The sequence below is a fragment of the Citrobacter sp. RHB25-C09 genome, assembly GCF_013836145.1.
GTDB lineage: Bacteria > Pseudomonadota > Gammaproteobacteria > Enterobacterales > Enterobacteriaceae > Citrobacter_A.
In genome coordinates this window covers 2,704,644-2,762,314 of the sequence record NZ_CP057483.1, presented here as the reverse complement: position 1 = coordinate 2,762,314, position 57,671 = coordinate 2,704,644, and the positions used below count along the sequence as shown (strand labels likewise).

The following is a 57,671-nucleotide window of genomic DNA, read 5'->3' as shown; positions in this document are numbered from 1 at the left end:
GACTGGCGCAACGTGGTCCTGACGCATAATGGCCAGGATATGCCAGTTTCTTTGTATGCCCTTATGCAGCATGGCGATCTGACCCAGAACAGGTTGCTTTACCCAGGCGATATCTTGTTTGTTCCGCGTAATGACGCGCTGAAAGTGTTCGTGATGGGCGAAGTGGTGAAGCAGAGCACCCTCAAGATGGACCGCAGTGGCATGACCCTTGCCGAAGCGTTGGGAAATGCCGGCGGCTTGAATCAGGATATGGCCGATGCAACGGGGGTTTTTGTCATCCGTTCGGCGCTGAAAAACCGGAAAGCGGGGAAAATCGCCAATATTTATCAGCTCAATGCCAAAGATGCCTCGGCGATGGTGCTGGGTACCGAATTTCAACTGGAACCGTATGACATTGTGTATGTCACTACAGCACCTGTGTCGCGCTGGAATCGCGTGATTTCACAACTTATTCCGACGATCAGTGGAGTCCACGATCTGACCGAAACCGTTCGGTTTATCAAATCCTGGCCTGAATAATGTTCAGTTCGATTCTGGTGATTTGCACAGGCAATGTCTGCCGCTCCCCACTGGGGGAGCGGTTGCTACGTCAACGCTTGCCGGGAATGCGGATCGACTCCGCTGGCACACATAGTCTGGCTGGTAAGCCTGCCGACATCCGCGCGCAAAGGGTTGCCGCTGCGAATGGGCTTTCGCTTGACGGCCATGTTGCCCGCACGCTAACCCGACAAATGTTTAACCACTATGACCTGATTCTGGCTATGGCTCCGGAGCATATTCGGCATATCACCCGTATGGCACCGGAGGTCAGAGGAAAAACGTTGTTATTCGGGCGATGGTTGGGAAGCCAGGAAATCCCCGATCCGTTTCAGTTTAGCCATCATGCATTTGAACATGTTTACAACTTGCTTGGCGAAGCCAGCCTCGAGTGGGCTAAGAGACTGAGCAAGTAAAAGGGAACCGATTTGTATGTCTTCAAAATTAACGTCTTCTCAGAATGCGCACGCCGATCACCAGAGCCCAGAGGTGGATCTGGTGCGCCTGTTGGGCGAAATGGTTGACCACTGGAAAATCATCCTCTGCGTTACCCTGGTATTTACGGTGCTTGCCGGGAGTTATGCGCTATTGACGACTCCCATTTACCAGGCCGATGCCATGGTTCAGGTTGAACAAAAACAGGAAAACTATCTATTAAAGAATCTGGCGTCGCTTAACCCGGGGCTTTCGCCGGATACCTTCGCAGAAAAGCAACTGCTTCAATCGCGGTTAGTGCTGGGTAAAACGGTGAGCGATCTTCATTTAGATCACGTCATTCAACCCGTTTATTTCCCGGTTATCGGTAAAGTCTGGGCGCGAGTGACGGGGCAAAAACCGGGAAAACTCGATATCAGTTGGATGAACATTCCGCTGCGAAATGGCAAGTCGGCGCGCCTGATCCTCACGGTCGAAAAGAACAATGGCTTTCTCATTGAAGACGAAGAGGGCAATGTTGCACGCGGGCGCACGGGTGAAAGACTTGAACTCAACGGTATATCGTTGAAGATCAAAGGGATAACAGCTGAACCTGGAGCACGCTTTTCCTTAAGGACGCTTTCCGAACTTGAAGCCATTAACCAACTCAAAAAACGTTTTACCGTCACAGAGTCAGGAAAGGACAGCGGAATGCTAACGCTGATGTTGACCGGCCCGGATGGCGAAATGAACGCACAGACGCTGAACAGTATTGCCAATAATTATCTCCAGCAGAACATTGAGCGGCAGGCCGCCCAGGATTCGAAGAGCCTCGCTTTTTTACAGCGCCAAATGCCTCAGGTGCGTCGTGACCTTGACCAGGCGGAAGAGCGTCTCAACGGCTATCGTAAAAAACGCGATTCCGTGGATTTGAATCTGGAAGCAAAATCGGTGCTTGAGCAGATTGTGAACGCGGATAAACAGCTTAATGAACTGACCTTCCGTGAGGCAGAAATATCACAGCTTTATAAAAAGGATCACCCCATCTATCGGGCGTTAACTGAAAAACGCCAGACGCTGGAGAAAGAAAAAGATCGCCTGACTCTAAGGGTGACTGAAATGCCCTCCACACAGCAGGAGATCATCCGCCTGAGTCGGGAGGTTGACACGGGCCATGCCGTTTACCTTCAGTTATTGACGCGCCAGCAGGAACTGACGATTTCGAAATCCAGTACCGTAGGCAACGTGCGCATTATTGATGGCGCCGTCACGCAACCGGAGATGATCAAACCCCGAAAGGCGATGATTGTCATTCTAGGGACACTGTTTGGTTTTATTCTCTCGGTGGGCGTTGTGCTCCTGCGCGCCGCGTTTCGCAAGGGCATTGAGACGCCAGAGCAACTGGAAGATCAGGGGATCGGCGTATATGCAACGTTGCCACGCTCGGCATGGCTGGCGAATAAAACGCGTTTACGCCGTCGCAAGCTATTTTCCGCGCAGATGAGGCATAAAACTCACGATGTCCCGTTTCTGCCTCTTGAAAGACCGATGGATCTCTTTGTTGAAGCTATTCGCGGGCTGCGGACCAGTTTGCATTTTTCCATGATGGAAGCAGGCAATAACGTCCTGATGGTGACCGGGGCCACACAGGACTGCGGCAAAACGCTGGTCAGTACTTCTCTTGCAGCGGTTATTGCTCAGGCGGGGAAGCGGGTTCTTTTCATTGATGCCGACATGCGCAGAGGGTACTCGCACAGTATTTTCATGCTCAATAATGACGAAGGGTTATCGTCAATACTGGCTGGGGAAATGTGTGTTCAGGAAGCTATTCAACACTTCACGGATGGTGGTTTTGACGTGCTTACCCGTGGTCAAACGCCGACCAACCCCGCGGAACTGCTAATGCATGAGCGTTTTAAGGATCTTATTACGTGGGCGAACGAGCATTATGACGTTGTGCTTGTTGATACCCCACCGGTACTGGCGGTGACCGATGCGCTGCTGGTCGGACGGCAATGTGCTTCTACGCTTCTGGTGGCGCGTTTTGGTGTGACCAGCATTAAAGAAGTGCTGGTTTGTACCCGCCGACTGCAAATGGCGGACATCAGTATGCCCGGCGTTATTCTGAACGATGTGATACGGCGCGCCGCGAATATTTACAGAACCGGCTATAGCGATTATGGCTACAGTTATGGCATGGACAGGACAGTCGGAAAATGATCTATCTGATAGTGTTATTCAGCGCTAAGGCCGGACTGGTTTTCTCACGTTACGTTGCCAATATCATCGGATTACTGGACAAACCCGATCTGCGCAAACAGCATGAAGGCCACGTCCCGCTGGTGGGCGGAATATCGCTGTGGTGTGGCATGAGTATCCTTATGTTGCTGAATGTTCACTGGTTTGCGCATCAAACGGTACTTTGGGCAGCCGCTTCGTTGCTGATGGTGATTGGTATTCTTGACGATCGGTTTAATCTGCCGGTTCTGCCGCGTGTGCTGGGGCAGGGGGTGGCGGCGCTGATGATGATGAATGCGGGCGTGGTGCTGGAAACATTAGGTGAATTACTCCCCGGCATGACCATTGCGCTGGGACCCTTCGGCTTTCTGGTCACGTTGCTGGCCGTCTGGGCATCAATTAACGCTTTCAATATGATTGACGGTATTGACGGCCTGTTGGGGACGATCACATTCATTACCTTTGGCGCACTGGCGGTGTTGTACGAGGGGCAGGGACAACTCAAAATGGGGCAATGGTGCATTGCCCTTGTCCTGGCTTTGATACCTTATATGGCTGCTAACCTGGGCATCTGGCAGGGAAAGGGACGCAAGGTATTTATGGGAGATGCCGGCAGTACGCTGATAGGGTTTACGGTAATCTGGCTGCTGGTATCAGCAAGTCAGGGTGAAGCGCGGGCGATGAGACCGGTCACTGCGCTGTGGCTTATCGCTGTTCCGCTTATTGACATGTGCGCCGTCTCCCTGCGCCGCCTGCGGGAAGGGCATAGCCCTTTCCGTCCGGACCGCGGGCACGTTCATCATATTCTGATGAAGTGTGGTCTGAGCAGTCGTCAGTCGCTGACGATGCTGGCATTTACGGCGTTAGGTTGTGCTGTCATCGGCATTGCTTTTGAGCATTTGGCTGTCCCGGACTCCCTGAGTTTGGTCATTTTTCTGACGTTGTTTATGGCCTGGTTTATATTCAGCCTTCGCGTTTTCCGCCGCTAAAACGACATTTGTTTACCGGGAGCGAGCATAAGCCCCCATGGCGGCGCAGAATACGAACGGCGTACAGTCGGGATAGCAGATTGAACCTGATTTCGCCGCCGCCCACCATTTCCTCGCAGGGTGGTAGCGTATATACTGACAGGAGTCTTGCTGTCAGGAAAACGTACATGGAACAAGCGCATACCCAACTTATTGCGCAGCTCAACGAGCGTATTGCCGCGAAGGATAATACGCCGCTTTATATTAGATTTGCCGAGACGGTGAAGGACGCTGTGCGTAGCGGAAAGCTTGCACATGGTAATATCTTACCCGGTGAGCGTGACCTTAGTCAGTTGACAGGCGTCTCGCGCATTACGGTGCGAAAGGCGATGCAGGCGCTGGAAGAAGAGGGGGTGGTGACCCGCTCGCGTGGCTACGGTACTCAAATCAATAATATCTTTGAGTACTCCCTGAAAGAGGCGCGAGGTTTTTCTCAGCAGGTTGTTCTGCGGGGTAAAAAGCCAGATACCCTTTGGGTTAACAAGCGGGTGGTGAAATGCCCGGATGACGTGGCTCAACAGCTGTCCGTAGAGGCAGGCAGTGAGGTCTTTTTACTCAAACGTATCCGTTATGTGGATGACGATGCGGTGTCGATTGAAGAGTCCTGGGTTCCGGCCCATCTGATCCATGATGCCGATGAGATTGGGATCTCGCTATATGACTATTTTCGCAGTCAGCACATTCATCCGCAGCGAACCCGCTCCCGCGTGAGCGCCAAAATGCCTGATGCAGAATTTCAGTCGCATATCCAGATGGACAGCAAAGTACCGGTGCTGGTGATCAAGCAGGTGGCGCTCGATCAACAGCAGCGGCCAATTGAGTACAGCATCAGCTATTGCCGAAGCGATCTATACGTCTTTGTGTGCGAGGAGTAGTTCCTCACGATACGGCGCGCAGTTGCCGCCACGATGGCTGACGACCCACGAGGCAACCGCGTTACCAAGCAGTACGGAATCAGCGAGCGACCAGCCGGAAGAGAGCCCCGCCAGCATGCCCCCCGCGTGGCTGTCGCCTGCGCCAATGGTATCGACGACGGTTGTCGGGAAGGCTGGTACATAGCCGGTTCCCTGCTCGCTGAAGTACCATGCGCCATCCTTGTCGTGGCGAACCACCACCGGAGCGGCAAATTTTTGCAGCCACTCCGCGCCAAAAATGTTTATCTCCTGACTGAAGTTAAACCGTTCGGCGGCGATCTCAGCCTCCTGGCGATTGAGCGAGACCAGTGGACGACGGGCCATAATACGGGTCATCAACGTCATCGGAATGTCGCCAATACGCGGGCCAAAGTCGATAAACGGCGTGATTTCTTCCAGCCCCTCCAGCCAGTTTACCAGGAGTTCGCCGCACGGCGATGCAAGCTGATAGCCAGAGAAATAAACCAGGCCGCCACGTGGAATGGTTAACCGCGCCAGCCACCCGGCAGTCCACTGATTTTCCACTCCGCTGAACGACATAAACGTTCGTTCGCCGTCCGGCTCTACCAGCGCCAGACACCAGCCGTTATCGCCTTCTGCGTGGTCGATCAGGCTGTGCAGTCCCTCTTTCGCCATCTGATTACGCACGATCTCAGCCCACACGCCTTGCCCAAGCGGCAGGGCATTGCTGGCTTCTATCCCCAGACGCTTAAGCGCCACGGCAATATTAAGGGCACAGCCGCCGACGTTAACACCCTGCTGCTTCAGCTCAATGTCACAGCCGCGCCAGGGCAGGGCGTATGCGTCAGCAATCACGTCAATTACTGCCGCGCCCACCACGGTGAGTGGCTGATGGGTGGCTAACGTGGGAAGCAGTTCGGATAAGCGAGATGCGTTCATGGGGCCTCCCGTCGCTGTCTCAGGCGTGCGAGTTCGCTGGCGTAGTGATTGAAGTCGAGCTGATTAACCGCATCCAGCTCCTGCTTCCACTGCGGGTTGATCGCGCCGACACCTTGCAGTGCGCCACAGATTGCCGTTGCCATCGCCCCGATGGTATCAGTATCGCCCCCGAGATTAGCGCATAAAATCGCGCAGCGGTTGGGGTCCGTTTCTGCCAGTTCCACCATGGCAATGGCGCAGGCCACCGACTCCAGCGTGCTGGTTCCAGCGCCAACAACCTGATAAAGCATTTCGCTGGTGGACTCCGCGCCGTCGGCATCACGCACAATCTTTAGTGCCATCTCCAGACGTGCAGAGAGTGAGGCGCTGAAGGTAGTGATCCGCTTACGTTGGGCATAAAGCGCAATGGCGGGCAGCGATTCAACAATATCTGCCCAGCGGTCACCGTCTATGGCGCGCGAGATCGCCCATGCCACTACCACCGCCCCGGCGATGGCGAGGTCTGATTTATGCGTCGGACTGGAGGCTAACGCAACGTCATCAATGAAGGCGTCGAGATCGTAGGCCGGTAACAGGCAGCCTAATGGCGAAGCACGCATCGCCGCGCCGTTGGTCACGCCGTTATTCTCCAGATCCACAACCGGAACCCCATCGCGAATGGCGTTGAGCGCGATTTTTGAGGTCGGGCCGAGCACATTCTTGTTGAAAGCGTCAAAGCGCAACGCCCAGTCGAGGATATTTCGGCCAATCAGATCCGGGTCAATCTCGCCGTCGCGGGCCAGCAGCGCATCAGCAAGGCACAGCGCCATTGACGTGTCATCGGTAAACTCAGCGCGGTTAAAATAGCACGCCGCGTTATTCTCCTCCGGGCCAGGCAGAAAGCGGTCAATCCAGCCAAAGTGTGCTTTGACGCGGGTCCTGGGCCACAATTCTGACGGCATACCCATCGCATCCCCTAACGCCTGCCCATAAAGGGCACCGAGAATACGTTCTGCTTTCATTTAACTTCCCCTTGTGTCAACGCATTATCGCGATCTTTCACGTTAATCGCAGAGATTTCTTTGTCGGATTCGCGAAAGAAAATCATAAACAGTACGGCAATCACGGCGATCATTACCGCCCCGAATGTCCACATGCCTGCCCAGTTGAAGGTGAGGCCGTTAACCGGCTCTTTATAGGCAAACATTTTTTCCATCATCACTCCACCGAGGCGATAGCCCAGCAAGCTGCCAAATCCCTGACAGCAGAGAGTGATGAGCCCCTGAGCGGCGGTACGCATATGAACGGGTGCTTTTTTATCGACATAGATATAGGCCGTGACGTAATAGAAGTCATAGCTCACGCCGTGCAGCAAAATACCGAGGAACAGCAGGGCGTAAGTGAAGTATTCTTCCGCTCCGCCGTAGATGAAAAACCCGTAGCGAATAGCTGCAGTGATAAGACCAAGTAGCAATACCTTTTTGATACCAAAACGTTTGGTAAAAAACGGCAACGCCAGCATAAAGAAGATTTCTGAGAACTGGCCGAGCGTCATCCAGCCGGTGGCGTTTTTCATTCCGACTTCTGTCAGATATCCGTTAGCGAAGATGTAATAGAACGCCAGCGGCATTGCGAACAGGAACGAACAGACGAAAAAGACGAGGAAATTTTTATCCCGCAGCAGAATCAGCGCATCCAGGCCGAGCATGACTTTGAAGTCCATCTTACCGGTGCTTTTTGGTGGGGTATCCGGCAGGAAAAATGCAAATACGCCCAGCAGTGCGGAGCTGGCGGCGGTTATTAACAGCGGAATATTGGTCGGCGAAATATCGCTATAGCCCAGCCACTGCGGTAAAAATCCGCAGGCAAGACCAGAGGCGATCCAGCCAATTGTGCCCATTACGCGGATTCGCGGGAAGTCGCGCTCCACGTCAGGCACGTTAGCAAACGCGATGCTGTTGGTAAGCGCAATCGTTGGCATATAAGTGAGCGAATAAGCCAGTAGCAGTGGGAAGAATCCGCCAAAGGTAGTCTGCATGGCGGCAAAGTACATGAGCACTGCTCCGGCGAACATCAACACTGCCAGCACTTTTTGCGCCGAAAAGAAGCGGTCGGTGATCGAACCGACCAGGATAGGAGAGAGGATCGCGGCGATGGCGGTACAGGCATAAGACCAGCCGATTTCCCCGGCGGTAAAACCGCTTTTACTCAGCCAGAGCCACAGCGGAACGAACCAGGCTCCCCAGATAAACCACTCAACGAACATCATGAACGACAGCTTCACTGTAGTTTTCATCTTAAAATCCTTCATGACAGGTAAGGTACGTCATGACAATACCATTAAGTAATACCTTTTAAATACCTTTGATGTGAAACTTTGAGTGCCATAACACTTTTTAACCAGTGAATCGTGCCAGCAGAAATCCCTGAAAACGACGCTTTGGTTGGAAAAATTCTCCGGTCACTACCAGACTTATGGCTGCCCGCATTCGGCGGGTCAGGACTATTCATATCCGATATCTACTCGGAACTGACGGGAGCATAGTTATGACTGATATTGCGCAGGTACTCGGCAAAGACGCCGACAGCCTTTTACAGCATCGTTGTATGACCATTCCATCTGACCAGCTTTATCTGCCAGGACACGATTACGTCGATCGGGTAATGGTGGATAACAACCGTCCGCCAGCGGTGCTGCGTAACATGCAGACACTCTATAACACCGGACGCCTGGCGGGGACGGGCTATCTGTCCATTTTACCCGTTGACCAGGGCGTAGAGCACTCGGCTGGCGCCTCGTTTGCCGCTAATCCGCTCTACTTCGACCCAAAAAACATTGTTGAACTTGCTATTGAAGCCGGGTGTAACTGTGTGGCCTCGACCTATGGCGTGCTGGCATCGGTATCCCGCCGCTATGCGCATCGCATTCCGTTTCTGGTGAAGCTCAATCATAACGAAACCCTGAGTTACCCGAATACCTATGACCAGACGCTGTATGCCAGCGTGGAGCAGGCGTTTAATCTTGGCGCGGTTGCGGTGGGGGCAACGATCTACTTTGGCTCAGAAGAGTCACGTCGACAGATTGAGGAGATTTCTGCCGCCTTCGAACGCGCGCACGAGTTAGGGATGGTCACCGTGCTGTGGGCGTATCTGCGCAATTCAGCATTTAAAAAAGAGGGCGTGGACTATCACGTTTCTGCCGATTTAACCGGTCAGGCGAACCATCTGGCAGCAACGATTGGCGCGGATATCGTAAAACAGAAAATGGCGGAAAATAATGGCGGTTATAAGGCCGTTAATTATGGCTACACCGACGATCGCGTCTATAACAAACTGACCAGTGACAACCCGATCGACCTGGTGCGTTATCAACTGGCGAACTGCTATATGGGACGCGCAGGGTTGATAAACTCTGGCGGTGCCGCAGGCGGTGAGACGGACCTTGCTGACGCGGTGCGCACGGCGGTTATCAATAAGCGCGCAGGCGGCATGGGGCTGATCCTCGGTCGAAAAGCATTCAAGAAATCAATGGCTGACGGCGTGAAGCTGATCAACGCCGTGCAGGATGTCTATCTGGACAGCAAAATTACGATTGCCTGATGGATTAACGCAGTAACGGGCAATCGGGCGGGAGACGACAACGCAACGCGGCGGGCAAGATTTCAATATGAAATTCCTGTCCGCTCAGCGGTTCACCGTCCAGATTGAAGGTAATGTCATGCGGTGCCCGAATATCAAACCAGGCGGATGACCCGTCGATGATATTCGGGTTTTCTTCCTGGGGCTTGAGGGTGGAAAAGAGCGCGGGAAGAATCTCATCGCCGGTGAAAATTCGCAGTTGCAGCAGACCATCATTGATTAAGGCCTCTGGGCACAGTTGTTGCCCGCCACCGGCCTGGCGGCCATTACCAATACCAATTATTAGCGCGTCGCCTTGCCAGTGAAAATTCTCCCCCCGAATCTCACAGCGATCAGGCTTGAGCGTATCCATGCGCATCAGGCCGTGAATGATATACGACACGCCGCCCAAAGCGGCTTTGAGTTTTTCCGGCGTCTCAGTGGTAATACGGGTACCAAAACCGCCAGTCGCCATATTGATAAAACAGGTGTTGTCGTTGACCCGGGCGATATCAATCGCTACGGCATTTCCGGCAATCGCCAGCTTCAGCGCTTTGTCCAGTTGCTCAGGGATCCCAATGCTGGTCGCGAAGTCGTTTGCGGTACCCAGTGGCAGAATGCCCATGGCGGGAATGTCGTTACCCTGACACTGAGTTAATGCCGTCGACACTTCGTTGATTGTGCCGTCTCCGCCACCGGCTATCACCGTTTCAACGCCCAGCGCACGCGCTTCTGCGACGTAGCGCTCGGCATCACCTTTTTCCCAGGTGACGCGAACGTGAAGGGTAACGCCTTCGTCGCGAAGCAGCCCAATGGCTTCCCGAAGCAGTGAGTTGTCTGCACTTTTACCGTTTAAAATGAGCAAACTGGCGGGAAACGTCGTCATTCCTTTACTGCCTTATCGTTGTTGAATCGCTGTAGAAAAGTGTATAGCAGAAACGCGGGAGAGGGGTCAGAACAGGCTGAAAATAGTCACGGGGATGAGAGGACGACAAAAAAATAAGCCTGCGTAAGGGAGATTACGCAGGCTAAGGAGGTGGTTCCTGGTACAGCTAGCATTTATGGGTTATGTTTTTCAGCGAAATGGATAATACCCGTAAAGAACGAAGCGGTATGTGATCGATTTCTAAGAATCATCCTGGCGTGAAAAAATAACCGTGATTAACTATTTACCGTGCGGATTCCGCGTCGATTCCCCGGAAAAATTGCGCATGAGCAGCGCATAATCCAGAGCCACATCCTGCGGAACCGGGATCCAGACGGTGTAACCATCGCCCGGCGCAACCGGCATCGCTTCTCCCCTGGCGTTCTCCATGTGCTCAAGCGTGAAATTGATGTTGCCCTGCGGGGTCATCATTTCAAGGCTATCGCCAACGGAGAATTTGTTTTTCACCAGCACCGCTGCCAGATCGCCGTTACGCTCACCGGTAAATTCACCGACAAACTGCTGACGCTCGGAAACCGAGAAACCGTATTCGTAGTTCTGGTAGTCGTCATGGGTATGGCGACGCAGGAAACCCTCGGTGTAGCCACGATGCGCCAGTCCTTCCAGCGTTTCCAGCAGCTCGGGATTAAACGGCTTGCCCGCGGCGGCATCGTCAATGGCTTTGCGGTAAACCCGCGCGGTGCGGGCGCAATAGTAATAAGATTTGGTGCGGCCTTCGATTTTCAGCGAATGGACGCCCATTTGTGTCAGACGTTCAACATGGGCGACAGCGCGCAGATCTTTCGAGTTCATGATGTAGGTGCCGTGCTCGTCTTCGAAGGCGGTCATGTACTCGCCCGGACGTTGCGCCTCTTCAATCATAAACACTTTATCGGTAGGCGCGCCGATACCCAGCGTCGGCTCAACGTTCTGTACCGGAATTGGCTCATATTTGTGAACGATATTGCCGACCACATCCTCTTTGCCTTCCTGTACGTTGTACTCCCAGCGACAGGCGTTGGTGCAGGTGCCCTGGTTCGGATCGCGCTTGTTAATATAGCCAGAAAGCAGGCAGCGGCCAGAGTAGGCCATGCACAGCGCACCGTGAACGAAGATTTCAATCTCCATTTCCGGCACCTGTTGGCGGATCTCTTCGATTTCTTCCAGAGACAGTTCGCGGGAGAGGATCACGCGTGTCAGCCCCATGGATTGCCAGAACTTCACCGTTGCCCAGTTGACGGCGTTAGCCTGTACGGAAAGGTGAATCGCCATCTGTGGGAAGTGTTCACGGACCAGCATAATCAGCCCCGGGTCAGACATGATCAGGGCATCCGGACCCATTTCCACCACCGGTTTGAGGTCGCGGATAAAGGTTTTCAGCTTCGCGTTGTGCGGGGCAATATTAACAACCACATAGAATTTTTTCCCCAGCGCATGAGCTTCATTAATACCGAGCTGGAGATTTTCGTGGTTGAATTCGTTATTTCGCACGCGCAGTGAATAACGCGGTTGGCCCGCATAAACGGCATCTGCGCCATAGGCGAACGCGTAACGCATATTTTTCAGCGTTCCCGCCGGGGAAAGGAGTTCCGGTTTAAACATAATTTTCTCGTTCTGATGACAGGTCAGATCCGCTTCACCTGATGAAGCGGTTAGAGGAGAGTCCTCACTTTAAGGGCGGGCATTGTAGCGCTGCGGGGCGAGGAGGTAAAGAAAATCGCCGAATGGCCTACAGCACAAACCGTAGGCCTGATAAGCGAAGCGCCATCAGGCGATCCGGCATGCGTCGGCTTCCCAGCGATAGCCGACGCCGTATACCGCGCGGATAAACGACTGTTCTTCGTCTAGCGCTTCCAGTTTGCGACGCAGGTTCTTGATATGGCTGTCGATAGTCCGGTCTGTGACCACGCGATAATCATCGTAGAGATGATTCAACAACTGTTCGCGGGAGAACACTTTACCGGGTTCGTGTGACAGGGTTTTGAGCAAACGAAATTCTGCGGGCGTCAGGTCGAGAAGTTTGCCACGCCAGGAGGCTTGAAAGCGACCTTCATCGACAATCAGCGGGCTTTCTGCATCGATCTGCTGGAGTTCACGCTGCGGCTTGCAGCGGCGCAAAATAGTTTTTACGCGGGCGACCACTTCACGCGGGCTGTAGGGTTTGCAGATGTAATCATCTGCACCAATTTCCAGTCCCAGCAGTCTGTCGATCTCTTCAATTTTCGCCGTCACCATCACGACAGGAACGTCAGAGAAACGACGGATTTCGCGACACAGCGTCAGGCCGTCTGTGCCGGGCAGCATTAGATCCAGCAGGATGAGATCCGGCGGGCTCTGTCGCACATACGGCAGAACCTGATCACCATGGCTGATAAGCGAAGGGGCAAAGCTCGCGGCGCGTAGATAGTCGATAAGTAACTGTCCCAGCTTGGGTTCATCTTCCACGATCAAAATACGCGGGGTGTTTTCATCAATGGGTAATTCAGTCATATCTCTCTCTGTAAATCCCGTTCCAGCGGTAAGTCTACTGTAATGCTAACCCCGCCAAAAGGCGAGTGGGCCGCCTGTATATGCCCGTTATGTGCATCGACGATGTTGACACAAATCGCCAGCCCCAACCCGGAACCCCCGCTGGCGCGATTGCGCGAGCCTTCAGCGCGATAAAAGCGCGCAAACAGTTTTTGCAATTGATCGTCGCTGACGCCCGGCGCAGAGTCGGCGAAGGTCACCCATACCCGTTTATCGTGCAGGCCGGCGGATATTTGCAAACCGCCGCCGCTGTCCGTGTAGCGCAGGCTATTTTCCAGCAAATTGTTGAACAACTGCATCAGACGGTCACGGTCGCCAAAGACGGTAATGCTGTCCGGCAGGGAAAGCTGTATCGTCAGGCCACGACTGGCAAAGCGCTCGCGAAATGCCCCCGCCGCGACTTCCAGCAGCGGGATTAAATCCACGGCGGTTTTCTGGTACGCCAGCGCGCCTTCGTCGGACATTGAAAGCTGATGGAGGTCATCCACCAGCTTCGTCAACGTACCCACCTCAGCCTGTAAGGACGCTACCGACTCGGGCGTGAATTGACGCACGCCGTCCTGAATCGCCTCCAGTTCACCGCGCAATACGGCGAGCGGCGTCCGCAGTTCATGAGAAATATCGGCCATAAAGTCGCGGCGCATCTGCTGGTTCTTTTCCAGCGTACTGGCGAGTTGGTTAAAGTCCTGGGCCAGTTTCCCTAACTCATCCTCGCTGGTGGCGGCAACGCGGGTCGAGAAATCGCCCGCCGCCAGCTTATGTGTGCCTTCAACCAGCCGTTTGACGGGGGCCAAAAGCCCACGGGCCAGGGTGAAGGTGGCCAGTGCGGCCAGCAGCGTGGAGAGGGCGACAATCAGCCAGCTGGTTCGCCGCTGCTGTTTATCAAAGTTGATATCAGTGTTGCGTGTGAGACGCTCCACTGGCGAGGCGATAACCGCACCCACCTCTTCACCCTTAACCCGAATCGGACGGCGCGTGCCGGCATGAGGAATCGGACCGCGTGGGCCGACCAGTACCGTGGCATTCTGATCGACCACCCAGAACTGGGTGCGCCAGCCATGGGGTGGCATACCGGGACCGGGTTTGTCATCGTCCTTATCGTGCTCGAACGAACGCAGTATCTGGAACACGAAGCGGTCATTATTGCGTAAGAAATGCCAGTTACCGTGGAGGGCGTACTGCTCGCCCAATGCATCGCCGAGCATGGTTAAGCGCTGCTCGTTGCCATGCTTGATATAATCAATAAATCCGCGTTCGAAACTCACCCGTACCGCCCAATGCATACTGATGAGCAGGACGATGCAGGTCGCGAAAATCGCCAGAAACAGTTTGCCGGTGATACCGGGCCGCCAGAGCTTCATCGGGTTCTCCTTTTGCGCCGCGCAATGACGACATTTTTGTGCGTACCCTCAGGCACGCGGGCAAAGATCGCGGCAGGCAGCGCAATAATCACGGCCATGCAGAGCCAGGTGTACATAAAGACCGAGTGCGTTGCGCCGCTATCGACCGCGATATGCTGCTGGCCAAACATCCCCAACAGCAGTCCGGCGACGGTCACGCCGATACTCATCGAAAGCTGCATAATCATCGACAACAAACTGTTGCCGCTACTGGCTAAATCATCCGGAAGGTCTTTCAGGGTCAGCGTATTCATCGACGAGAAACGGGTTGAGTTGATCATGCCCTGTACCAATAGCACGAGCGGCAGCACGTAATACCATCCCAGCAGGGCAGTCGTCATAAACAGCAGCGTGACGACAGCCAGCCCAAGAGTGGTGGTCACCAGCACCCGGCGATAGCCAAAACGGTTGACTACCTGCACAACAATTCGCTTCATGCCCATGCTGCCGAGCACCATGGGAATCATCATCAGACCGGCGTGAAACGGTGAGAAGCCGAGGCCAATCTGCAAAAAGACGGGAGTCATAAAGGGCAACATGCCACTGCCGACGCGTCCAGCGAAGCTGCCGAACAGGCCCAACGAGAAGGTTCGGGTATTAAACAGATTGAGACTGAACAGGGCGCGGGGATTATTTTTCGCATGCTTTAGATAAAACAAAATCGCCGCGATACCGCAGACCACCAGCGCGCCCAGTGCGAATTGCGAAATGCCCATCCCTTTGCTGCCGTCCAGTGCGATGGTCAACACCGCCATACCCAGCGCTAACAGAAAGAAGCCCGTGAGATCAAAGCGCCGGGTTTGCATGGTGTAATTGGGCATCAGCATTAGCGTGGCGATGGCACCGACAATCCCCACCGGCAGGTTGATCAGGAAAATCCAGTGCCAGGATGCATATTCCACCAGGATCCCGCCGAGTGCCGGACCGAGCAGCGGCCCTACCTGACCGGGCAGGGTCACAAAGGTCATCGCCGCCATATACTGTTCGCGCGGCACAATTTTCATCACCGTCAACCTGCCGACCGGGACCATCATCGCGCCGCCAACGCCCTGCAACACGCGCGCCATGACCAGTTCGTTCAGCGTGCTCGACCACGCGCAAAACAGCGAACCCAGCGTGAACAGCACAATGGCGGTAAAGAAGATATTGCGCACGCCGACTCTGTCTGCCAGCCAGCCACTGGCGGGCAGCATCACCGCCACGGTAAGCACATACGAGACAATCACCATATGCATGTGCAACGGGCTTTCCCCGAGGCTCGTTGCCATCGAGGGAAGCGCGGTATTCACGATAGTGGTATCCAGCGACTGCATAAAGAAGCCGAATGCCACAATCCACAGTTGCCAGCGGGTGCTGTTGGGAAGTTCTGTCATAGCTCTGTTATCGGTTTACTCTTATTACGCGAAAAACGCAGTCGTAGGCGATCGAAAAAGAGATACACCACTGGCGTTGTGTACAGCGTCAAAAGTTGGCTCACGACCAGACCGCCCACAATCGTTATCCCCAGCGGCTGACGCAGTTCAGATCCATCGCCTCCGGAGAGCACTAAAGGCAGTGCGCCAAACAGCGCCGCCAGCGTGGTCATCATGATCGGGCGAAAACGCAGCAGACAGGCCTGGAAAATAGCTTGCTCCGGCGTAAGGTCACCGTTTCTTTGTGCATCAAGGGCGAAATCGACCATCATGATGGCATTTTTCTTCACGATGCCAATTAACAACATAATGCCGATGAGGGCTATCAGGCTGAACGGGGCTGCAAAGAGTTCCAGCGCCAGTAACGCGCCTACCCCCGCCGATGGGAGGGTGGAAAGGATCGTCAGCGGGTGGACATAACTTTCATAGAGCATCCCCAGTACGATATAGACCGTAGCAATGGCGGCGATGATCAGGATCACCTGCGAGTTCATTGTCTCCTGGAAAACCTGCGCGGTTCCGGCAAAGCTGCCGCGTACCGTGGAAGGCACACCAAGCTGGGTCATCGCCCGCGTTATCGCCTCGCTGGCTTGCGAAAGCGATGTCCCGGTTGGCAGGTTGAACGAGACGGTGGAAGCCGCCGAAAGTCCCTGGTGATTCACCGAAAGAGGCGCATTCGCCGGTTGCCATTTGGCAAAGTAAAACAGTGGAATCGACTTACCTTCGCTGTTAATGACAAACATTTTCTCCAGCGCGCTGATGTCCTGGGTGTAGCGCGGGTCGACCTCCATCACCACTTTGTACTGGTTCATGGGCTGATAGATGGTGGAGATTTGCCGCTGCCCAAAGGCGTTGTTCAGCAGGCTGTTGGCGGCCTGGACGTCAATACCCAGTCGCGACATGGTTTCGCGATCGTAGACCAGGTTCATCTCCGCGCCATTATCCTGTTGATCGGAGTTCACATCCGCCAACTGAGGCAGAGATGCCAACGACTTACGAATCTTCGGCTCCCATTCGCGCAGTGCGGCCAGATCATCGGACAGCAGCGTGTACTGGTAGCTGGCGTTGGACTGACGGCCGCCGACACGGATGTCCTGCACTGCCATCAGAAACAGGTTCGCCCCCGGTTCTTTCGACAATTTCACGCGGAGACGATCGATAATTTGCTGTGCGGACTCATGACGTTCACTACGAGGCTTCAGAGTGATAAACATCATCCCGCTGTTCACCCGCGAGCCGCCGGTAAATCCGGTGACGTTGTCGACTGCCGGATCGTCGCGAATGATCTTCATGAAGTCCTGAAGCTTACCGCGCATCGCCTGGAAAGAGATGCTCTGGTCGGCCTGGATCCCGCCCATCAAAACGCCGGTGTCTTGTTCCGGGAAGAAGGTTTTCGGGATCGAGATATAGAGCCAGACGTTGAGGGCTATGGTACCAAGCAGCACCACGCCGACCAGACGGGTATGGTTCAGCACCCATTTCAGCGACGTGCCGTACCCTTGTTGCAGGGCAATCAGCATCCGACCAAACCCGCGGAGCCGTTTTTGCTGATGGGGTTTGCTGGATTTTAGCATCCAGCCGCACATCATCGGCGTGAGGGTGAGGGACACCAGCAGCGAAATGCCAATCGCCACTGACAGCGTGACGGCAAATTCGCGCAGCAGTCGACCCGGCAGGCCTCCCATCAGCAGCAGCGGTAAAAACACGGCCACCAGCGAAAGACTCATTGAGAGCACGGTAAATCCGACCTCGCGCGTACCCTGTAATGCCGCCTGAAGAGGCTTCATTCCTGCTTCGAGGTGGCGTGAGATATTTTCCAGCACCACGATGGCATCATCGACCACGAACCCGGTGGCGATGGTGAGCGCCATCAGCGACAGGTTGTTAAGACTGAAACCGCACAGGTACATCGCCGCAAAGGTGCCGATCAGCGAGACCGGAACGGCCACTGCCGGAATTAACGTCGCCCGCCCGGAGCGCAGGAAGAGAAAAACCACCAGAATCACCAGCGCCACCGAAATGACCAGCGTCTGTTCAACCTCTTCCAGCGAAGCGCGGATGGTGGGGGAACGGTCCTGCGCGATTTGCATATCAATCGATGCCGGAATCGTAGACTGTAGCTCCGGTAACCTGGCGCGAATGCTGTCCACCGTCTGGATGATGTTCGCCTCCGGCAGTTTACGGATCATCAGCAAAATAGCCGGTTTGGCGTTGGTCATCCCTGCATTACGCACGTCCTGTACGGAGTCGGTGACGGTCGCGACATCTCCCAGGCGCACTGCACCACCGTTGTTATAGTGGATCACCAGAGGCTGGTATTCTGCCGCCGTTTTCAACTCATCGTTGGTCTGAATTTGCCAGCGATGGTGGGTATCTTCCAGCGCCCCCTGCGGTTTGCGCACGTTGGCGTTGCTGATGGCGGTGCGCACCGCGTCCAGCGAGACGCCCTGATTAAACAGCGCCTGTGGATTAAGTCCGACGCGCACCGCGGGCAGGGAACTGCCGCCCACGTCCACGTCCCCGACGCCATCGATCTGTGCAATCGTCTGCGCTAACTGAGTAGAAGCAAAATCGTACAACTCGCCCTGCGACCAGGTATCTGAGGTCAGCGTCAAAATCATAATCGGCGCATCGGAGGGGTTGGCTTTGCGATACGTTGGGCGGCTCGGCATTCCGCTCGGGAGCAGGCTTTGCGCGGCGTTAATGGCTGCCTGCACGTCGCGCGCCGCGCCGTTGATATCGCGGTCAAAATTAAACTGCAATATGATTCGCGTGCTGCCAAGCGAACTGCTTGACGTCATCTCGCTGACCCCAGCAATGCGCCCCAGTGAGCGTTCCAGCGGCGTCGCTACAGACGAGGCCATCGTTTCAGGCGAGGCGCCGGGCAGTGAGGCGCTGACCATGATCACCGGGAAATCGACCTGCGGCAACGGCGCGACGGGCAGCAGGCGAAACCCCAGTACGCCGCAGAGCGTAATGGCGAGGGAAATTAAGATTGTCGCCACCGGACGGTAGATGAAAAGGGCGAAAAATTTCATTTACGCCTCCTCTTCCCGATGTGTGAAGCGGTTTTTCATATACAGCGACAGGCGGTCAAACAGCAAATAAATCACTGGCGTGGTGAACAGCGTCAGCACCTGACTGACCAGCAGCCCGCCAACCATACCAATCCCCAGCGGCCGACGCAGTTCCGCACCCACGCCAGTACTGAGCATCAGCGGCAGCGCGCCCAACAGCGCCGCCAGCGTGGTCATCAGGATCGGGCGAAAACGTAGCAGGCAGGCCTGGAAGATGGCGTCGCGCGGTGCCATGCCCTGTTCGCGCTCGGCGGCAAGGGCAAAGTCGATCATCATGATGGCGTTCTTCTTCACGATGCCGATCAGCAAAATAATCCCGATAATGGCAATAACGTCCAGTTCACTGCCGGCTATCATCAGCGCCAGCAGTGCGCCGACACCCGCTGTCGGCAGCGTTGAGAGAATGGTGATCGGGTGAATAAAGCTTTCGTACAGCACCCCCAGCACGATATACATCGCCACTACCGCCGCGACAATCAGCCAGATCGTACTCCCCAATGCCGCCTGGAAGGCGAGGGTACTGCCCTGGAATTGCGTGGTGATATCGACCGGGAGGTTAAGCGTTTTTTCGGTGTCGAGAATCGCCTGTACCGCATCGCCCAGCGAATAGTCGTCCGGCACGTTAAATGAAATCGTCGTCACCGGGAACTGATCCAGGTGGTTAATTGACAGCGGGGCAAAGCGCTGTTCAATTTTGGCGATGGCGCTCAGCGGCACCATTCCGCCGTCTTTGCTGGCGAGGCGGATAGCGTCCAGCGCAGCCAGGCCGGGCGTGTTTTCGGTATTATGTTCCAGTACCACGCGGTACTGATTCGCCTGGGTATAGATCGTTGAAATCAGCCGCTGACCGAAGGCGTTATACAGCGCGTTATCGACATCCGCCATGCTGATCCCGAGTCGACTTGCACTATCACGGTCGACGTTCACATACGCCACCAGCCCCTTGTCCTGCCAGTCGCTGCTGACGTCTGAAAGCTGCGGCAACTGCTGTAATTTTTCTATCAGCGGGGGAACCCAGTTACTGAGCGCATCCAGCGAGGTTGCCTGGAGCGTAAACTGATACTGGGTACGGCTGACCTGAGTATCAATCGTCAGGTCCTGCGTCGGTTGCAGATACAGGTCGACGCCCGGAACCCTCGCGACCGCATCTTGCAGGCGGGCGATCACCTTCTGTACCCGGTCATCACGCTCGTCCAGCGGCTTAAGGTTGATTTGCAAACGCGCGCTGTTCAATGACGGATTGGTACCATCAACGCCGATAAATGAGGTCAGACTTTCGACCACAGGATCTTTGAGGATCACCTCCGACACCTGCTGCTGGCGCTGGGCCATACTGGCAAATGAGCTGGACTGCGGGGCTTGCAGGGTTCCCTGAATGATGCCGTTGTCCTGTATCGGGAAAAAGCCTTTCGGGATAAACACCCACAGCATTACGCTTAATAGCAGTGTGCCAAGCGCGACGCTGAGCGTCAGCCACGGATGGTTAAGCACTTTTGCCAGCCAGCGTCCGTATCCGGCGATGACGCGCTCAAACATTTTTTCTGACGCGCGGGAGAAGCGGTTTTGCTTACGCAGCGACTCCTGGCTGAGCATCCGGGCGCACATCATTGGCGTCAGGGTGAGCGACACGACGGCGGAAATCAGGATCGCCACCGCTAGCGTGACGGCAAACTCGCGGAACAGGCGTCCGACGATATCACCCATAAACAGCAGTGGGATCAGCACCGCAATCAGCGAGAAGGTCAGGGAGATAATGGTAAAACCGATCTCTCCCGCCCCCTTCAGCGCCGCCGCCAGCGGTTTTTCGCCTTTTTCGATGTAACGGGAGATGTTCTCAATGACCACGATCGCGTCGTCTACCACAAAGCCGGTGGCGATGGTCAGCGCCATGAGCGTTAGGTTATTGATAGAGAAATCGAGGAAAACCATCACCGCAAACGTGCCTACCAGCGACAGCGGCACCGCAACGCCGGGGATAATGGTTGCGGGAACGTTGCGCAGGAACAGATAGATGATCATGACGACCAGCGCAATCGCCAGCATTAATTCGAACTGGGTGTCGCTCACCGAAGCACGAATATTGCTGGTGCGGTCGGAAAGCACCGTCACGTTCACTGATTTCGGCAGGCTCTCTTTGAGTTGGGGCAGCATTTGTTGAATGCTGTCGGCAGTGGAAATGATGTTCGCGCCAGGCTGACGCTGCACATTCATCACAATTGCCTGCTCTTTGTTGGCCCATGCGCCAAGCCAGCTGTTTTCAGCTCCCTGTTCGACGGTAGCGACATCGCCCAGGCGTACCGGCGCGCCGTTTTGATAAGCGATGATAAGCTGGCGATATTCATCGGCGGATTGCATCTGATCGTTAGCGGAGAGCGTCACCGCGCGGTTGGGGCCATCGAGACTTCCCTTGGCTGAGTTAACGTTAGCGCTGGTGATGGCCGTGCGCACCGTTTCGCTGGTCAGCCCCAGGGCAGCAATCGCCTGCGCATTGAGTTTCACGCGTACCGCAGGCCGCTGTCCGCCGGAGAGCGTCACCAGACCCACGCCAGAAACCTGCGAAATTTTCTGCGCGACGCGCGTCTCAACCATATCTTCCACCTGCGTCATTGGCATGGCGGTAGAGGTCACGGCGAGCGTCATGATCGGCGGGTCTGCGGGGTTAACTTTGCTGTAGACCGGAGGATTCGGCAGATCGCTCGGCAGCAGATTGGTGGCGGCGTTAATGGCTGCCTGGACCTCCTGCTCGGCCACGTCCAGCGGCAGCGTCAACTGGAACTGGAGCGTCACCACCGAGGCGCCGCCGGAGCTTTGCGACGACATTTGTTTCAGCCCGGACATCTGGCCGAACTGACGTTCCAGCGGCGCAGTCACCGCCGAGGTCATTACATCCGGACTGGCGCCGGGGTAGAGCGTCACGACCTGTATGGTAGGGTAGTCCACTTCAGGTAACGCGGAGACGGGTAGGAAGCGATAACCGATGATCCCGGCGAGAAGTATTGCCACCATCAGCAGCGTGGTGGCGACAGGACGCAGAATAAACAGGCGCGATGGGCCGCCTGTGCTGCCCGGCGGTAAAACCTGCATCAGGAACGGACTCCTTTCTTCGCATAATCCCGGCTTGTCGCCTTCGTCTCGGCCGCGGCAGCATCGTGGGCTTCTACCACTTCCACTTTCGCACCTTCGGTCAGACGGTCTATACCGTCAGTGACCACGCGGTCACCTGCAGAGATACCGGCGTCGATCACTACCTTCTGGTTGTCCTGAATCCCGGCTTTCACCAGATGCTTACTGACTTTATTCTCATCATTCAGTACCCAGACGAAGTGGCCCTCGTTGCCTATTTGCAGAGCCGCGGTAGGGATGACCACCGCGTTTTGTGCCGTGTCCACTAGCATTCGGGCGTTGACAAACTGGTTCGGGAAAAGGGTGTCGTCCTGATTATCAAACCGCGCTTTTACTTTAATCGTGCCCGTCGTGGGGTCAATCTGATTGTCCAGACTGAGTAATTTTCCTTCGCTCAATTTCTGCGAGTTGGTGCGATCCCAGGCTTCGACAATGAGCGGCTGGCCGTTCTTTTGCGCGCGCGTGACGGTGGCGATATCGCTTTCCGGCAGGGTGAAGATCAGGTCGATGGGGTGCGTCTGGGTGATGACCACAATGCCAGTGGTATCGCCACTGGCGATCTGGTTGCCAACATCCACCTGCTTCAGACCTACGCGACCGTCTACCGGCGCGGTGATCCGGCTCCAGTCAAGCTGTAGCTGAGCGCTGGCCACACTGGCCTCATCGGCTTTTATTGTGCCTTCGGTTTCACTGACCAGCGCCTGCTGGGCATCGAGTTCCTGTCGGGAAACCAGGTTGGTTTTAACCAGCTGTTGATAGCGGGCTAAGTCGCGGCGGGCATTGGCGAGGGTGGCTTTGTCCTTCGCCAGTTGTCCCTGGGCCTGTGCCAGCGCAACGTTAAACTGGCTCGGATCAATCTCTGCCAGCAGGTCACCGGCTTTCACCTGTTGGCCTTCCTGGAAGTGTAGCGCTAACAGTTGACCATCAACGCGGCTGCGTACGGTGACGGTATTCGCGGCGGTGATCGTACCGAGCCCGCTGAGATAACGGGGCACGGCCTGTTCAGTGGCGGTCGCCGCCTGTACGGGGGCTAACGGACCTGAGCGCATGCCACGCCGCCCCGTTTGTGCGGCGGGCTTGCTCGGACCGGTTGCGCCAGGCGTTGTGCCCTGCGGCTCACTGCGGTTCTGCCAGAACCAGAATGCGGCGATGGCTGCGACGACGACCACAATGGCAATCGTCCAGCGGGTTTGGTTACTGCCTTTCATCGTTATAAGTTTCTCATCCTGAAACGTTTCGCCCAATGATACTAGTGTAGCCAGCGAACAAGGGGGAAAAATGGAGGAATTATGAAACCCGGTACGGATTCATCCTAATGGCGACACGCTTTGCGAGGCGTTACGCAATAACGATCTTCTAAAACAGCAGAAGGTAAAGAGTGCGCTAAAGTGGCGGCAAGGCAAAAAGGAGGTAAGCCACGGAGTTCAGCAGGACGCTGAATCAGGAAAGCCCCTCCCGAGGAAGGGGCCAAAATAAGGAAAAGGTTATGATGAAGTCGGTCATCATCCTGGTGATACTCTTAGTCATAAGCTTGCCGGCTTACTAAGACACCAGAGGGGGAGGAAACTCTCCCTAACCCTCACTCCTGAAATTAAGCCACACGAACGCTAATGTCAATCCATGCGCACTCAGCTTGCGAGGCGTTTAGCGGAATAGTACGTCAGCCCAACGCGCCAGTCCGGCGGTCACGGATCCGAAGTCATCTCCTCCGGCAATGGGAATGCCAGGAAGCTGCGCTGCCAGCGCCTTTTTGATGAGTGGAGAACGTGCGCTGCCGCCGGTGAGGTAAATCACATCGGGCTTCACCTGGGCGTTATCCAGCGCCAGTTGTACCTGCTCCAGAATACGCGTTAACGGCTGGTCCAGCGCGGCTTCCAGACCTTGCTGACTAATGGCTGTCGCCAGCTCGTCGCTAATAAACGGCAGCGTGGCACGGATTTCCGGTTGATCGGAAAGGGCGATTTTGCACTCTTCCGCGCTGCGTACCAGGCGATAGCTAAGACGCTGCTGCCAGACTTTACGCAGGAAAGCCACCTGTTCAGGTTCGCGGGCATCGCGCACCAGGGTATCCAGCAGACGACCATTCGCGCTGCTGTAGAAATCGCTCTGGGCGGGAACGTCATTGATGGCAACGGCGTTCCACCACGGCAGTACCGGCAGGGCAATGCCTTTCTCGGTTTCACCGCCCATACCGAGCAGCGGCATCAGGTTTTTAAACGCCAGGGCGATATCCAGATCGTTACCGCCCACGCGGCAGCCGCTGTGCCCGAGCAGGCTGGATTCACGGTCTGCGCGATGATGCCACTGCGGCCCCATCAGCAGTAAAGAGCAGTCAGTCGTCCCGCCGCCGATATCCACAACCAGTACGCGTTTCTCTTCCTGCAATGTGGCTTCATAGTCCAGGCCCGCAGCGACAGGCTCATACTGGAAAACCACTTCCCGGAATCCGGCGCGTTTCGCCGCGCGTTCCAGGATCCCCTGTGCCTGGCGGTTAGCCTCATCGCCACCCAAACCCTGGAAGTTGATAGGGCGGCCAATAACGGCCTGGGTGATCGGCTCCGGCAGTTGGCTTTCCGCCTGTTGGCGGATATGCAGCATCATGGCGCAGACGAGATCTTCGAATAACGCGACCTGCTGTGGCTTCAGTCCGTTAGCACCCAGGAAGGATTTCGGTGATTTAACAAAGTAGACCTCTTCCGGGTCATCAATATAGTGGGCGAGTGAATTGACGCCAAACTGTACGCTGGAGGGCGTGACCTCGATATCTTCATCACGATTAAAACGGACTGCGCGTCGCAGCAGCGCCTGCGTTTCGTCGTCGGGTGTCGGAACGTCATGATGGCGGTACAGCCATTCGCTAACGGCTTCACGCGTGGGCGCGCAGAGCATGGATGGCAACAGCGAGCTGTTATTCTCCATTTTCAGCAACTGCGGTTTGCCGTCACGCATGATCGCGACCGAGCAGTTTGCGGTACCGTAATCAAATCCAATAAACACGTTAATATCCCCATGCCAGTGAAGAAGGGGCGAGACTTTAGCGAAATGTCGACGCCCCGACAACTGGAATATGAAAGCAAGGCATTTCGTCGGCATTGCGATTATGCTGAAGGTTTGTAAAAAAGGAGATGCAGATGTTTACCCTGAGCTGGCAGCCGCCGTATGACTGGTCCTGGATGTTGGGTTTCCTTGCCGCGCGTGCGGTGAGCGGCGTAGAAACGGTAGAGGCATTACGTTACACGCGAAGCCTGGCAGTGGGAGAGCATCGGGGAATTATTGAGGTCGTGCCGAATCCACACGCCCATACGCTTCAGGTGACGTTGAGTGAGGGACTGCTCCCCGTTGCGCAGGAGTGCCTGGAAAAAATCGAGCGTCTGTTTGACCTGCGATGTGAACCGCAACATATAGCGCATGCGCTGGGTGATTTAGGCGCGGCGCGTCCGGGCCTGCGACTGCCGGGGTCAGTTGATGCTTTCGAACAAGGGGTGCGGGCAATTCTCGGGCAACTGGTCAGCGTGGCGATGGCGGCGAAGTTAACGGCGAAAGTGGCCCAGCGGTACGGGGAGACCTTAGCCGAATCGCCTGGGGTAATTTGCTTCCCGCGGCCCGATCAACTGGTGAATGCCGACCCGCAGGACCTGAAGGCATTAGGTATGCCGCTCAAGCGCGCAGAAGCTCTGATCTACCTCGCGCAAGCGGCGCTGGATGGGACGTTAGCAACCTCTGCGCCAGCCGATGTGGAACAGGGCATGAAAACGTTGCAGGGTTTTCCTGGGATTGGACGCTGGACGGCGAACTATTTCGCCCTGCGAGGCTGGCAGGCTAAAGATGTCTTTTTACCCGATGATTATCTGATCAAACAGCGCTTTCCGGGCATGACGCCTGCGCAGATACGTCGCTATGCGGAGCGCTGGAAACCCTGGCGCTCCTATGCTCTGTTACATATCTGGTATACCGAAGGATGGCAACCGTCAATTGATGGCGAAATAACTGGTGTTGAGAAGTAAATCCAACGGTTGCGTTTCGTCAATAATATCGCCAAAGATCTGATCGACGCCGATGCCGGAAAGCGTATCCATAATCAGCGGCGTTTGTACCGGCCCGGCGATGGTTTTTATTCCCAGGCGTTGGGCGTGTCCCTGTACGATAGACACCAGCATCTCATCCATTAAGTTACCGTGAATGCTGGCGCTCAGTTCACTGTCGAGTAACAGGTAATCGGCCAGGTTCTTATTCAACAGATTAAAGATTTGCAGATCGCGCCCAACCTGGCTCACGATAATGCGGCAACCCGCCTGGCGCAGTTTTTGAATAGCGGCGGCGCTTTCCTGTTGATTCAATAGCAATGTTTCTGCCGGGATCACCACATGTAACAGTCGGCCCGGGAGCTGGCTTTGTTGAAGGGCGTTCAGCAGCGCATCGATGACCGCTCCACGGGATAACCCTGCTGCCGACAGCGGCAGCGCGACGCTAAGTCCTTTGCTGGCGACTGCCTGGGCTGCATGCTGGAAAAACTCGCGGTACAGGCGAAGGTCCAGCGCTTCATTTAATTGCGGATCGGTGATGCGTGCGCGTAATCCTCGCTCTTCGAACACATCGCCTTGTTGAGACATCAGGCGGAACGATATCAGCCAGAAGTTACGTGTCTCAGGGATACGCGGAGAGGCCACGCCGCGCGCGACCATCAGCAGTGTGCTATTGTCGATCGTTTGCTGTAATTCCTCGGGCGAGATCGCGGTACGCTCAGCATAGCCCGTTTCCTGTTCAGGCTGGTAAATCGTGACCTGCCCACGGCCCTTGTTTTTAGAGGCATAGCAGGCGATATCGGCTTGTGACATAACTTCCGTCGCCTGGCAATTATTGCCGTCAACCAGGGTGATCCCCGCGCTGGCGCCAATCCGGTGCAGGCGATCTTCCCACATAAAATGGTAATCGTTAATCGCGTTAATGATCCGCGTCGTAATAAAGCGCGCGCTTTCGATATTACAGTCCGGAAGCAAGAGGCCAAACTCATCGCCTCCGAGTCGCGCCAGCACGTCGCTGGAACGCAGCATACTGAGCATCAGTTGTGACAGTTCCCGCAGCAGCGCATCGCCTGCGGCATGCCCGGCAGTATCGTTCACGGCCTTAAAGCGATCGAGATCGATGAACACCAGCGCATGGCGCTGTTGGGTATTGCGAACGGATTGCAGTAGCAGTTTCAGCTTGTTCTCAAAGCTTGCCCGGTTGGTCAGATGGGTGAGAGGATCGTGCGTTGCGCTATAGCTCAGTTGGCGGAGCATCTTCCGGGATTCGGTGACATCCTGGATCACCAGCACTGAACCAATATTGCCGCCATCGAGCGTGCTGAGTGGGGTGATACTGTAATGAACATCGTAATTACCGCCGTTGCGACAGTGAAGAACTACATCCTGCTCGATGGCGGAACGCGACATATCCGCGCTGTAGATGTTCTCCATCAACGGGCCGTTGTCGCCGAAGGTGATCCGTAATACCGTCAGCAGCGGCATGCCGATAGCGTGCTCCTGCTGCCAGCCGCTCATTTTCTCTGCCACCGGGTTCATAAAAGTGACCTTCATATCGACATCAATACAGACCACGGCTTCCCCGATGGAATCCAGCGTAATGTGCAGACGTTCCTTCTCCTGAAATAACGCCTCATTCAGCTGTTTGACTTCTGTCATATCGATGTTGATGCCAAGCAGGCGTTCTACTTCTCCGTCCTTACTCAACACCCGGTTGGCAAGCGATCGAATATGACGAATGCCGTCTTTCACGGCGATACGGAATTCCAGCTTAAAGGGGAGGCGCGCGGCTAACGAGTCGCGAATCACTTTTTCAGCATGGGGCCTGTCTTCAGGAAGGACGCGGTCGTACCAGATGTTCCAGGTCGGTTTGACATGCGCCGGGATTTCATAAAGTTCGAACATGCGTTTATCCCAACTGATAACGTCAGGCTGCAGTTCCCACTCCCAGATGCCGATACCGCCGGCTTCGTTCGCCAGGGTAATGCGCTCCATCAGGCGTTTATTGACCCATTCGGTATGCTTGAGATCGTTGATATCTTCGATCTGGGCAATAAAGTACAGCGGAGTCCCGTCAGAATGGCGTACCAGCGAAACGGCCAACAGCGCCCAGACAACATCGCCCGCGCGGGTGTAATAGCGTTTCTCCATGGAGTAGCTGTCAATTTTACCGTTAACCAGCATATCCAGTTGTTCGAGATCGTTATTCAGATCTTCCGGCCAGGTAAGTTGCTGAAAAGTCAGCCCACGAAGTTCGTCCTGGCTGTAGCCGAGGAACTGACATAGCGCTTTATTTGCCTGTAGCCATTGCCCTTCTGTGCCGACCAGTGCCATGCCGATGGCGGAATATTCCATCGCGTTACGAAAGCGCGCTTCACTTTCCGTAATGTGCTTACGTTCCGCACGGAAGGCATACATCACCATGGTCATGACATTTGCCGGAAGCAAAATCATTAAAAACGGCAACCATGGCAGGTTGGCAATAATATCCACCTTCGGCGTGACCAGCAGTTCCGGGTCGGCGGCTATCATCAGCGACACCATCATGATGGTGGCGAGGAAGGTCAGAAAAGCCTCCAGACGCGGTAAACGTACCGCACTCCACATCAGTAATACGATGACGCAGGTGAACGGCCACGGGAGAAATTTTATCACCAGCCAACTCAACACCAGAGTGAGACTGAGCGTTAAGAGTGTTTCGAGCAGGAGACGCGGATCGCGATGACGGTACAGATAATGCGGTTTAAACAGTAATCCCAGTGGCACCAGCGCCAGTGCGCCAATGGACTCTGAAAGCACCCAAATATAAAAGGCTTTTTGCGGCGTTTCATTTGGTGCAAGCATCCAGACCAACAGACCGCCAATCAGCGGCGGGATCACGGCACTGCCGATGGCAAGACGGATCCAGTCGTTCAGGTTTTGGAGGGGATTATACCAGGGCAGCAGTTTACGCAGTAGCATAGCGCCTGTTGCGGCTTCAATAATGTTTATCGCCGTGTAGGTAAAATTAAGCATGCTGAGCGGGAATAATAACAGCGTCGCGCCAAGACTCCCTAACGTACAGGCCAGCATAATGCCGGGCCAGAAGCGACCGGCGTGACGGTAAAACGCCACCATCATGATTGACGTGGGAAACCAGAGCGGTGCCAGTTGGGTACCAAACTGTGCTAATTCCAGAGAGAACAGGGTAAAAATGAAGGTCGCCAGTCCTAAACTGACCAGGCGCAGCAACGGATGCGGAAGGGAAACTAAAACATGTTGGGATTGTTTACTCATTACCGCAGTTTCCGAATGGCCGGGAACGTCGCCGAATAACCGGACGCGTCAGTAGTAGTTTGTTGTTTATGCTAGTACAAAAGTTTTACTATTTATATCCTGAATGCCTAATAATTAATATTATTAGCCTCTTAATGACTGCAAAAGTGGGGACTGTGTCGCGTTGAGGCAAAACTGCGTTTTTTAATTTGCGACAGGGCGCGTCCGGCTGGGAAAACGTATGCTGGAATCATGCGCCTGAAATCCCTATAATTGCCCGCGTTTGACGCTACGGCGTCGCCCCCCATCCAGGTTATTCAGGTCGCTAAATTTATGACTGATCAGTCCCATCAGTGCGTCATTATCGGTATCGCTGGCGCATCGGCTTCCGGCAAGAGTCTTATTGCCAGTACCCTTTATCGCGAATTGCGTGAACAAGTCGGTGACGAGCATATCGGCGTTATTCCGGAAGACAGCTACTACAAAGACCAAAGCCATCTGTCGATGGAAGAGCGTGTCAAAACCAACTACGACCATCCGAACGCGATGGATCACAGCCTGCTATTTCAACATCTGCAAGCGCTCAAGCGCGGTAGCGCCATTGAATTGCCCGTTTACAGCTACGTTGAACATACGCGTATGAAAGAGACGGTTCGTGTTGAACCGAAAAAAGTCATCATTCTGGAAGGGATCCTGCTGTTGACTGACGCGCGTCTGCGCGAAGAGATGAACTTCTCCATTTTCGTCGACACCCCGCTGGATATCTGCCTGATGCGTCGTATCAAGCGTGATGTTAACGAACGCGGTCGTTCCATGGATTCCGTCATGGCGCAATACCAGAAAACGGTTCGCCCTATGTTCCTGCAATTTATTGAGCCGTCTAAACAATATGCTGACATCATCGTGCCGCGAGGCGGGAAAAATCGCATCGCCATTGATATTCTGAAAGCGAAAATTAGCCAGTTCTTTGAATAAGCCTGGCGAAATGTGTACCGTTCAGTGTTAACCTGATTAACCCTTAATGCACAATGCGTTAAGAGATCGCAGCCCGAAAGGAGAAAGTGCCATGCGTCTGTGTGACCGAGATATTGAAGCCTGGCTTGATGATGGCCGTTTATCGATCAACCCGCGCCCACCGGTAGAGCGTATTAACGGTGCGACAGTGGATGTGCGCCTTGGCAATAAATTTCGTACCTTCAGTGGTCACACCGCCGCATTTATCGATCTTAGCGGTCCAAAAGATGAGGTCAGTGCGGCTCTCGACCGTGTCATGAGCGACGAGATCGTTCTGGAAGAGGGAGAGGCCTTCTATCTGCATCCGGGCGAACTGGCGCTGGCGGTAACGTTTGAGTCAGTGACACTACCGGCTGATTTGGTGGGCTGGCTGGACGGGCGTTCTTCTCTGGCACGTCTGGGGCTGATGGTTCACGTCACCGCTCACCGTATCGACCCCGGCTGGTCTGGCTGTATTGTTCTGGAGTTCTATAATTCCGGGAAACTCCCACTGGCCCTGCGCCCGGGTATGTTGATCGGCGCGCTGAGCTTCGAACCGCTTTCTGGCCCGGCGCTCAGACCTTACAACCGTCGTGAAGACGCGAAATATCGCGATCAGCAAGGCGCAGTCGCCAGCCGGATTGATAAAGACTGAGTCTGGTCCACTGAGGATAGCATGAGACGATTTCTGACGACGCTGATGATTCTGCTGGTCGTATTGGTGGCCGGCTTTTCCGCGTTAGTATTGTTAGTCAATCCGAATGACTTCCGTGCCTATATGGTGCAGCAGGTTGCCGCGCGTAGTGGCTATCAGCTACAGCTGGACGGCCCGCTGCGCTGGCATGTCTGGCCGCAAATCAGCATTCTCTCCGGACGAATGGTATTAACGGCAGAAGGGGCCAGTGAGCCGCTGGTACGTGCGGATAATATGCGTCTTGACGTTGCACTGTGGCCACTGCTCAGCCATCAACTCAGCGTTAAGCAGGTGATGCTGAAAGGGGCGGTGATCCAACTGACGCCGCAAAGCGAAGCGGTACGTGGCAAAGACGCCCCTGTCGCGCCGAAAGATAATACCCTGCCGGATGTTCCGGGCGATCGCGGTTGGTCTTTCGATATCGCCAGCCTGCGCGTGGCCGACAGCGTCCTGGTGTTTCAGCATGAAAACGATGAGCAAGTCACCGTCCGCGATATTCGCCTGCAAATGGAGCAAGACCAACAGCATCGTGGTTCGTTTGAATTCTCCGGGCGTATTAACCGCGACCAACGCGATCTTACGCTGGCGTTTAGTGGCACGGTCGATGCCTCAGACTATCCGCACAATCTCACCGTCGGCATCCAGCAACTAGACTGGCAGTTGCAGGGGGCAGACCTGCCTAAGCAGGGCATTCAGGGCCAAGGACAACTTCAGGCTCAGTGGCAGGAAGAGCAGAAAACCCTCACCTTCAACCAGCTCAATTTAACCGCCAATGACAGTGCGCTAACCGGACAGGTGCAGGTGGCAATGACCAGGCAACCTGCCTGGAACATTGATCTCCAGTTCAGGCAGTTAAATCTGGATAACCTCCTTCCTCTCCCGGAAAGCAACGGTAATACCAACGGTGAAGAGGCGCAGGGAGCCGGTCAGCAGACGCTTCCCCGTCCGGTGATTTCCACCCGCATTGATGAGCCTGCGTATCAGGGGTTGAAAGGCTTTACGGCCGCGATTTCCCTGAAGGCGGATTCTGCCCGCTGGCGTGGGATGAATTTTACCAGCGTCTCAACGCGGATGAGCAATCAGTCGGGCATGCTGGAGATTGCTGAACTGCAAGGGTCGCTGGACGGTGGTAAGATTTCACTCCCGGGACGCCTCGATGCCACGACTGACAGCCCGCGCGTCACGTTCCAGCCACGTCTTGACGAGGTGGAGATCGGCACGATTCTGCAAGCGTTTCATTATCCCATTTCCCTGACCGGTAAAATGAATCTGACTGGGGATTTTTCTGGTGCAGATATTGATGCCGAGGCCTTTCGTCATAGCTGGCAGGGTAATGCACATGTCGACATGCGCGATACCCGCATGGATGGCATGAATTTCCAGCAGCTGGTGCAGCAGGCGGTAGAACGCAGTGGTGGTGATATACAAACGCTTCAAAGTTTTGATAACGCGACCCGTCTCGATCGTTTTGTAACCGACCTTACCCTCGATCACGGCAAACTCTCTCTCGACAATATGGAAGGGGATTCCTCCATGCTGGCACTGACCGGGAAAGGCACGCTTAATCTGGTCGGACAAACCTGCGACACTCAGTTTAATGTGCGGGTGCTGGGTGGCTGGAAGGGCGAGAGTAAGCTGATCGACTTCCTGAAAGAGACGCCGGTTCCGCTCAGAGTTTACGGAAACTGGCAGGCGTTGAACTACAACCTGCAGGTCGATCAGTTGCTGCGCAAACACATGCAGGATGAAGCGAAGCGCCGGCTGAACGACTGGGCGGATCGCAACAAAGATTCCCGCAATAGCAAAGATGTGAAGAAGCTGCTTGATAAGCTTTGATGCGGGTTATTGCCGGATCGCGCTGACGCTTATCCGGCCTACGTTGGGCATTCAGCTGTAGGCCGGATAAGGCGCGACGCGCCGCCATCCGGCACTGCGCATTACACTTCGTAATCCATCTCTTCTTCGTGATGCAAAGGAATCAGCTGTACCTTCTGCACCCGATGACTTTCTACCTGCAACGTTTTCAGCAGGTAGTCGCCCACCTGAACCTCTTCTCCCGTTTTCGGAATACGTTGCAAATATTCCATGAGCAGACCGGCAATGGTGTGATATTCGCGCTTATCGTCCAGCGGCAGGGGAACGTATTGCACCAGATCTTCTAACGGCATATGGCCGTTGGCGGTCCAGGAGCCGTCTGCGTTTTTCTGGATATCATGACGGGCGTCGATCTCTTCCACCTCGTTGGGCAGATTTCCGGCGATGGTTTCCATCACATCACTCAGCGTCACAATCCCTTCCACCGAACCGAATTCATCGACCACAAACGCAAAGTGGGTTCGCGCATTGCGGAACTGCTCCAGCGCCTGAAGCAGCGGCAGCGTCTCAGGGAAGACCAGCGGCTGGCGAATCAACGCACGCAGGTCAAGCGGTTCGCCGCGTAGCGACTGTTGCAACAGGTCAATGACATGCACCACGCCGAGCAGATCTTCCTGCTCATTTTCCCCCGTAACCACCAGTCGGGTATGCTGGTTTTTTTCCAGCAGCGCGCGGATTTCTGCTTCGGGAGCGGCCAGATCGATATGCTCAATATCATGGCGTGACGTCATAATGCTGCTTACGGAGCGCTGGTTGAGGTTCAGCACGCGGCCAATCATCCGACGTTCCTGTGGGTTGAATATCTGACTGTCGTCATGATCCACCAGCATCGAGGCTGTTTCTGCATCCAGTTCGGCATCCTCTTTTTGTCCGCTCAACAGGCGCATAACCGCTTCCGTCGTCCGCTGGCGCAACGTGTGGTTGGCCGACAGGAAACGACGACGGTTAAAGATAGCTAACTGATTCAGCGCTTCGATCATCACTGAGAAGCCAATGGCAGCGTACAGATAGCCTTTTGGAATATGGAAGCCGAAGCCATCCGCCACCAGGCTGAAGCCGATCATCAGCAGGAAGCTGAGGCACAGGATCACAATAGTGGGATGGTTGTTCACAAAGCGGGTGAGGGACTTACTTGCCATCAGCATCAGGCTGATCGCAATAATCACGGCGGCCATCATCACCGCCAGATGGTCAACCATCCCGACGGCAGTAATCACGGAGTCGAGTGAGAAAATGGCGTCCAGCACCACAATTTGCGCCACCACGCCCCAGAATTTCGCCCCCTTGCGCTGGGTGGGGTTGTCGCTGTCCTTCCCTTCCAGCCGTTCGTTAAGCTCCATGGTGGCTTTAAACAGCAGGAAGAAACCGCCGAAGAGCATGATCAGATCGCGGGCACTGAAGCTTAAGCTTTGCACGCTGAAGAGTGGCTTTGTCAGGGTGACCAGCCACGAGATGGATGCCAGCAGCAGCAGGCGCATCAGCATTGCCAACACCAGTCCGGTAACGCGCGCACGGTCGCGCTGAGCAGGCGGCAGTTTTTCTGCAAGGATGGCAATAAAGACTAAGTTATCAATGCCGAGGACCAGTTCGAGCACCACCAGCGTGACGAGTCCGGCCCAGATTGACGGATCGGCAATCCATTCCATAGTAAGCGTAAAACCTTTTGTTATATGACAATTGTCACATTTCGATCATGGATAAAGCTGGCGCAAAATGCAATGGCGAGGGGAAATTTATCTTAAAAGAATAGCGGGTTTATGCCGTGATAATTCCTTAATGTTACTGATGGAAATAATCTCAGAGACAACTGCTTATTTAGGAAATATCGCAGGCTGAGTCGACAATATAGATATTGTCAATATCAAGTAATTCCTAAAAAAGCGGTTTATTAACGCTTAATATTAATCTTAAAAGCAGCGGTTAACAGGTATGTTACCTTGCCTGCTAATACGTTAGCTGCAACAATTCTTCCAGCATTAATGAAAGGTAAAGAAATATATAGTGATTACCCCGGTTCATTAATGGCTGACACTCATAATACCTTGTTGGCATCTCTTTTATGGCGAAGAGATAAATGCTGAGGTTTCAAAAATCTAATCGAATCAGTGTATTGGTAGCTAAAAAGCCAGGGGCGGTAGCGTGCCTGAATGCCAAGTGAAGAGTCAGCTTTATTCTGTCAATAGCCTACGGATGAATTAAATAATTTTAGGACTGATGCCAGTTATATTTCTGTTCAATTAACTGCAATGTAAATGTGTACAGGCGAAGTCGCTATTTAAATTGCACGGGATAATTACTCTGCCAAAGTGATAAATAATCAATGATGAAATCCAAAATGAAATTGATGCCATTATTGGTGTCGGTAACCCTGGTTAGCGGTTGCACCGTCTTTCCGGGCAGTAATATGTCGACGATGGGTAAAGATGTGATTAAACAGCAGGACGCTGATTTCGATCTCGATCGGATGGTGAATGTCTATCCACTGACCCCTCGACTGGTTGAGCAATTACGCCCACGACCGAATGTCGCCCAGCCGAATATGTCGCTGGATCTGGAATTATCCAGCTATCAATACCGCATCGGGCCGGGTGATGTCCTGAACGTCACCGTCTGGGATCACCCTGAACTCACTACTCCCGCAGGGCAATACCGTAGCTCCAGTGATACCGGCAACTGGGTGCAGCCCGACGGTACGATGTTCTATCCCTACATTGGCAAAGTTAGCGTCGTCGGAAAAACGTTGGCTGAAATTCGCAGTGATATTACCGGCCGCTTAGCGAAGTACATTGCTGACCCGCAGGTGGACGTTAATATCGCCGCTTTCCGTTCGCAAAAGGCCTATATCTCTGGTCAGGTGAATAAATCGGGCCAGCAGGCCATTACCAACGTTCCACTCACCGTACTGGATGCCATCAACGCAGCGGGTGGGCTGACGGAAGATGCCGACTGGCGCAATGTGGTGCTGACGCACAACGGCAAAGAACAGCGTATTTCTCTCCAGGCGCTGATGCAAAACGGCGATCTCAGCCAGAATCGCCTGCTGTATCCGGGTGACATTCTTTATGTACCGCGCAATGACGACCTGAAAGTGTTCGTGATGGGTGAAGTGAAGAAACAGCGAACCCTCAAAATGGACTTCAGCGGCATGACCCTGACCGAAGCATTGGGCAATGCCGAAGGTATAGACCTGACCACGTCGAACGCCAGCGGCATCTTTGTCATCCGTCCGCTGAAAGGCAAAGGCCCTGGCGGCAAGATTGCCAATATTTATCAACTTGATATGTCAGATGCGACCTCTCTGGTCATGGCGACGGAGTTCCGTCTGCAACCGTATGACGTGGTGTACGTCACGACCGCACCGGTTGCGCGCTGGAACCGTCTGATCAATCAGTTGCTGCCGACCATCAGCGGTGTCCGTTATATGACGGATACGGCCAGCGACATTCATAACTGGTAATCGTCATGTTTAACAAAATTCTGGTCGTCTGCGTGGGGAACATTTGCCGTTCCCCAACGGCAGAGCGCTTGCTAAAGCACTATCACCCGGAACTGACGGTAGCGTCGGCCGGACTCGGTGCGCTGGTGGGAAAAGGGGCTGATCCGTCGGCGCTGAGCGTCGCAGCAGCCCACGATATCTCTCTGGAAGGCCACTGCGCGCGCCAACTGACCGGGCGTATGTGCCGGGAGTACGACCTCATTCTGACTATGGAGAAACGGCACATCGCCTCGCTGCTCGAACTTGCGCCGGAGATGCGAGGCAAGGTCATGCTGTTCGGTCACTGGGACGATGAGCGCGAAATTCCCGATCCGTATCGTAAAAGCCGTGAGGCGTTTGAAGCGGTGTACGCATTACTTGAACGGTCTGCTCGCCACTGGGCGCAGGCACTGAACGCAGAGCAGGTAAAATAATGACAGAAAAAGTAAAACAGTCTGCCGCTCCGGTAACGGGCAATGATGAAATCGATATCGGGCGCCTGGTCGGCACAGTTATCGAGGCGCGCTGGTGGGTGCTGGGCATTACCAGCATCTTCGCCCTGTGCGCGGTGATTTACACGATCTTTGCCACGCCGATTTACAGCGCGGATGCGCTGGTACAAATCGAGCAAAACACCGGTAATTCGCTGGTGCAGGAAATTGGCACGGCGCTTTCTAATAAACCGCCCGCTTCGGAAGCGGAAATTCAGCTGATCCAGTCCCGTCTTGTATTAGGCAAAACGGTGGATGACTTAGATCTGGATATTTCAGTCACTAAGAATACCTTCCCGCTGTTTGGTGCTGGCTGGGAACGGCTGATGGGGCGGCAGAATGAGACGGTGAAAGTGACGACTTTCAACCTGCCGAAAGGGATGAACGAGCAGACCTTCACCCTGAACGTACTCAGCGATAAAACCTATGAACTGGTCAGCGACGGCGGCTTCAGCGCGCGCGGTCAGATTGGACAGACCCTGAGTAAAGATGGCGTCACGATGGTGGTCAGCGAGATCCGCGCCCGTCCGGATACTGAATTCACCGTGACCAAATACTCCACGCTGGGAATGATCAACAACCTGCAAAGTAACCTGACCGTTTCCGAGAATGGTAAAGAGACAGGCGTGTTGAGCCTGAACTTTACCGGTGAAGATCGGGAGAAAATCCGCGATATCCTCGACAGCATCACGCGTAACTATCTTGAGCAAAACATTGCGCGTAAATCGGAAGAGGCAGCGAAGAGTCTGGCGTTTCTGGCAAAGCAACTTCCGGAAGTGCGCAAGAATCTGGACGTAGCGGAGAACAAACTTAACGCCTTCCGTCAGGATAAAGACTCCGTCGATTTACCGCTGGAAGCCAAGGCGGTGCTGGACTCAATGGTTAACATCGACGCACAGCTTAACGAGTTGACCTTTAAAGAAGCGGAAATTTCGAAGCTTTATACGAAGGTGCACCCTGCGTACCGTACCCTGCTGGAAAAACGCAAGGCGCTGGAAGATGAAAAAGCGAAGCTCAACGGTCGCGTGACGGCGATGCCGAAAACGCAGCAGGAGATTGTACGCCTGACGCGTGACGTGGAATCGGGACAGCAGGTCTATATGCAACTGCTCAATAAGCAGCAGGAGTTGAAAATCACCGAGGCCAGCACTGTGGGGGATGTGCGCATTGTTGACCCGGCGATCGCCCAGCCCGGCGTGCTGAAGCCGAAAAAAGCGCTGATTATTCTCGGCAGTATCATTCTCGGCCTGATGCTCTCTATCGTTGGCGTGCTGTTGCGCTCGCTGTTTAACCGAGGCATTGAAAGCCCGCAGGTCCTGGAAGAGCACGGGATTAGCGTTTATGCCAGCATTCCGCTGTCGGAATGGCAGAAAGCGCGCGATAGCGTCAAAACCATCAAAGGCGTTAAGCGTTATAAACAGAGCCAACTGCTGGCGGTGGGGAACCCGACCGATCTGGCGATTGAAGCTGTGCGAAGCCTGCGTACCAGTCTGCACTTCGCCATGATGCAGGCGCAAAACAACGTACTGATGTTGACTGGGGTCAGTCCGTCGATCGGTAAAACCTTTGTCTGTGCCAACCTCGCGGCGGTGATTAGCCAGACCAATAAGCGGGTGCTGCTCATCGACTGCGATATGCGTAAAGGTTATACCCACGAACTGCTCGGCACCAACAATGTGAACGGTCTGTCTGAGATTCTGGTTGGAAAAGGGGAGATCGCCTCATGTGCGAAACCGACGTCGATACCGAATTTCGATCTCGTACCGCGTGGTCAGGTACCACCGAACCCGTCTGAATTGCTGATGGGCGAGCGTTTTGGCGAGCTTCTACGCTGGGCCAGCAGCCATTACGATCTGGTGTTGATTGATACGCCACCGATCCTCGCCGTGACTGACGCCGCGATTGTTGGTCGCCACGCGGGTACGACGCTGATGGTGGCACGTTACGCCGTCAACACCCTCAAAGAGGTGGAAACCAGCCTCAGCCGCTTCGAGCAGAACGGCATTCAGGTGAAAGGGGTGATCCTCAACTCTATCTTCCGCCGCGCGACCGGGTACCAGGATTACGGGTACTACGAGTACGAATATAAGTCTGATTCCAAATAAAAATGAGAATGCCGGATAAGGCGTTACGCCGCCATCCGGCGAATCTTTCTGGGGAACGAGCATGAAACAAGACAACCCATTAATCTCCATTTATATGCCCACCTGGAACCGGCAGCAGCTTGCGATACGGGCTATAAAATCGGTACTGCGTCAGGACTATACCCACTGGGAAATGATCATCGTTGATGACTGCTCCAGTGCGTATGAACAGCTACAGCAGTTCGTTGAAGGATTAAACGATCCGCGCGTACGTTATACCCATAACGATGTGAATTCCGGTGCCTGTGCGGTGCGTAACCAGGCGATTTTACAAGCAAAAGGGGAGTTCATCACCGGCATCGACGATGATGATGAATGGACGCCGAACCGCCTGAGCGTATTTCTGGCGCACCGGCAGCAACTGGTCACCCATGCGTTTCTGTATGCCGATGACTATGTATGCGAAGGTGAAGTCTATTCGCAGCCTGCGAGCCTGCCGCTGTATCCTAAATCGCCGTATTCCCGTCGCCTGTTTTACAAGCGCAATATCATTGGCAATCAGGTGTTTACCTGGGCGTGGCGCTTTAAAGAGAGCCTGTTTGATACCGAACTGAAAGCCGCACAGGATTACGATATCTTCCTGCGCATGGTCGTGGAATACGGTGAGCCGTGGAAAGTGGAAGAAGCCACGCAGATCCTGCATATCAACCACGGCGAGATGCAAATTACCTCCTCGCCGAAGAAGTTCTCCGGTTATTTCCATTTTTATCGCAAGCACAAAGACAAGTTTGACCGCGCCAGTAAGAAGTACCAGCTGTTTACCCTTTATCAGATCCGCAATAAGCGGATGACATGGCGCACCTTACTCACACTGCTCTCTGTGAGAAACGGCAAACGCCTGGCTGACGGACTGCGAGGGCGTTAAGGATGCTGGAAGATATCCGCGCCAACAGTTGGAGTCTGCGTCCGTGCTGCATGGTGCTGGCCTATCGCGTGGCCCATTTTTGTTCTGTGTGGCGCAAAAAAAATGTCCTGAATAACCTCTGGGCCGCACCGGTGTTGGTGTTGTATCGCCTGATTACTGAATGCCTGTTCGGGTATGAAATTCAGGCTGCAGCGACCATTGGCCGTCGCTTCACCATTCACCATGGCTACGCGGTCGTCATCAATAAAAACGTTGTCGCGGGCGATGATTTTACGATTCGCCACGGCGTCACCCTCGGTAACCGTGGGGCCGACAGTCTGGCCTGTCCACAGTTCGGCAACGGCGTGGAGTTAGGGGCGAACGTCATTGTGTTAGGCGATATCACGATTGGTAACAACGTGACCATCGGTGCGGGCAGCGTGGTGCTCGACAGCGTTCCTGACAACGCGCTGGTGGTGGGTGAAAAAGCCCGGGTTAAGGTAATCAAATGAATATTCTGCAATTTAACGTGCGGCTGGCAGAAGGCGGTGCGGCTGGAGTGGCATTAGATCTCCATCAGCGCGCGCTGGAAAAAGGGCTGACCTCGCGTTTTGTCTATGGCTACGGCAAGGGCGGCAAGAAAAGCGTTAGCCACGATCGTTATCCACATGTCATTAAACAGACGCCGCGCCTGACATCCGTGGCTAACATCGCGCTATTTCGTCTGTTTAACCGCGATCTGTTTGGCAACCTCAATAATCTCTACCGCACCGTCACCCGCACGTCGGGTCCGCTGGTGCTGCATTTTCACGTTCTGCACAGTTACTGGCTGAATTTTGCCGAGGTGGTGGCTTTTTGCGAAAAGGTAAAAAACCACAAGCCGGACGTCACGCTGGTCTGGACGCTGCATGACCACTGGAGCGTCACCGGGCGTTGCGCCTTTACCGATGGCTGTGAGGGCTGGAAGACCGGCTGTCAGAAATGCCCGACGCTCAATAACTATCCGCCGGTAAAAACAGATCGTGCACATCGACTGGTGGAGGGTAAGCGTGAGCTGTTTCGCCAGATGTTAGCGCTGGGCTGCCAGTTTATCTCACCGAGTCAACATGTCGCTGACGCGTTCAACAGCCTGTATGGGGCAGGGCGTTGCCGCATTATCAACAACGGCATTGATGTCGCGACCGAGGCGATCCTTGCCGAACTATCACCGGTCAGTGAGACGTCCGGTAAACCGAAAATTGCCATTGTTGCCCACGACCTGCGCTACGACGGAAAAACCAACCAGAAACTGGTTCGCGAGATGATGGCGCTCGGCGACAGGATTGAACTGCATACCTTCGGTAAATTCTCGCCGTTTGAGGGGGCGAACGTCATCAACCACGGATTTGAAACGGATAAACGCACGCTGATGAGCGCGCTGAATCAGATGGATGCACTGGTGTTTAGCTCCCGTGTGGACAACTACCCACTGATTCTTTGTGAAGCGCTGTCTATTGGCGTACCGGTTATTGCCACGCATAGTGATGCCGCGCAAGAGGTGTTGCACAAATCCGGCGGGAAGACCTTCGCTGAAAATGACGTTCTGCAACTGGTGCAGTTAAGTAAAGCCGATATCGCTCAGGCGGTATTCGGGACTTCGCTTGATGACTTTCGCGCCCGCAGCCATGCGGCCTACAGTGGACAACAGATGCTGGAGGAGTATGTCTCGTTCTATCAGAATCTGTAGCTATCTGCTGCTACCGCTGATCTACCTGTTGGTTAACGTCAAAATCGCGCAGCTGGGCGAAAGTTTTCCCATCACCATTGTGACTTTTTTGCCTCTGCTGTTGTTGCTGTTTGTTGAACGCATCAGCGTCAAAAAACTGCTGATCGCCCTGGGCGTTGGCGCCGGGTTGACGGCGTTTAACTATCTGTTTGGCCAGTCGCTGGATGCCAGTAAGTATGTCACGTCGACGATGCTGTTTGTCTATCTGGTGATCATCATCGGCATGGTCTGGAGTATCCGCTTCAAAACCATATCGCCGCATAACTATCGCAAGATCCTACGTTTCTTCTATCTGGTGGTGGCGGTGGTGGTGCTGCTGGCCGCGCTTGAAATGGCGCAAATTATCCTGACTGGCGGCAGCAGCCTGATGGAAGCAATTTCGAAATATCTCATTTACAGTAACAGCTATGTACTGAACTTTATTAAGTTCGGCGGCAAGCGAACGACGGCGCTTTATTTTGAACCGGCATTTTTTGCTCTGGCGTTAATCTCAATTTGGCTCAGCATCAAACAGTTTGGTATCAAAACGCCTAAAACCGATGCTATGATTCTGGCAGGGATTATATTATCTGGGTCGTTTTCAGGGGTAATGACATTTATCTTGTTTTACCTGTTGGAGTGGGCGTTCCAGTATCTGAATAAAGATGCAATTAAGAAAAAGCTCCCCCTGGCGATAATCTCATTGGCAGTGTTTTTGTTGGGGGTAATATTCGCGTTTCCTTATATCTCTACCCGTCTGGGAGATTTAGGAACGGAAGGCTCATCTTCTTATTATCGCATTGTCGGTCCGTTAGTGATGGTGGGTTATTCTTTGACTAACATTGATGGTGTCGTCAGATTTGGCTCACTTTACGAATATGTTGCATCATTCGGAATCTTTAACGGTGCGGACGTCGGTAAAACAATAGACAATGGTTTGTATCTACTGATTATTTATTTTTCCTGGTTCGCAGTGGCAATGTCGGTGTGGTATCTGTGGAAAGTCTTAAAAATGGCGTTGAACGCATTTGGTGATAATCAGAACTTCCGGGTGCAACTTTATCTTTTTACGCCGGTGTCACTGTTTTTTACCGGTTCAATATTTAGCCCGGAGTATGCGTTTTTAATTGTTTGTCCGTTTATATTGCGCAAAGCGCTGAATATCACGAGGTAATTCACATGTTGCTCAGTATTATCACCGTCGCCTTTCGCAACCTGGACGGCATCGTCAAAACCCACGCGTCGCTGGCGCACCTGGCAAAGGCGAACGATATCAGCTTCGAGTGGATTGTGGTGGACGGCGGTTCCGGTGACGGGACACAAGAGTTTCTCGAAAACCTCAATGGACAGTACCACTTACGCTTTGTCAGCGAACCCGATAAGGGTATTTACGACGCGATGAATAAAGGTATTGAGATGGCGCAGGGAAAATTCGCGCTGTTTCTCAATTCCGGTGATGTTTTTCATGCAGATGCGGCACAATTTGTTCGCCAGTTACAAACCCAAAAAGAGAACAGCATGATTACCGGCGACGCGTTACTCGATTTTGGCAATGGCCATAAAATCAAGCGCAGCGCAAAGCCGGGTTGGTATATTTATCACAGCCTTCCTGCCAGTCATCAGGCGATATTCTTCCCGGTTGCCGGACTGAAAAAATGGCGCTATGACCTGCAATATAAAGTCTCCTCCGATTACGCACTGGCAGCCCGAATGTACAAAGCAGGCTACGGTTTCAAAAAACTGAATGGTCTGGTATCTGAATTTTCCATGGGTGGCGTATCGACTACGAATAATCTGGAATTGTGCGAAGACGCCAAAAAAGTCCAGCGCCAGATATTACGCGTGCCTGGATTTTGGGCGGAATTATCCTGGCGTTTACGCCTGCGCACCACGGGTAAAACCAAAACCTTATATAACAAAGCTTAATATAAGGAATACCTATGCAAGATTTAAGCGGCTTTTCTGTGCCGAGGGGCTTTCGCGGCGGTAGTGCAATAAAAGTGCAATTATGGTGGGCGGTACAAGCCACATTATTTGCCTGGTCGCCACAGGTGCTGTATCGCTGGCGAGCTTTTTTACTGCGCTTATTTGGCGCAAAAATAGGAAAAAACGTAGTCATTCGTCCATCGGTAAAAATAACGTATCCGTGGAAATTAACCTTAGGCGATTACGCCTGGGTTGGCGATGACGTGAATTTATATACGCTTGGCGATATTACGATTGGTGCTCATTCAGTGGTATCGCAGAAAAGTTATTTATGTACCGGCAGTCACGATCATGGCAGTGAGTATTTCGATATTAATGCCTCACCGATTGTGATTGGCGAGAAGTGCTGGCTGGCAACGGACGTTTTTGTTGCGCCAGGGGTCACGATCGGTGATGCCACCGTGGTTGGTGCCCGCAGCAGCGTTTTTAAATCGCTTCCGGCAAACATGATTTGCCGTGGCAATCCCGCGGTGGTGATACGCCCACGCGCTCGAACTGAATAATTTCTAATAAGTACAGAGGAATACAGACATGTCAAAAGTCGCTCTCATTACTGGTGTTACCGGGCAGGACGGATCTTATCTGGCAGAATTGCTGCTGGAAAAAGGGTACGAAGTACACGGCATCAAGCGTCGTGCGTCGTCTTTTAACACCGAACGTGTCGATCACATTTACCAGGATCCGCACACGAGCAACCCGAAATTCCATCTGCACTACGGTGACCTGACGGACTCCTCCAACCTGACGCGTATTTTGCAGGAAGTACAGCCGGATGAAGTCTACAACCTGGGCGCAATGAGCCACGTCGCCGTCTCTTTCGAGTCGCCGGAATACACTGCCGATGTCGATGCAATGGGGACCCTGCGTTTGCTCGAGGCCATTCGCTTTCTCGGTCTGGAGAAGAAAACGCGTTTCTATCAGGCGTCCACCTCTGAACTGTATGGCCTGGTGCAGGAGATCCCGCAGAAAGAAACCACGCCGTTCTACCCACGTTCCCCGTATGCCGTCGCGAAACTGTACGCCTACTGGATCACCGTCAACTACCGCGAATCCTACGGTATCTACGCCTGTAACGGCATTCTGTTCAACCATGAATCCCCACGTCGTGGCGAAACTTTCGTCACCCGTAAAATCACCCGTGCGATCGCCAATATCGCTCAGGGGCTGGAGTCCTGCCTTTATCTCGGCAACATGGATTCCCTGCGTGACTGGGGCCATGCGAAAGACTACGTCAAAATGCAGTGGATGATGCTGCAGCAGGATCAGCCGGAAGATTTCGTTATCGCGACCGGCGTGCAGTACTCCGTGCGTCAGTTCGTTGAAATGGCCGCGGCTCAGCTAGGCATCAAGCTGCGCTTTGAAGGTGAAGGCGTGAATGAGAAGGGCATCGTGGTTTCCGTTACCGGTCACGACGCGCCAGGCGTGAAGCCGGGTGATGTGATGGTTGCCGTTGACCCGCGTTATTTCCGTCCGGCGGAAGTTGAAACCCTGCTGGGCGACCCGAGCAAGGCGCATGAGAAGCTGGGCTGGAAGCCAGAAATTACCTTGCAGGAGATGGTGTCGGAAATGGTCGCTCACGATCTGGAAGCGGCGAAAAAACACTCTCTGCTGAAGTCTCACGGCTACGAGGTTGCCATCGCGCTGGAGTCCTGAGAATGAGCAAACAACGCATTTTTATTGCGGGTCATCGCGGAATGGTGGGTTCCGCGATCAAACGCCTGCTTGAGCAGCGCGGCGATGTAGAGCTGGTTTTACGCACCCGTGATGAGCTGAACCTGCTGGATAGTCAGGCGGTTAACGATTTTTTCGCCGCTGAACGTATCGATCAGGTTTACCTCGCGGCAGCGAAAGTGGGCGGCATTGTCGCCAATAACACGTATCCGGCGGATTTCATCTACGAAAACATGATGATGGAAAGCAACATCATTCATGCCGCACATACGCATAACGTGAATAAGCTGCTGTTCCTCGGATCGTCGTGCATCTATCCAAAACTGGCAAAACAGCCGATGGCGGAAAGCGAACTGTTACAGGGCACCCTGGAACCGACGAACGAGCCCTACGCCATTGCCAAGATTGCCGGGATCAAGCTGTGTGAGTCCTATAACCGTCAATATGGCCGCGACTACCGCTCGGTGATGCCAACCAACCTGTACGGTCCGCATGACAATTTCCATCCGAGCAACTCGCACGTGATCCCGGCGCTGCTGCGTCGCTTCCACGAGGCGACCGCCGAGAACGCGCCGGACGTTGTGGTGTGGGGCAGCGGTACGCCAATGCGCGAGTTCCTGCACGTGGACGACATGGCCGCCGCCAGCATTCACGTCATGGAACTGGATCGCGAAGTCTGGCAGGAGAACACCCAGCCGATGCTGTCACATATCAACGTGGGCACCGGTGTGGACTGCACCATTCGTGAACTGGCGCAGACCATCGCAAAAGTGACGGGCTACAAAGGTCGCGTGGTCTTTGACGCCACAAAACCGGACGGCACGCCGCGTAAACTGCTGGATGTCACCCGCCTGCATCAGCTTGGCTGGTATCACGAAATTTCGCTTGAAGACGGACTTGCCAGCACTTACCAGTGGTTCCTTGAGAACCAGCATCGGTTCCGGGGGTAAATATGTTTTTACGTCAGGAAGATTTTGCCACCGTCGTGCGCTCCACACCGCTGATCTCCATCGATCTGATCGTGGAAAACGCGCAGGGGGAATTTCTGCTGGGTAAACGCCTGAACCGTCCGGCGCAGGGATACTGGTTCGTACCCGGTGGGCGGGTGCAAAAAGATGAGCCGCTTGAGGCGGCCTTTGCGCGCCTGACCGAAGCCGAACTGGGGCTGCGTTTGCCGCTGTCGGCAGGGCAGTTCTATGGTGTCTGGCAGCACTTCTATGACGACAACTTTTCCGGCGCGGATTTTTCCACCCATTACATCGTCCTCGGTTATCGTCTGCGGGTGCAGGAAAGTGACCTGGCGCTGCCGGATGCCCAGCATGACGCCTACCGCTGGTTAACGCCAGAGGCGCTGCTGGCAAGCGACAATGTGCATGACAACAGTCGTGCCTATTTTCTGTCGCAGAGTCAGGTTGAAGGATGATGAGTCTATGAAAATCCTTGTCTATGGAATCAACTACTCGCCTGAATTGACCGGTATCGGCAAATACACGGGTGAAATGGTTGAGTGGATGTCGCGTGAAGGCCATGAGGTGCGGGTGATTACCGCGCCACCGTACTACCCCCAGTGGAAGGTGGGTGAACGCTACTCCGCCTGGCGCTATCGTCGGGAAGAGGGCGATGCCACCGTCTGGCGCTGCCCGCTGTATGTGCCGAAGCAGCCATCAACCCTCAAGCGCCTGCTTCATCTCGGCAGCTTCGCGTTAAGCAGTTTTTTCCCGCTGATGGCGCAGCGTCGCTGGAAACCGGATCGCATTATCGGCGTGGTACCGACGCTGTTCTGCACGCCGGGAATGCGTCTGCTGGCGAAGCTCTCCGGTGCGCGCACGCTGCTGCACATTCAGGATTACGAAGTGGACGCCATGCTCGGCCTGGGGCTGGCGGGAAAGGGCAAGACCGGCAAAGTCGCCCAACTGGCCAGCGCCTTTGAACGCAGCGGTCTGCATAACGTCGACAACGTTTCCACTATCTCCCGTTCAATGATGAACAAAGCGCAGGAGAAGGGCGTTGAGGCAGAGAAGGTGATTTTCTTTCCTAACTGGTCGGAAGTGGCACGTTTTCAGAACGTTAACGACGCAGATGTGTTTGCGTTACGCCAGCAGCTTGGACTGCCGGATGACAAAAAAATCATTCTTTACTCCGGCAATATTGGCGAAAAGCAGGGGCTGGAGAGCGTCATTGAAGCCGCGGCTCAGTTGCGTGATGAACCGCTGCTGTTTGCGATTGTCGGCCAGGGCGGCGGCAAGGCGCGACTGGAGAAAATGGCCCACGAACGCGGCCTCGAAAACATCAAATTTTACCCGTTGCAGTCTTATGAAGCGCTGCCAGCACTGCTGAAAATGGGCGACTGCCATCTGGTCGTACAAAAGCGCGGCGCGGCGGATGCAGTTCTGCCCTCTAAGCTGACCAATATTCTGGCAGTGGGGGGGAATGCGGTGATTACCGCTGAGCCGGAGACTGAGCTGGGACAACTTTGCGACAACTATCCGGGCATCGCCGTTTGCGTTGGGCCGGAATCGGTCGCGGCGCTGGTTGAGGGTATTACCCTGGCACTCGCCATGCCAAAACAGAACACGGTGGCACGTGAATATGCCGAACGCACGCTCGATAAAGAGAACGTGTTACGTCAATTTATTGCTGATATTCGGGATTAAATTATGAGTCAGACAAAACTCTATCCGGTCGTCATGGCTGGAGGCTCCGGTAGCCGCCTGTGGCCGCTTTCCCGCGTACTTTATCCTAAGCAGTTTCTCTGCCTGAAAGGCGACCTCACCATGTTGCAAACGACCATTTGTCGTCTGAACGGCGTGGAGTGTGAAAGTCCGGTGGTGATCTGCAACGAGCAGCACCGATTTATCGTAGCGGAACAGTTACGCCAGCTAAACAAACTCACCGAGAACATTATCCTTGAACCGGCGGGGCGTAACACCGCACCGGCCATTGCGCTGGCGGCACTGGCGGCAAAACGCCATAGCCCAGACAGTGACCCGCTGATGTTAGTGCTGGCCGCGGATCACGTCATCGCCAATGAAGACGCTTTCCGCGATGCGGTACGTAATGCAATGCCTTACGCCGAGGCGGGTAAGTTGGTCACTTTTGGTATCGTGCCCGATCTGCCAGAAACCGGCTACGGCTATATCCGACGCGGAGATGTGCTGCCAGGTGAGAAAGACGCGGTGGCCTTTGAAGTGGCTCAGTTCGTCGAGAAGCCAAATCTGGAAACCGCACAGGCTTACGTGGCCAGCGGGGATTACTACTGGAACAGTGGAATGTTCCTGTTCCGGGCCGGACGCTATCTGGAAGAGCTGAAGAAATATCGCCCCGATATTCTTGAAGCCTGCGAAAAAGCGATGAGCACCGTCGACCCGGATCTCGATTTTATCCGTGTCGATGAAGAGGCGTTCCTGGCCTGTCCGGAAGAGTCGGTGGACTACGCGGTAATGGAACGCACGGTGGATGCGGTGGTCATGCCGATGGATGCGGGCTGGAGCGACGTCGGCTCCTGGTCCTCACTGTGGGAAATAAGCGCCCATACCGCAGAGGGGAACGTACACCACGGCGACGTGATCAGCCATAAAACCGAGAATAGCTATGTCTATGCTGAATCTGGCCTGGTGACGACCGTCGGCGTGAAAGATCTGGTGGTGGTGCAGACCAAAGACGCGGTGCTGATTGCCGACCGCAACGCGGTGCAGGACGTCAAAAAAGTGGTTGAACAAATCAAGGCCGATGGCCGACATGAGCACCATATTCATCGCGAAGTGTACCGTCCGTGGGGCAAGTATGACTCCATTGACGCGGGCGAGCGCTACCAGGTCAAACGCATCACCGTTAAACCGGGTGAAGGACTTTCGGTTCAGATGCACCATCACCGCGCCGAACACTGGGTCGTCGTGGCAGGCACCGCAAAGGTCACTATTGACGGTGACATCAAACTGCTCGGTGAAAACGAGTCTGTCTATATCCCGCTGGGCGCGACCCATTGCCTGGAGAATCCCGGAAAAATTCCGCTCGACCTGATCGAAGTGCGCTCCGGTTCGTATCTCGAAGAGGATGACGTGGTGCGCTTTGAGGACCGCTACGGTCGGGTGTAATCACTGAATGACTTGCCGGATGGCGCGTTGCTTATCCGGCCTACGGTTCCACTGGTTATCGAAATAAATATTCTCCGTCATGGAGAGGGCCAACTGTTGCCTGAAGAAGGGTAAAAACATGAAAAAATTAACCTGTTTTAAAGCCTACGATATTCGCGGCAAACTGGGCGAAGAACTGAACGAAGAGATTGCGTGGCGGATTGGCCGCGCCTACGGTGAATTTCTCAAGCCGAAAACGATTGTGCTGGGTGGGGACGTGCGCCTGACCAGCGAAGCACTAAAACTGGCGCTGGCGAAAGGGTTACAGGATGCCGGTGTTGACGTACTGGATATTGGCATGTCCGGGACGGAAGAGATCTATTTCGCCACGTTTCACCTCGGCGTGGACGGTGGGATTGAAGTGACCGCCAGCCATAATCCGATGGACTACAACGGGATGAAATTAGTGCGTGAAGGCGCACGTCCCATCAGCGGCGACACCGGTCTGCGCGACGTGCAGCGTCTGGCGGAGGCCAACGATTTCCCGCCGGTCAACGACGCTAAGCGCGGCAGTTACCAACAGATCAACTTACGCGACGCCTACATTGAGCACCTGTTCGGCTATATCAACGTCAAAAATCTCACCCCGCTGAAGCTGGTGATTAACTCCGGTAACGGTGCGGCTGGCCCGGTGATAGACGCTATTGAGGCGCGTTTTAACGCGCTTGGCGTGCCGGTGGAGTTTATCAAGGTGCACAACACGCCGGACGGCAACTTCCCTAACGGTATTCCTAACCCGCTGCTGCCTGAATGCCGCGCCGACACCCGCAACGCGGTGATCGAGCACGGTGCTGACATGGGCATTGCCTTTGACGGTGATTTTGACCGCTGTTTCCTGTTTGACGAAAAAGGGCAGTTTATCGAGGGCTACTACATCGTCGGTCTGCTGGCGGAAGCGTTCCTCGAGAAACACCCGGGCGCCAAAATCATCCACGACCCGCGACTTTCCTGGAACACGGTCGACGTGGTGAAAGCCGCAGGCGGTACTCCGGTGATGTCCAAAACCGGTCATGCCTTTATCAAAGAACGTATGCGTCATGAGGATGCCATTTACGGTGGCGAAATGAGCGCGCATCACTACTTCCGCGATTTTGCTTACTGCGACAGCGGGATGATCCCCTGGCTGCTGGTGGCGGAACTGGTGTGCCTGAAAGGGCAGACCCTGGGGGAGCTGGTTCGCGATCGAATGGCGGCGTTCCCGGCAAGTGGCGAAATCAACAGTAAGCTGGAGGAGCCGGCGGCAGCGATTTCGCGCGTGGAACAGCACTTCGCCAGTGAAGCGCTGGCCGTGGACAGAACCGACGGTATCAGCATGTCGTTCGTTGACTGGCGCTTCAACCTGCGCTCTTCCAACACTGAACCGGTGGTGCGCCTCAACGTGGAATCGCGTGGCGATATCCCGCTGATGGAAGCGCGAACGCGCACTCTGCTGACGCTGCTGAATCAGTAAGGTCAGATCTTCCCTTACCCGCTGGCGGGTAAGGGGCTAATAACAGGAACAACGATGACAAATCTAAAAAAGCGCGAGCGAGCCAAAACCAATGCATCGTTAATCTCTATGGTGCAACGCTTTTCAGATATCACCATCATGTTTGGCGTGCTGTGGCTGGTCTGCGAAGTGAGCGGACTGCCTTTCCTCTACATGCACCTGTTGGTGGCACTGATAACGCTGGTGGTCTTTCAGATGCTGGGCGGTATGACCGATTTTTATCGTTCCTGGCGCGGCGTCAAAATTTCCACTGAACTGATCCTCCTGCTGCAAAACTGGACGCTGAGCCTTATTTTTAGCGCTGGCCTGGTGGCGTTTAATCAGGACTTTGACAATCGCCTGGGCGTCTGGCTGGCGTGGTATCTGTTGACCAGCGTCGGTCTTGTGTTTTGTCGTTCATTTATTCGCTTTGGCGCGGGCTGGCTGCGCAATCGTGGCTATAACACACGCCGCGTGGCGGTCGCGGGCGATATGCCTGCCGGGCAAATTCTTCTGAACAGCTTTCGTAATGAGCCGTGGTTGGGCTTTGAAGTGGTGGGGGTTTACCACGATCCCAAACCCGGCGGCGTGACGTCAGACTGGGCGGGTAACTTCGAACAGCTTATTGAAGATGCTAAAGCTTCGCGCATTCACAACGTCTATATCGCGATGGCGATGTGCGACGGCGCAAAGGTGAAAGCGCTGGTGCGTGAACTGGCGGATACCACCTGTTCGGTCATCCTCATCCCCGATGTTTTTACCTTCAACATTCTGCACTCGCGCATTGAAGAGGTCAGCGGTGTGCCTGTTGTTCCGCTGTATGACACACCGCTTTCGGGCATCAATCGCCTTATTAAGCGCGCCGAAGATATCGTACTGGCTTCACTGATCCTGCTGCTGATTTCACCGGTGCTGTGCTGCATTGCGCTGGCGGTAAAGATCACCTCGCCGGGGCCGGTGATCTTCCGCCAGACCCGTTATGGCATGGACGGTAAGCCCATCAAAGTGTGGAAGTTCCGCTCAATGAAGGTGATGGAGAACGACAAGGTGGTGACCCAGGCGACGCAGAACGATCCGCGCGTCACAAAGGTGGGGAACTTCCTGCGTCGGACATCTCTGGATGAGTTGCCGCAGTTTATCAACGTGCTGACCGGTGGCATGTCCATCGTCGGGCCACGTCCTCATGCGGTGGCGCATAACGAACAGTATCGCCAACTGATTGAAGGTTACATGCTGCGCCACAAGGTTAAGCCAGGCATCACCGGCTGGGCGCAAATCAACGGCTGGCGGGGGGAAACCGACACGCTGGAGAAAATGGAGAAGCGTGTGGAGTTCGATCTTGAGTACATCCGTGAATGGAGCGTCTGGTTCGATATCAAGATAGTGTTCCTCACCATTTTCAAAGGCTTTATCAGTAAAGCGGCGTATTAAGATGAGCTTACGAGAAAAAACCATTAGCGGCGCGAAGTGGTCGGCCATTGCCACAGTGATCATTATCAGCCTTGGGCTGGTTCAGATGACGGTACTGGCGCGGGTGTTTGATAATCATCAATTTGGGCTACTGACCGTCTCGCTGGTGATAATCGCGCTGGCAGATACGCTCTCCGACTTCGGTATCGCCAATTCAATCATTCAGCGCAAAGAGATTAGTCATCTCGAACTGACGACGCTGTACTGGCTGAACGTGGGGCTAGGTATCGTGGTCTGCGTGGCGGTTTTCCTGCTAAGTGATGTGATTGGCCGCGTTCTGCATAACCCGGACCTGATACCGCTGATTAAAGCGCTGTCGCTGGCGTTCTTAGTGATCCCTCACGGTCAACAGTTCCGGGCGCTAATGCAAAAGGAACTGGAGTTCAACAAAATAGGGATGATTGAAACCAGCGCGGTGCTGGCGGGTTTCACCTTCACCGTGATTAGCGCCCATTTCTGGCCGTGGGCGTTAACGGCGATCCTGGGATATCTGGTCAATAGCGCTGTGCGCACTCTGCTTTTCGGTTACGTTGGCCGCAAAATTTACCGTCCCGGCCTGCATTTTTCGCTTGCTTCGGTTTCATCGAACCTGCGCTTTGGCGCGTGGCTAACGGCGGATAGCATCGTCAACTACGTCAATACTAATCTTTCTACACTGGTGCTGGCGCGGATCCTCGGGGCGGGCGTCGCCGGGGGCTATAACCTGGCCTATAACGTGGCGGTTGTGCCACCGATGAAACTCAACCCGATCATTACCCGCGTACTGTTCCCGGCCTTTGCCAAAATTCAGGACGATACCGAGAAGTTGCGTGTGAATTTTTACAAGCTGCTGTCGGTCGTGGGGATTATTAACTTTCCGGCGCTTCTGGGACTCATGGTGGTCGCGAATAATTTCGTGCCGCTGGTGTTCGGTGAGAAATGGAACAGCATCATTCCGGTTCTGCAATTGTTGTGCATCGTTGGACTGCTGCGATCTGTCGGTAACCCGATAGGTTCGCTACTGATGGCAAAAGCGCGGGTGGATATCAGCTTTAAATTTAATGTGTTTAAAACATTTCTGTTTATTCCGGCGATCATTCTCGGCGGGCAGATGGCCGGGGCTATTGGCGTCACGCTGGGCTTCCTGCTGGTGCAAATCATTAACACCATTCTGAGCTATTTCGTGATGATCAAACCGGTGCTGGGTGCCAGCTACCGTCAATACATTCTCAGCCTGTGGCTGCCGTTCTATCTTTCTTTGCCCACGCTGGCGGTGAGCTACGGGTTGGGTCTTGCTTTGCAGGGACACCTGACGCTGAGCGTACTGTTAGCCACGCAAATTGCCGCCGGTGCGCTGGCGTTTGTGCTGATGATAATTCTTTCCCGACACCCGCTGGTGGTGGAGTTAAAGCGTCAGTTTTGTCGCAGCGAAAAAATGAAAACACTGCTTCGCGCAGGATAAGTTTTGCCGGATACGGCGTCGCTTGATCCGGCATCGACGATTAGAGGTAATCAATGAAATTATTAATTTTGGGCAACCACACCTGCGGTAACCGTGGCGATAGCGCCATTATGCGGGGCCTGCTTGACGCCATCAGCCGTCAGCAGCCTGACGTGGAAATGGATGTGATGAGCCGCTTTCCGATCAGCTCTTCCTGGCTGCAGGGGCGCGAGATTATTGCCGATCCGCTGTATCAGCTTAGCCAAAAACAGCAGGCAGCAGGGGGGATTGGCGGACGCGTGAAGAAAGTGCTTCGCCGCCGGTTTCAACACAAAATCCTGCTGGCGAAAGTGACCGGCGAAGGCCAACTGCGCAACGTTGATATTGCTCCTGAGTTCCATGAGTTTGTCCGTTTTTTGCAAAACTATGACGCGATTATCCAGGTTGGCGGGTCGAACTATGTCGATCTCTACGGACTGACCCATTTTGAATACCCTCTGTGCGCGTTTATGGCCAATAAACCGATTTATATGATTGGTCACAGCGTTGGGCCGTTCCAGAACCCGGACTTTAACCAGTTGGCGAACTACACATTTGGCCGCACTAACGCACTGATCTTACGTGAAACGGTGAGCCGCGACCTGATGGAAAAAGCGCAGATCAGTACGCAAAAAGTCGAACAGGGCGTTGATACGGCCTGGCTTGTCGATCATCGCGACGACAGCTTTACGCCGGGGTACGCAGTACAACACTGGCTGAACCTGACGGCCCTGCGCAAAACGGTTGCCATAACGCTGCGTGAACTTGAACCGTTCGACAAACGCCTCGGCACTACTCAGCAGGCGTACGAAAAAGCCTTTGCGGACGTGGTGAATCGCTTAATTGATGACGGGTACCAGGTGCTCGCGCTATCGACCTGTACGAGTATGGATCGTTACAACCGCGATGACCGTATGGTGGCGTTGCGGATGGCGCAGTTTGTGGAGAAGCGCGAGCACTTCCATATTGCGATGGATGAGCTGAACGATGTGGAGATCGGCAAAATTCTCGCCGCCTGCGAGTTAACCATCGGCACGCGTCTGCATTCCGCCATCATCTCAATGAACTTTGGCACGCCTGCCATTGCGATCAACTACGAGCACAAATCGGCTGGCATTATGCAACAACTGGGGATGCCAGAGATGGCGATAGACATTCGCCACCTGCTGGACGGAAGTTTGAAGTCGATGGTCAGCGATATTCTCGGACAGTTGCCGGAACTGACGATCCGCGTGCAGGACGCCGTCGCCCGCGAGCGGGAAAAAGGATTTCAAATGGTGGAGTCGGTCCTGTCGCGCATCCGGGAGGTGAAATGAGGGTCAGTTTCTTTCTGCTGAAATTCCCGCTGTCGTCAGAGACCTTTGTGCTTAATCAGATCACCGCGTTTATTGATATGGGATTTGAGGTGTCGATTATCGCGCTACAAAAAGGCGATACCGAGAATACGCATGAAGCATGGACGAAATATAACCTGGCGGCGAAAACTCGCTGGTTACAGGATGAACCCCCAGGGAGACTGGCAAAGCTCCGCCATCGTGCAGGCCAGACGCTGACGGGGCTGCATCGCGGTGCCACCTGGAAGGCGTTGAATGTTGCGCGCTACGGTGCAGAAGCACGCAACCTGATTCTGTCCTCGATTTGTGGACAAACGGCCACGCCTTTTGCTGCCGATGTTTTTATCGCCCATTTTGGGCCGGCGGGCGTCACGGCAGCAAAGCTTCGCGAATTGGGCGTGCTTCAGGGCAAGATTGCCACCATTTTTCATGGCATCGATATTTCGAGCCGGGAAGTGCTGAATCATTACACGCCGGAGTATCAACAACTGTTCCGGCGGGGCGATCTGATGCTGCCGATCAGCGAACTTTGGGCTGGACGCCTTAAAAGTATGGGCTGCCCGCCAGAGAAAATTGCCGTTTCGCGAATGGGGGTGGACATGACGCGCTTTACCCATCGCCCGGTGAAAGCACCCGGCACGCCGCTGGACATTATCTCCGTTGCGCGACTGACGGAGAAAAAGGGGCTGCATGTGGCTATTGAAGCTTGCCGGCAGCTCAAGGAGCAGGGGGTGGCGTTCCGTTATCGTATCCTCGGTATCGGCCCCTGGGAGCGGCGATTGCGTACTCTGATTGAGCAGTATCAACTTGATGATGTTATTGAAATGCCGGGGTTCAAACCCAGCCACGAAGTGAAGGCAATGCTGGATGACGCTGATGTCTTTCTGCTGCCTTCGATTACCGGTGCCGATGGTGATATGGAAGGGATCCCCGTCGCGCTGATGGAAGCGATGGCGGTGGGGATCCCCGTTGTTTCAACCGTGCACAGCGGCATTCCTGAACTGGTCGATGCCGGAAAATCGGGTTGGCTGGTGCCAGAGAACGATGCCACGGCGCTGGCAAAACAGCTTGCCGCGTTCAGTGAAATCGACCATGACGCCCTGCAGCCCGTTGTTCAGCGCGCGCGGGAAAAAGTGGAACATGATTTTAACCAGCAGGTGATCAATCGTCAGTTAGCCAGCCTGCTGCAAACGATCTAAACCGAGGTTGTATGCCTGAGAAGAAACTCTCCCGACGCACCTTCCTGACGGCAAGTTCCGCGCTTGCCGCTCTCCCCATACTTAACGCCTCCTTTGCCCGCGCCGTGACACCGCGCAAGACTGTCAATATTCAGGATTACAATCCAAAGGACTGGATTGCCTCGTTTAAGCAGGCTTTCGTTGACGGGCAAAGCGTTGTGGTGCCAGCGGGACTCGTTTGCGAGAACATCAATGCTGCGCTGTTCATCCCTGCGGGAAAAACGCTACTCGTGAAAGGGAAGCTCAGCGGTAACGGCCGCGGGCGTTTTGTGCTCCAGGACGGTTGTCAGGTCATTGGTGAAAACGGGGCAAGTCTGCACAACATCACATTAGATGTTCGCGGTTCCGACTGCGCGATAAAAGGCATCGCGATGAGTGGTTTTGGCCCGGTGGCACAAATTTTTATCGGCGGCAAAAAGCCGCAGGTCATGCGCAATCTGGTTATCGATAATATCAGCGTCACGCACGCCAACTACGCGATTTTGCGCCAGGGTTTTCATAACCAGGTCGATGGCGCACAGATCACCAATGGAAAATTCAGCGATCTCCAGGGGGACGCGATTGAATGGAACGTGGCGATTAACGACCGCAACATCCTGATTTCCGATCATGTCATCGAACGGATTAACTGCACGAATGGCAAGATCAACTGGGGGATCGGCATTGGCCTGGCAGGGAGTACCTATGATAACAACTACCCGGAGCAGCAGACGGTTAAAAACTTCGTGGTGGCAAACATTACGGGGTCCGATTGCCGGCAGTTGGTGCATGTGGAAAGCGGTAAACACTTCATTATTCGTAATGTGAAGGCAAAGTACATCACGCCTGATTTCAGTAAGAAAGCGGGAATAGATAACGCGACGGTCGCCATTTATGGCTGTGATAACTTTGTGATCGATAACGTCGAGATGGAAAACAGCGCGGGAATGCTTATTGGCTACGGCGTGGTGAAGGGGAAATATCTGTCTATTCCGCAGAATTTTAAACTAAATAACATCCGTCTGAATAATACGCAGCTTGCTTATAAATTGCGCGGCATCCAGATATCGTCCGGGAATGCGGCTTCGTTTGTCGCGCTGACAAATATTGAGATGAAGCGAGCGACCCTCGAGTTACACAACAAGCCACAGCATCTTTTCTTGCGTAATATCAATATCATGCAGGATTCGTCGACCGGGCCAGCCCTGAAGTTACATTTTGATCTGCGCAAAGATGTGCGCGGTAAGTTTATGGCGAAAGAGGACACGCTGCTGTCACTGGCGAATGTTCATGCCGTTAACG

The 57,671-nt window shown here is 54.3% G+C and carries 45 protein-coding genes (2 of these 45 cut by a window edge); 31 read left to right on the top strand and 14 right to left on the bottom strand.

The window, feature by feature from the left end; translation table 11 throughout:
- From HVY19_RS12940 to HVY19_RS12920, 5 genes are all read left to right on the top strand, one after another.
- Window positions 1–519 carry the 3' portion of a polysaccharide export protein gene (locus HVY19_RS12940; RefSeq protein ID WP_181680983.1) on the top strand. Its footprint begins 621 nt before the window's first position, so only the last 519 of its 1,140 coding nucleotides appear in the window; its start codon lies beyond the left edge, outside the window; the stop codon is at window positions 517–519.
- Window positions 519–953: a protein tyrosine phosphatase gene (locus HVY19_RS12935; protein WP_181680982.1), complete on the top strand. Its 435-nt coding sequence runs from the start codon at window positions 519–521 to the stop codon at window positions 951–953. Before HVY19_RS12940 ends, HVY19_RS12935 begins: the two co-directional genes overlap by 1 nt.
- Before the next feature lie 16 nt (window positions 954–969).
- A complete protein-coding gene (locus HVY19_RS12930; RefSeq protein ID WP_181680981.1) occupies window positions 970–3,171 on the top strand; it encodes a polysaccharide biosynthesis tyrosine autokinase in 2,202 nt (733 codons plus the stop codon).
- Complete coding sequence (wecA, locus tag HVY19_RS12925; RefSeq protein WP_181680980.1) at window positions 3,168–4,178, top strand: UDP-N-acetylglucosamine--undecaprenyl-phosphate N-acetylglucosaminephosphotransferase; 1,011 nt, start codon at window positions 3,168–3,170, stop codon at window positions 4,176–4,178. The genes HVY19_RS12930 and wecA overlap by 4 nt, the downstream gene beginning before the upstream one ends.
- Before the next feature lie 167 nt (window positions 4,179–4,345).
- A complete protein-coding gene (locus HVY19_RS12920) occupies window positions 4,346–5,092 on the top strand; it encodes a GntR family transcriptional regulator (protein WP_181680979.1) in 747 nt (248 codons plus the stop codon).
- Here the strand turns inward: HVY19_RS12920 and HVY19_RS12915 are convergent.
- From HVY19_RS12915 to HVY19_RS12905, 3 genes are read right to left on the bottom strand one after another with little or no spacing between them, the layout of a single operon-like run.
- On the bottom strand, window positions 5,066–6,031 hold the full coding sequence (locus HVY19_RS12915; RefSeq protein WP_181680978.1) for a PfkB family carbohydrate kinase: 966 nt from the start codon (window positions 6,029–6,031) through the stop codon (window positions 5,066–5,068). The genes HVY19_RS12920 and HVY19_RS12915 overlap by 27 nt on opposite strands.
- On the bottom strand, window positions 6,028–7,032 hold the full coding sequence (locus HVY19_RS12910) for an ADP-ribosylglycohydrolase family protein (protein WP_181680977.1): 1,005 nt from the start codon (window positions 7,030–7,032) through the stop codon (window positions 6,028–6,030). Before HVY19_RS12910 ends, HVY19_RS12915 begins: the two co-directional genes overlap by 4 nt.
- The gene (locus HVY19_RS12905) at window positions 7,029–8,306 is read right to left on the bottom strand and encodes a nucleoside permease (RefSeq protein WP_181680976.1); all 1,278 of its coding nucleotides are present in this window, start codon (window positions 8,304–8,306) and stop codon (window positions 7,029–7,031) included. Before HVY19_RS12905 ends, HVY19_RS12910 begins: the two co-directional genes overlap by 4 nt.
- Window positions 8,307–8,557: 251 nt before the next feature.
- Between HVY19_RS12905 and fbaB the strand changes: the two genes are divergently transcribed.
- Window positions 8,558–9,610: a class I fructose-bisphosphate aldolase gene (fbaB, locus tag HVY19_RS12900; RefSeq protein WP_181680975.1), complete on the top strand. Its 1,053-nt coding sequence runs from the start codon at window positions 8,558–8,560 to the stop codon at window positions 9,608–9,610.
- A gap of 4 nt (window positions 9,611–9,614) precedes the next feature.
- On the opposite strand, the gene yegS is transcribed toward fbaB, so the two are convergent.
- From yegS to HVY19_RS12860, 8 genes are all read right to left on the bottom strand, one after another.
- Window positions 9,615–10,514 (bottom strand): lipid kinase YegS, encoded by a 900-nt coding sequence (gene yegS / locus HVY19_RS12895; protein WP_181680974.1) that lies wholly within the window; start codon window positions 10,512–10,514, stop codon window positions 9,615–9,617.
- A 279-nt stretch (window positions 10,515–10,793) separates the two neighbouring features.
- Window positions 10,794–12,155, bottom strand: coding sequence for a tRNA 5-hydroxyuridine modification protein YegQ (yegQ, locus tag HVY19_RS12890; RefSeq protein ID WP_181680973.1), 1,362 nt, complete (start codon window positions 12,153–12,155; stop codon window positions 10,794–10,796).
- Between the two features lie 165 nt (window positions 12,156–12,320).
- Window positions 12,321–13,043 carry a two-component system response regulator BaeR gene (gene baeR, locus HVY19_RS12885; RefSeq protein WP_181680972.1) on the bottom strand — a complete coding sequence of 241 codons (723 nt, stop codon included), beginning with the start codon at window positions 13,041–13,043 and terminating at the stop codon, window positions 12,321–12,323.
- Window positions 13,040–14,443 (bottom strand): two-component system sensor histidine kinase BaeS, encoded by a 1,404-nt coding sequence (gene baeS / locus HVY19_RS12880; protein ID WP_181680971.1) that lies wholly within the window; start codon window positions 14,441–14,443, stop codon window positions 13,040–13,042. The genes baeR and baeS overlap by 4 nt, the downstream gene beginning before the upstream one ends.
- Window positions 14,440–15,855 (bottom strand): MFS transporter, encoded by a 1,416-nt coding sequence (locus HVY19_RS12875; protein ID WP_181680970.1) that lies wholly within the window; start codon window positions 15,853–15,855, stop codon window positions 14,440–14,442. The genes baeS and HVY19_RS12875 overlap by 4 nt, the downstream gene beginning before the upstream one ends.
- Complete coding sequence (mdtC, locus tag HVY19_RS12870) at window positions 15,852–18,932, bottom strand: multidrug efflux RND transporter permease subunit MdtC (RefSeq protein WP_181680969.1); 3,081 nt, start codon at window positions 18,930–18,932, stop codon at window positions 15,852–15,854. The genes HVY19_RS12875 and mdtC overlap by 4 nt, the downstream gene beginning before the upstream one ends.
- A complete protein-coding gene (gene mdtB / locus HVY19_RS12865) occupies window positions 18,933–22,055 on the bottom strand; it encodes a multidrug efflux RND transporter permease subunit MdtB (RefSeq protein ID WP_181680968.1) in 3,123 nt (1,040 codons plus the stop codon).
- Complete coding sequence (locus HVY19_RS12860) at window positions 22,055–23,302, bottom strand: MdtA/MuxA family multidrug efflux RND transporter periplasmic adaptor subunit (protein ID WP_181680967.1); 1,248 nt, start codon at window positions 23,300–23,302, stop codon at window positions 22,055–22,057. Before HVY19_RS12860 ends, mdtB begins: the two co-directional genes overlap by 1 nt.
- Window positions 23,303–23,580: 278 nt before the next feature.
- On the opposite strand from HVY19_RS12860, the gene HVY19_RS12855 reads away from it, so the two are divergent.
- The gene (locus tag HVY19_RS12855) at window positions 23,581–23,640 is read left to right on the top strand and encodes a type I toxin-antitoxin system Ibs family toxin (protein WP_166514430.1); all 60 of its coding nucleotides are present in this window, start codon (window positions 23,581–23,583) and stop codon (window positions 23,638–23,640) included.
- Between the two features lie 98 nt (window positions 23,641–23,738).
- Here the strand turns inward: HVY19_RS12855 and yegD are convergent, their stop codons facing one another.
- Window positions 23,739–25,091, bottom strand: a complete 1,353-nt coding sequence (gene yegD / locus HVY19_RS12850) for a molecular chaperone (RefSeq protein ID WP_181680966.1) — start codon at window positions 25,089–25,091, stop codon at window positions 23,739–23,741.
- Between the two features lie 134 nt (window positions 25,092–25,225).
- On the opposite strand from yegD, the gene alkA reads away from it, so the two are divergent.
- Window positions 25,226–26,098: a DNA-3-methyladenine glycosylase 2 gene (gene alkA, locus HVY19_RS12845; RefSeq protein ID WP_181680965.1), complete on the top strand. Its 873-nt coding sequence runs from the start codon at window positions 25,226–25,228 to the stop codon at window positions 26,096–26,098.
- Here alkA and HVY19_RS12840 read toward each other — a convergent pair.
- The gene (locus tag HVY19_RS12840; RefSeq protein WP_181680964.1) at window positions 26,063–29,392 is read right to left on the bottom strand and encodes a diguanylate cyclase; all 3,330 of its coding nucleotides are present in this window, start codon (window positions 29,390–29,392) and stop codon (window positions 26,063–26,065) included. The genes alkA and HVY19_RS12840 overlap by 36 nt on opposite strands.
- Before the next feature lie 312 nt (window positions 29,393–29,704).
- Here HVY19_RS12840 and udk point away from each other — a divergent pair, with 312 nt between their 5' ends.
- The 3 genes from udk to asmA all read left to right on the top strand — a co-directional run bounded on the left by udk (window position 29,705) and on the right by asmA (window position 32,894).
- Complete coding sequence (udk, locus tag HVY19_RS12835; protein ID WP_042318055.1) at window positions 29,705–30,346, top strand: uridine kinase; 642 nt, start codon at window positions 29,705–29,707, stop codon at window positions 30,344–30,346.
- Between the two features lie 91 nt (window positions 30,347–30,437).
- Window positions 30,438–31,019, top strand: coding sequence for a dCTP deaminase (gene dcd / locus HVY19_RS12830; protein ID WP_181680963.1), 582 nt, complete (start codon window positions 30,438–30,440; stop codon window positions 31,017–31,019).
- 21 nt (window positions 31,020–31,040) lie between these two features.
- Window positions 31,041–32,894, top strand: a complete 1,854-nt coding sequence (gene asmA / locus HVY19_RS12825) for an outer membrane assembly protein AsmA (RefSeq protein ID WP_181680962.1) — start codon at window positions 31,041–31,043, stop codon at window positions 32,892–32,894.
- Between the two features lie 101 nt (window positions 32,895–32,995).
- On the opposite strand, the gene HVY19_RS12820 is transcribed toward asmA, so the two are convergent.
- Window positions 32,996–34,579 carry a TerC family protein gene (locus tag HVY19_RS12820; protein WP_181680961.1) on the bottom strand — a complete coding sequence of 528 codons (1,584 nt, stop codon included), beginning with the start codon at window positions 34,577–34,579 and terminating at the stop codon, window positions 32,996–32,998.
- Window positions 34,580–35,253: 674 nt separating this feature from the next.
- On the opposite strand from HVY19_RS12820, the gene HVY19_RS12815 reads away from it, so the two are divergent.
- The 20 genes from HVY19_RS12815 to wcaM form a co-directional block, all read left to right on the top strand.
- Window positions 35,254–36,390, top strand: a complete 1,137-nt coding sequence (locus HVY19_RS12815; protein ID WP_181680960.1) for a polysaccharide export protein — start codon at window positions 35,254–35,256, stop codon at window positions 36,388–36,390.
- Window positions 36,391–36,395: 5 nt separating this feature from the next.
- A complete protein-coding gene (gene wzb / locus HVY19_RS12810) occupies window positions 36,396–36,842 on the top strand; it encodes a low molecular weight protein-tyrosine-phosphatase Wzb (protein WP_181680959.1) in 447 nt (148 codons plus the stop codon).
- Window positions 36,842–39,004, top strand: coding sequence for a tyrosine-protein kinase Wzc (gene wzc / locus HVY19_RS12805; protein WP_181680958.1), 2,163 nt, complete (start codon window positions 36,842–36,844; stop codon window positions 39,002–39,004). The genes wzb and wzc overlap by 1 nt, the downstream gene beginning before the upstream one ends.
- 61 nt (window positions 39,005–39,065) lie before the next feature.
- A complete protein-coding gene (gene wcaA, locus HVY19_RS12800; RefSeq protein ID WP_181680957.1) occupies window positions 39,066–39,908 on the top strand; it encodes a colanic acid biosynthesis glycosyltransferase WcaA in 843 nt (280 codons plus the stop codon).
- A 2-nt stretch (window positions 39,909–39,910) separates the two neighbouring features.
- Window positions 39,911–40,399 carry a colanic acid biosynthesis acetyltransferase WcaB gene (gene wcaB, locus HVY19_RS12795; protein ID WP_181680956.1) on the top strand — a complete coding sequence of 163 codons (489 nt, stop codon included), beginning with the start codon at window positions 39,911–39,913 and terminating at the stop codon, window positions 40,397–40,399.
- A complete protein-coding gene (wcaC, locus tag HVY19_RS12790) occupies window positions 40,396–41,613 on the top strand; it encodes a colanic acid biosynthesis glycosyltransferase WcaC (protein WP_181680955.1) in 1,218 nt (405 codons plus the stop codon). Before wcaB ends, wcaC begins: the two co-directional genes overlap by 4 nt.
- Window positions 41,588–42,805, top strand: coding sequence for a colanic acid polymerase WcaD (gene wcaD / locus HVY19_RS12785; protein ID WP_181680954.1), 1,218 nt, complete (start codon window positions 41,588–41,590; stop codon window positions 42,803–42,805). Before wcaC ends, wcaD begins: the two co-directional genes overlap by 26 nt.
- A 5-nt stretch (window positions 42,806–42,810) precedes the next feature.
- Window positions 42,811–43,557 (top strand): colanic acid biosynthesis glycosyltransferase WcaE, encoded by a 747-nt coding sequence (wcaE, locus tag HVY19_RS12780; protein WP_181680953.1) that lies wholly within the window; start codon window positions 42,811–42,813, stop codon window positions 43,555–43,557.
- Window positions 43,558–43,571: 14 nt separating this feature from the next.
- The gene (wcaF, locus tag HVY19_RS12775) at window positions 43,572–44,120 is read left to right on the top strand and encodes a colanic acid biosynthesis acetyltransferase WcaF (protein WP_181680952.1); all 549 of its coding nucleotides are present in this window, start codon (window positions 43,572–43,574) and stop codon (window positions 44,118–44,120) included.
- Window positions 44,121–44,148: 28 nt separating this feature from the next.
- Window positions 44,149–45,270: a GDP-mannose 4,6-dehydratase gene (gmd, locus tag HVY19_RS12770; RefSeq protein WP_181680951.1), complete on the top strand. Its 1,122-nt coding sequence runs from the start codon at window positions 44,149–44,151 to the stop codon at window positions 45,268–45,270.
- A gap of 2 nt (window positions 45,271–45,272) precedes the next feature.
- Window positions 45,273–46,238, top strand: a complete 966-nt coding sequence (fcl, locus tag HVY19_RS12765) for a GDP-L-fucose synthase (protein WP_181680950.1) — start codon at window positions 45,273–45,275, stop codon at window positions 46,236–46,238.
- A gap of 2 nt (window positions 46,239–46,240) precedes the next feature.
- Complete coding sequence (locus HVY19_RS12760; RefSeq protein ID WP_181680949.1) at window positions 46,241–46,711, top strand: GDP-mannose mannosyl hydrolase; 471 nt, start codon at window positions 46,241–46,243, stop codon at window positions 46,709–46,711.
- A gap of 7 nt (window positions 46,712–46,718) precedes the next feature.
- Complete coding sequence (gene wcaI, locus HVY19_RS12755) at window positions 46,719–47,942, top strand: colanic acid biosynthesis fucosyltransferase WcaI (RefSeq protein WP_181680948.1); 1,224 nt, start codon at window positions 46,719–46,721, stop codon at window positions 47,940–47,942.
- A 3-nt stretch (window positions 47,943–47,945) separates the two neighbouring features.
- Complete coding sequence (gene cpsB / locus HVY19_RS12750) at window positions 47,946–49,382, top strand: mannose-1-phosphate guanyltransferase (protein ID WP_181680947.1); 1,437 nt, start codon at window positions 47,946–47,948, stop codon at window positions 49,380–49,382.
- A gap of 118 nt (window positions 49,383–49,500) precedes the next feature.
- Window positions 49,501–50,871 (top strand): colanic acid biosynthesis phosphomannomutase CpsG, encoded by a 1,371-nt coding sequence (gene cpsG / locus HVY19_RS12745; protein WP_181680946.1) that lies wholly within the window; start codon window positions 49,501–49,503, stop codon window positions 50,869–50,871.
- Window positions 50,872–50,925: 54 nt separating this feature from the next.
- Window positions 50,926–52,320 (top strand): undecaprenyl-phosphate glucose phosphotransferase, encoded by a 1,395-nt coding sequence (wcaJ, locus tag HVY19_RS12740; RefSeq protein WP_181680945.1) that lies wholly within the window; start codon window positions 50,926–50,928, stop codon window positions 52,318–52,320.
- A gap of 1 nt (window position 52,321) precedes the next feature.
- Window positions 52,322–53,800 carry a colanic acid undecaprenyl disphosphate flippase WzxC gene (gene wzxC / locus HVY19_RS12735; RefSeq protein ID WP_181680944.1) on the top strand — a complete coding sequence of 493 codons (1,479 nt, stop codon included), beginning with the start codon at window positions 52,322–52,324 and terminating at the stop codon, window positions 53,798–53,800.
- A gap of 53 nt (window positions 53,801–53,853) precedes the next feature.
- Window positions 53,854–55,134: a colanic acid biosynthesis pyruvyl transferase WcaK gene (gene wcaK / locus HVY19_RS12730; protein ID WP_181680943.1), complete on the top strand. Its 1,281-nt coding sequence runs from the start codon at window positions 53,854–53,856 to the stop codon at window positions 55,132–55,134.
- Window positions 55,131–56,351, top strand: a complete 1,221-nt coding sequence (wcaL, locus tag HVY19_RS12725) for a colanic acid biosynthesis glycosyltransferase WcaL (protein ID WP_181680942.1) — start codon at window positions 55,131–55,133, stop codon at window positions 56,349–56,351. Before wcaK ends, wcaL begins: the two co-directional genes overlap by 4 nt.
- Before the next feature lie 11 nt (window positions 56,352–56,362).
- A protein-coding gene (gene wcaM, locus HVY19_RS12720; protein WP_181680941.1) for a colanic acid biosynthesis protein WcaM crosses the window boundary here: on the top strand, window positions 56,363–57,671 show its 5' portion. Its footprint extends 95 nt past the window's final position; only the first 1,309 of its 1,404 coding nucleotides appear in the window; the start codon lies at window positions 56,363–56,365; its stop codon lies off the right edge, out of view.

Bases quoted from the DNA above. Each gene is read 5' to 3' on its own strand.
- HVY19_RS12935 (WP_181680982.1), top strand. From the start codon at position 519: ATGTTCAGTTCGATTCTGGTGATTTGCACAGGCAATGTCTGCCGCTCC.
- HVY19_RS12930 (WP_181680981.1), top strand. From the start codon at position 970: ATGTCTTCAAAATTAACGTCTTCTCAGAATGCGCACGCCGATCACCAG.
- wecA (WP_181680980.1), top strand. From the start codon at position 3,168: ATGATCTATCTGATAGTGTTATTCAGCGCTAAGGCCGGACTGGTTTTC.
- HVY19_RS12920 (WP_181680979.1), top strand. From the start codon at position 4,346: ATGGAACAAGCGCATACCCAACTTATTGCGCAGCTCAACGAGCGTATT.
- HVY19_RS12915 (WP_181680978.1), bottom strand. From the start codon at position 6,031: ATGAACGCATCTCGCTTATCCGAACTGCTTCCCACGTTAGCCACCCAT.
- HVY19_RS12910 (WP_181680977.1), bottom strand. From the start codon at position 7,032: ATGAAAGCAGAACGTATTCTCGGTGCCCTTTATGGGCAGGCGTTAGGG.
- HVY19_RS12905 (WP_181680976.1), bottom strand. From the start codon at position 8,306: ATGAAAACTACAGTGAAGCTGTCGTTCATGATGTTCGTTGAGTGGTTT.
- fbaB (WP_181680975.1), top strand. From the start codon at position 8,558: ATGACTGATATTGCGCAGGTACTCGGCAAAGACGCCGACAGCCTTTTA.
- yegS (WP_181680974.1), bottom strand. From the start codon at position 10,514: ATGACGACGTTTCCCGCCAGTTTGCTCATTTTAAACGGTAAAAGTGCA.
- yegQ (WP_181680973.1), bottom strand. From the start codon at position 12,155: ATGTTTAAACCGGAACTCCTTTCCCCGGCGGGAACGCTGAAAAATATG.
- baeR (WP_181680972.1), bottom strand. From the start codon at position 13,043: ATGACTGAATTACCCATTGATGAAAACACCCCGCGTATTTTGATCGTG.
- baeS (WP_181680971.1), bottom strand. From the start codon at position 14,443: ATGAAGCTCTGGCGGCCCGGTATCACCGGCAAACTGTTTCTGGCGATT.
- HVY19_RS12875 (WP_181680970.1), bottom strand. From the start codon at position 15,855: ATGACAGAACTTCCCAACAGCACCCGCTGGCAACTGTGGATTGTGGCA.
- mdtC (WP_181680969.1), bottom strand. From the start codon at position 18,932: ATGAAATTTTTCGCCCTTTTCATCTACCGTCCGGTGGCGACAATCTTA.
- mdtB (WP_181680968.1), bottom strand. From the start codon at position 22,055: ATGCAGGTTTTACCGCCGGGCAGCACAGGCGGCCCATCGCGCCTGTTT.
- HVY19_RS12860 (WP_181680967.1), bottom strand. From the start codon at position 23,302: ATGAAAGGCAGTAACCAAACCCGCTGGACGATTGCCATTGTGGTCGTC.
- alkA (WP_181680965.1), top strand. From the start codon at position 25,226: ATGTTTACCCTGAGCTGGCAGCCGCCGTATGACTGGTCCTGGATGTTG.
- HVY19_RS12840 (WP_181680964.1), bottom strand. From the start codon at position 29,392: ATGAGTAAACAATCCCAACATGTTTTAGTTTCCCTTCCGCATCCGTTG.
- udk (WP_042318055.1), top strand. From the start codon at position 29,705: ATGACTGATCAGTCCCATCAGTGCGTCATTATCGGTATCGCTGGCGCA.
- dcd (WP_181680963.1), top strand. From the start codon at position 30,438: ATGCGTCTGTGTGACCGAGATATTGAAGCCTGGCTTGATGATGGCCGT.
- asmA (WP_181680962.1), top strand. From the start codon at position 31,041: ATGAGACGATTTCTGACGACGCTGATGATTCTGCTGGTCGTATTGGTG.
- HVY19_RS12820 (WP_181680961.1), bottom strand. From the start codon at position 34,579: ATGGAATGGATTGCCGATCCGTCAATCTGGGCCGGACTCGTCACGCTG.
- HVY19_RS12815 (WP_181680960.1), top strand. From the start codon at position 35,254: ATGATGAAATCCAAAATGAAATTGATGCCATTATTGGTGTCGGTAACC.
- wzb (WP_181680959.1), top strand. From the start codon at position 36,396: ATGTTTAACAAAATTCTGGTCGTCTGCGTGGGGAACATTTGCCGTTCC.
- wzc (WP_181680958.1), top strand. From the start codon at position 36,842: ATGACAGAAAAAGTAAAACAGTCTGCCGCTCCGGTAACGGGCAATGAT.
- wcaA (WP_181680957.1), top strand. From the start codon at position 39,066: ATGAAACAAGACAACCCATTAATCTCCATTTATATGCCCACCTGGAAC.
- wcaB (WP_181680956.1), top strand. From the start codon at position 39,911: ATGCTGGAAGATATCCGCGCCAACAGTTGGAGTCTGCGTCCGTGCTGC.
- wcaC (WP_181680955.1), top strand. From the start codon at position 40,396: ATGAATATTCTGCAATTTAACGTGCGGCTGGCAGAAGGCGGTGCGGCT.
- wcaD (WP_181680954.1), top strand. From the start codon at position 41,588: ATGTCTCGTTCTATCAGAATCTGTAGCTATCTGCTGCTACCGCTGATC.
- wcaE (WP_181680953.1), top strand. From the start codon at position 42,811: ATGTTGCTCAGTATTATCACCGTCGCCTTTCGCAACCTGGACGGCATC.
- wcaF (WP_181680952.1), top strand. From the start codon at position 43,572: ATGCAAGATTTAAGCGGCTTTTCTGTGCCGAGGGGCTTTCGCGGCGGT.
- gmd (WP_181680951.1), top strand. From the start codon at position 44,149: ATGTCAAAAGTCGCTCTCATTACTGGTGTTACCGGGCAGGACGGATCT.
- fcl (WP_181680950.1), top strand. From the start codon at position 45,273: ATGAGCAAACAACGCATTTTTATTGCGGGTCATCGCGGAATGGTGGGT.
- HVY19_RS12760 (WP_181680949.1), top strand. From the start codon at position 46,241: ATGTTTTTACGTCAGGAAGATTTTGCCACCGTCGTGCGCTCCACACCG.
- wcaI (WP_181680948.1), top strand. From the start codon at position 46,719: ATGAAAATCCTTGTCTATGGAATCAACTACTCGCCTGAATTGACCGGT.
- cpsB (WP_181680947.1), top strand. From the start codon at position 47,946: ATGAGTCAGACAAAACTCTATCCGGTCGTCATGGCTGGAGGCTCCGGT.
- cpsG (WP_181680946.1), top strand. From the start codon at position 49,501: ATGAAAAAATTAACCTGTTTTAAAGCCTACGATATTCGCGGCAAACTG.
- wcaJ (WP_181680945.1), top strand. From the start codon at position 50,926: ATGACAAATCTAAAAAAGCGCGAGCGAGCCAAAACCAATGCATCGTTA.
- wzxC (WP_181680944.1), top strand. From the start codon at position 52,322: ATGAGCTTACGAGAAAAAACCATTAGCGGCGCGAAGTGGTCGGCCATT.
- wcaK (WP_181680943.1), top strand. From the start codon at position 53,854: ATGAAATTATTAATTTTGGGCAACCACACCTGCGGTAACCGTGGCGAT.
- wcaL (WP_181680942.1), top strand. From the start codon at position 55,131: ATGAGGGTCAGTTTCTTTCTGCTGAAATTCCCGCTGTCGTCAGAGACC.